Origin of the sequence: Streptomyces sp. NPDC059909 (assembly GCF_042730885.1) — a bacterium.
GTDB lineage: Bacteria > Actinomycetota > Actinomycetes > Streptomycetales > Streptomycetaceae > Streptomyces.
Genome location: NZ_JBHWKX010000003.1, coordinates 1 through 57,671, shown reverse-complemented (window position 1 = coordinate 57,671; position 57,671 = coordinate 1). Strand labels below are relative to the sequence as shown.

Annotated in this window: 45 protein-coding genes, 1 pseudogene and 1 riboswitch (1 of these 47 running past the window's edge); of the genes and pseudogenes, 18 read left to right on the top strand and 28 right to left on the bottom strand. The window is 71.3% G+C overall.

Annotated elements, in window-relative coordinates:
- The 5 genes from ACFV9O_RS03935 to ACFV9O_RS03915 all read right to left on the bottom strand — a co-directional run.
- Window positions 1–968 carry the 5' portion of an ABC transporter substrate-binding protein gene (locus ACFV9O_RS03935; protein ID WP_385411932.1) on the bottom strand. The gene continues 799 nt to the left of window position 1, outside the view, so only the first 968 of its 1,767 coding nucleotides appear in the window; it begins with the start codon at window positions 966–968; its stop codon lies beyond the left edge, outside the window.
- 154 nt (window positions 969–1,122) lie between these two features.
- On the bottom strand, window positions 1,123–2,121 hold the full coding sequence (locus tag ACFV9O_RS03930; RefSeq protein ID WP_385411929.1) for an ABC transporter permease: 999 nt from the start codon (window positions 2,119–2,121) through the stop codon (window positions 1,123–1,125).
- 353 nt (window positions 2,122–2,474) lie between these two features.
- Entirely contained in the window at window positions 2,475–3,260 is a 786-nt protein-coding gene (locus ACFV9O_RS03925) for an enhanced serine sensitivity protein SseB C-terminal domain-containing protein (RefSeq protein ID WP_385411927.1), read from the bottom strand.
- Window positions 3,261–3,372: 112 nt separating this feature from the next.
- A complete protein-coding gene (locus ACFV9O_RS03920) occupies window positions 3,373–4,137 on the bottom strand; it encodes an enhanced serine sensitivity protein SseB (protein ID WP_385411925.1) in 765 nt (254 codons plus the stop codon).
- Window positions 4,138–4,572: 435 nt separating this feature from the next.
- Window positions 4,573–5,265, bottom strand: coding sequence for an AAA family ATPase (locus tag ACFV9O_RS03915; RefSeq protein WP_385411924.1), 693 nt, complete (start codon window positions 5,263–5,265; stop codon window positions 4,573–4,575).
- A 128-nt stretch (window positions 5,266–5,393) separates the two neighbouring features.
- Window positions 5,394–5,491: riboswitch (glycine riboswitch) on the top strand.
- A gap of 150 nt (window positions 5,492–5,641) precedes the next feature.
- Between ACFV9O_RS03915 and gcvT the strand changes: the two genes are divergently transcribed.
- The 4 genes from gcvT to ACFV9O_RS03895 all read left to right on the top strand — a co-directional run bounded on the left by gcvT (window position 5,642) and on the right by ACFV9O_RS03895 (window position 10,003).
- The gene (gene gcvT / locus ACFV9O_RS03910; RefSeq protein ID WP_385411921.1) at window positions 5,642–6,757 is read left to right on the top strand and encodes a glycine cleavage system aminomethyltransferase GcvT; all 1,116 of its coding nucleotides are present in this window, start codon (window positions 5,642–5,644) and stop codon (window positions 6,755–6,757) included.
- Between the two features lie 62 nt (window positions 6,758–6,819).
- The gene (gene gcvH / locus ACFV9O_RS03905; protein WP_385411919.1) at window positions 6,820–7,194 is read left to right on the top strand and encodes a glycine cleavage system protein GcvH; all 375 of its coding nucleotides are present in this window, start codon (window positions 6,820–6,822) and stop codon (window positions 7,192–7,194) included.
- Window positions 7,195–7,218: 24 nt separating this feature from the next.
- Window positions 7,219–8,478, top strand: a complete 1,260-nt coding sequence (glyA, locus tag ACFV9O_RS03900; RefSeq protein ID WP_385411916.1) for a serine hydroxymethyltransferase — start codon at window positions 7,219–7,221, stop codon at window positions 8,476–8,478.
- A gap of 157 nt (window positions 8,479–8,635) precedes the next feature.
- Entirely contained in the window at window positions 8,636–10,003 is a 1,368-nt protein-coding gene (locus tag ACFV9O_RS03895) for an L-serine ammonia-lyase (RefSeq protein ID WP_385411913.1), read from the top strand.
- 66 nt (window positions 10,004–10,069) lie between these two features.
- On the opposite strand, the gene ACFV9O_RS03890 is transcribed toward ACFV9O_RS03895, so the two are convergent.
- Window positions 10,070–10,285 (bottom strand): EF-hand domain-containing protein, encoded by a 216-nt coding sequence (locus tag ACFV9O_RS03890; RefSeq protein ID WP_385411911.1) that lies wholly within the window; start codon window positions 10,283–10,285, stop codon window positions 10,070–10,072.
- Window positions 10,286–10,380: 95 nt separating this feature from the next.
- On the opposite strand from ACFV9O_RS03890, the gene ACFV9O_RS03885 reads away from it, so the two are divergent.
- The gene (locus ACFV9O_RS03885) at window positions 10,381–11,022 is read left to right on the top strand and encodes a GNAT family N-acetyltransferase (protein ID WP_385411908.1); all 642 of its coding nucleotides are present in this window, start codon (window positions 10,381–10,383) and stop codon (window positions 11,020–11,022) included.
- Window positions 11,023–11,062: 40 nt separating this feature from the next.
- On the opposite strand, the gene ACFV9O_RS03880 is transcribed toward ACFV9O_RS03885, so the two are convergent.
- From ACFV9O_RS03880 to ACFV9O_RS03850, 7 genes are all read right to left on the bottom strand, one after another.
- Entirely contained in the window at window positions 11,063–11,683 is a 621-nt protein-coding gene (locus ACFV9O_RS03880; RefSeq protein ID WP_385411905.1) for an ADP-ribosyltransferase, read from the bottom strand.
- A 71-nt stretch (window positions 11,684–11,754) separates the two neighbouring features.
- Window positions 11,755–12,930 (bottom strand): YncE family protein, encoded by a 1,176-nt coding sequence (locus tag ACFV9O_RS03875; protein ID WP_385411903.1) that lies wholly within the window; start codon window positions 12,928–12,930, stop codon window positions 11,755–11,757.
- A complete protein-coding gene (locus tag ACFV9O_RS03870; protein WP_385411900.1) occupies window positions 12,930–13,709 on the bottom strand; it encodes a polysaccharide deacetylase family protein in 780 nt (259 codons plus the stop codon). The genes ACFV9O_RS03875 and ACFV9O_RS03870 overlap by 1 nt, the downstream gene beginning before the upstream one ends.
- A 389-nt stretch (window positions 13,710–14,098) precedes the next feature.
- On the bottom strand, window positions 14,099–14,602 hold the full coding sequence (locus ACFV9O_RS03865) for an ATP-binding protein (RefSeq protein ID WP_385411898.1): 504 nt from the start codon (window positions 14,600–14,602) through the stop codon (window positions 14,099–14,101).
- Between the two features lie 280 nt (window positions 14,603–14,882).
- Complete coding sequence (locus ACFV9O_RS03860) at window positions 14,883–15,650, bottom strand: enoyl-CoA hydratase/isomerase family protein (protein ID WP_242329964.1); 768 nt, start codon at window positions 15,648–15,650, stop codon at window positions 14,883–14,885.
- Between the two features lie 118 nt (window positions 15,651–15,768).
- On the bottom strand, window positions 15,769–17,019 hold the full coding sequence (locus tag ACFV9O_RS03855; protein ID WP_385411894.1) for an Ig-like domain-containing protein: 1,251 nt from the start codon (window positions 17,017–17,019) through the stop codon (window positions 15,769–15,771).
- 204 nt (window positions 17,020–17,223) lie between these two features.
- Entirely contained in the window at window positions 17,224–18,450 is a 1,227-nt protein-coding gene (locus ACFV9O_RS03850; protein ID WP_385411891.1) for an Ig-like domain-containing protein, read from the bottom strand.
- A gap of 225 nt (window positions 18,451–18,675) precedes the next feature.
- Between ACFV9O_RS03850 and glgX the strand changes: the two genes are divergently transcribed.
- Window positions 18,676–20,967, top strand: a complete 2,292-nt coding sequence (gene glgX, locus ACFV9O_RS03845) for a glycogen debranching protein GlgX (RefSeq protein WP_385411888.1) — start codon at window positions 18,676–18,678, stop codon at window positions 20,965–20,967.
- A gap of 106 nt (window positions 20,968–21,073) precedes the next feature.
- Here glgX and ACFV9O_RS03840 read toward each other — a convergent pair whose 3' ends face one another.
- Together ACFV9O_RS03840 and ACFV9O_RS03835 are read right to left on the bottom strand one after the other, a co-directional pair.
- Window positions 21,074–21,679, bottom strand: coding sequence for a LuxR C-terminal-related transcriptional regulator (locus ACFV9O_RS03840; RefSeq protein ID WP_385412468.1), 606 nt, complete (start codon window positions 21,677–21,679; stop codon window positions 21,074–21,076).
- A 202-nt stretch (window positions 21,680–21,881) separates the two neighbouring features.
- Window positions 21,882–22,784, bottom strand: coding sequence for an ABC transporter ATP-binding protein (locus ACFV9O_RS03835; protein ID WP_385411887.1), 903 nt, complete (start codon window positions 22,782–22,784; stop codon window positions 21,882–21,884).
- Between the two features lie 162 nt (window positions 22,785–22,946).
- Here ACFV9O_RS03835 and ACFV9O_RS03830 point away from each other — a divergent pair, with 162 nt between their 5' ends.
- The 3 genes from ACFV9O_RS03830 to ACFV9O_RS03820 all read left to right on the top strand — a co-directional run bounded on the left by ACFV9O_RS03830 (window position 22,947) and on the right by ACFV9O_RS03820 (window position 28,072).
- Entirely contained in the window at window positions 22,947–24,953 is a 2,007-nt protein-coding gene (locus tag ACFV9O_RS03830; RefSeq protein WP_385411884.1) for an ABC transporter ATP-binding protein, read from the top strand.
- A complete protein-coding gene (locus ACFV9O_RS03825; protein ID WP_385411882.1) occupies window positions 24,950–26,755 on the top strand; it encodes an ABC transporter ATP-binding protein in 1,806 nt (601 codons plus the stop codon). Before ACFV9O_RS03830 ends, ACFV9O_RS03825 begins: the two co-directional genes overlap by 4 nt.
- A gap of 279 nt (window positions 26,756–27,034) precedes the next feature.
- Window positions 27,035–28,072 carry a beta-propeller fold lactonase family protein gene (locus ACFV9O_RS03820; protein ID WP_385411879.1) on the top strand — a complete coding sequence of 346 codons (1,038 nt, stop codon included), beginning with the start codon at window positions 27,035–27,037 and terminating at the stop codon, window positions 28,070–28,072.
- Window positions 28,073–28,104: 32 nt separating this feature from the next.
- Here ACFV9O_RS03820 and ACFV9O_RS03815 read toward each other — a convergent pair.
- Window positions 28,105–28,569 (bottom strand): annotated as a pseudogene (locus ACFV9O_RS03815) (TetR/AcrR family transcriptional regulator C-terminal domain-containing protein); the annotation flags it as partial.
- Between ACFV9O_RS03815 and ACFV9O_RS03810 the strand changes: the two are divergent.
- Window positions 28,568–29,293 carry a hypothetical protein gene (locus ACFV9O_RS03810; RefSeq protein WP_385411876.1) on the top strand — a complete coding sequence of 242 codons (726 nt, stop codon included), beginning with the start codon at window positions 28,568–28,570 and terminating at the stop codon, window positions 29,291–29,293. The pseudogene ACFV9O_RS03815 and the gene ACFV9O_RS03810 sit on opposite strands and share 2 nt — an antisense overlap.
- Window positions 29,294–29,664: 371 nt before the next feature.
- Window positions 29,665–31,689, top strand: coding sequence for a M4 family metallopeptidase (locus ACFV9O_RS03805; protein WP_385411874.1), 2,025 nt, complete (start codon window positions 29,665–29,667; stop codon window positions 31,687–31,689).
- A 202-nt stretch (window positions 31,690–31,891) separates the two neighbouring features.
- On the opposite strand, the gene ACFV9O_RS03800 is transcribed toward ACFV9O_RS03805, so the two are convergent.
- The 8 genes from ACFV9O_RS03800 to ACFV9O_RS03765 form a co-directional block, all read right to left on the bottom strand.
- Window positions 31,892–32,521: a dihydrofolate reductase family protein gene (locus ACFV9O_RS03800; protein WP_385411871.1), complete on the bottom strand. Its 630-nt coding sequence runs from the start codon at window positions 32,519–32,521 to the stop codon at window positions 31,892–31,894.
- 163 nt (window positions 32,522–32,684) lie between these two features.
- A complete protein-coding gene (locus ACFV9O_RS03795) occupies window positions 32,685–33,890 on the bottom strand; it encodes an alginate lyase family protein (protein ID WP_385411868.1) in 1,206 nt (401 codons plus the stop codon).
- A gap of 119 nt (window positions 33,891–34,009) precedes the next feature.
- Complete coding sequence (glgP, locus tag ACFV9O_RS03790) at window positions 34,010–36,586, bottom strand: alpha-glucan family phosphorylase (protein WP_385411865.1); 2,577 nt, start codon at window positions 36,584–36,586, stop codon at window positions 34,010–34,012.
- A gap of 431 nt (window positions 36,587–37,017) precedes the next feature.
- Window positions 37,018–38,316, bottom strand: coding sequence for an FAD-dependent monooxygenase (locus tag ACFV9O_RS03785; RefSeq protein ID WP_385411863.1), 1,299 nt, complete (start codon window positions 38,314–38,316; stop codon window positions 37,018–37,020).
- A gap of 49 nt (window positions 38,317–38,365) precedes the next feature.
- A complete protein-coding gene (locus ACFV9O_RS03780; RefSeq protein WP_385411860.1) occupies window positions 38,366–39,487 on the bottom strand; it encodes a monodechloroaminopyrrolnitrin synthase PrnB family protein in 1,122 nt (373 codons plus the stop codon).
- A 354-nt stretch (window positions 39,488–39,841) separates the two neighbouring features.
- A complete protein-coding gene (locus tag ACFV9O_RS03775) occupies window positions 39,842–41,296 on the bottom strand; it encodes an MFS transporter (protein WP_385411858.1) in 1,455 nt (484 codons plus the stop codon).
- Window positions 41,293–42,765 (bottom strand): 4-hydroxyphenylacetate 3-hydroxylase family protein, encoded by a 1,473-nt coding sequence (locus tag ACFV9O_RS03770; RefSeq protein ID WP_385411855.1) that lies wholly within the window; start codon window positions 42,763–42,765, stop codon window positions 41,293–41,295. The genes ACFV9O_RS03775 and ACFV9O_RS03770 overlap by 4 nt, the downstream gene beginning before the upstream one ends.
- A gap of 136 nt (window positions 42,766–42,901) precedes the next feature.
- Window positions 42,902–43,855, bottom strand: a complete 954-nt coding sequence (locus ACFV9O_RS03765) for an AraC family transcriptional regulator (RefSeq protein WP_385411853.1) — start codon at window positions 43,853–43,855, stop codon at window positions 42,902–42,904.
- 116 nt (window positions 43,856–43,971) lie between these two features.
- Between ACFV9O_RS03765 and ACFV9O_RS03760 the strand changes: the two genes are divergently transcribed.
- From ACFV9O_RS03760 to glgB, 5 genes are all read left to right on the top strand, one after another.
- Window positions 43,972–44,919: an SDR family oxidoreductase gene (locus tag ACFV9O_RS03760; RefSeq protein ID WP_385411850.1), complete on the top strand. Its 948-nt coding sequence runs from the start codon at window positions 43,972–43,974 to the stop codon at window positions 44,917–44,919.
- A 328-nt stretch (window positions 44,920–45,247) separates the two neighbouring features.
- The gene (locus tag ACFV9O_RS03755; protein ID WP_385411848.1) at window positions 45,248–47,269 is read left to right on the top strand and encodes a maltotransferase domain-containing protein; all 2,022 of its coding nucleotides are present in this window, start codon (window positions 45,248–45,250) and stop codon (window positions 47,267–47,269) included.
- Window positions 47,266–49,035 carry a maltose alpha-D-glucosyltransferase gene (gene treS / locus ACFV9O_RS03750; RefSeq protein WP_385411845.1) on the top strand — a complete coding sequence of 590 codons (1,770 nt, stop codon included), beginning with the start codon at window positions 47,266–47,268 and terminating at the stop codon, window positions 49,033–49,035. Before ACFV9O_RS03755 ends, treS begins: the two co-directional genes overlap by 4 nt.
- Window positions 49,036–49,294: 259 nt before the next feature.
- Window positions 49,295–50,689 carry a phosphotransferase gene (locus ACFV9O_RS03745; protein WP_385411842.1) on the top strand — a complete coding sequence of 465 codons (1,395 nt, stop codon included), beginning with the start codon at window positions 49,295–49,297 and terminating at the stop codon, window positions 50,687–50,689.
- 331 nt (window positions 50,690–51,020) lie between these two features.
- Window positions 51,021–53,228: a 1,4-alpha-glucan branching enzyme gene (glgB, locus tag ACFV9O_RS03740; protein WP_385412466.1), complete on the top strand. Its 2,208-nt coding sequence runs from the start codon at window positions 51,021–51,023 to the stop codon at window positions 53,226–53,228.
- 72 nt (window positions 53,229–53,300) lie between these two features.
- Here the strand turns inward: glgB and ACFV9O_RS03735 are convergent, their stop codons facing one another.
- Window positions 53,301–55,538 (bottom strand): HelD family protein, encoded by a 2,238-nt coding sequence (locus ACFV9O_RS03735; protein WP_385411839.1) that lies wholly within the window; start codon window positions 55,536–55,538, stop codon window positions 53,301–53,303.
- Window positions 55,539–55,665: 127 nt separating this feature from the next.
- On the opposite strand from ACFV9O_RS03735, the gene ACFV9O_RS03730 reads away from it, so the two are divergent.
- Window positions 55,666–56,103 carry a hypothetical protein gene (locus ACFV9O_RS03730; RefSeq protein ID WP_385411836.1) on the top strand — a complete coding sequence of 146 codons (438 nt, stop codon included), beginning with the start codon at window positions 55,666–55,668 and terminating at the stop codon, window positions 56,101–56,103.
- A 63-nt stretch (window positions 56,104–56,166) separates the two neighbouring features.
- Window positions 56,167–56,313 (top strand): hypothetical protein, encoded by a 147-nt coding sequence (locus ACFV9O_RS03725; RefSeq protein WP_385411833.1) that lies wholly within the window; start codon window positions 56,167–56,169, stop codon window positions 56,311–56,313.
- 3 nt (window positions 56,314–56,316) lie between these two features.
- On the opposite strand, the gene trxA is transcribed toward ACFV9O_RS03725, so the two are convergent.
- The 3 genes from trxA to ACFV9O_RS03710 are packed head-to-tail and all read right to left on the bottom strand — an operon-like array spanning window position 56,317 to window position 57,582.
- On the bottom strand, window positions 56,317–56,649 hold the full coding sequence (trxA, locus tag ACFV9O_RS03720) for a thioredoxin (protein ID WP_385411831.1): 333 nt from the start codon (window positions 56,647–56,649) through the stop codon (window positions 56,317–56,319).
- A gap of 5 nt (window positions 56,650–56,654) precedes the next feature.
- Window positions 56,655–57,047 carry a MerR family transcriptional regulator gene (locus ACFV9O_RS03715; RefSeq protein ID WP_385411828.1) on the bottom strand — a complete coding sequence of 131 codons (393 nt, stop codon included), beginning with the start codon at window positions 57,045–57,047 and terminating at the stop codon, window positions 56,655–56,657.
- 52 nt (window positions 57,048–57,099) lie between these two features.
- Window positions 57,100–57,582 carry a hypothetical protein gene (locus ACFV9O_RS03710; RefSeq protein WP_385411825.1) on the bottom strand — a complete coding sequence of 161 codons (483 nt, stop codon included), beginning with the start codon at window positions 57,580–57,582 and terminating at the stop codon, window positions 57,100–57,102.
- Between the last annotated feature and the right edge of the window lie 89 nt (window positions 57,583–57,671).

Below are 57,671 nucleotides of genomic sequence, written 5' to 3'. Positions count from 1 at the left end.
TCCTTGTGCTGCTGGAGCACCTTGGCGCGGGCCGCCGCACCGACGCCGGTGGCGTTGAGGTCGAGGTCGTACTCGCCCTCGATCAGACGGTTGTCCATGTCGTCGGCGTTGGTGGTCAGCTTGACGCTGATCTTGTCCGGCAGCGCCTTGCGGATGGTGTCCGTCTTGGCGTCCCACTTGTCGTTGCGGACGAGCAGCATCGACTTGTTGGGGGTGTACTCCTGCCACTTGTACGGGCCGGAGGAGAAGGGCTTCAGGCCGTACTTGGCCTTGGTGTCCATGTCCTGGCGGACCGGGGAGGCGGCGGGCATGGCCAGCATCTGCAGGAAGTCACCGTTGGCGACCGGCAGCTTGAAGATGATGGTCTTGTCGTCCGGGGTCTCGATCGCCTTCAGGCCGAGCTTGTCCGCGGAGGTGTCCTTGTAGGGACCCTTGTACTCGCCCTTGGGGTCGAGGACCTGCTGGAGGTAGATCGGACCGCCGGAGATGACGTCCTGGGCCCAGATGCGCTCGATGCCGTACTTGATGTCCTTGGAGGTGATCGGCTTGCCGTCCTCCCAGTTCACCCCGTCCTTCAGCGTGAAGGTGTAGGTCAGGCCGTCGGCCGAGACCTTGCCGGTGTCGGTGGCGAGGTCGGAGACCAGCTCGGTGGAGCCCTCACCCGGGACGGCCTTGAAGGAGACCAGCTGGCGGGTGTAGTAGCGGGCGAAGTCCCACATGAAGCCGTAGTAGCCGCGCTGCGGGTCCCACGAGTCGGCGTCCTGCGAGCCGATGAACTTCAGCTCGCCGCCCTTCTTGTCCGAGGCGTTGGCGACCTTGTTCACCGCGGCGTTGAAGCCCGCAGCGCCACCCTTGCCCTTGTTGCCACCGTCGTCGCCACCACCGCACGCCGTGGTGACGAGCATGGTGGCCGCGGCGAGCAGTGCGCCCGCGGCGAGTCGGCGCCGCGCTGGGCTGTTCAGTGTCATGCTCTCGCAACCTCCGAATTAGTGGCGGCCGTTACGGCGGTCCGCCGTTTGGGGATTGGCCACCTGTCGCCAGCGGCAGGGGCGGTCTTGCGGTTTCTTCCGGACGGCTCATCGCGGAGGATCAGGTGCCGAGCGACGAGCGATCGGCAGGCGGTCAGCGAGCTCCCTTCGGGTCGAGCGCGTCTCGCACGCCGTCGCCGAAGAGATTGAACGCCAGGACGGTGACGAAGATCGCGAGGCCCGGGATCACCATGAACAGGGGGTCCGATTCATAGGTGGTGATGGCCGTCGACAGCATCTGACCCCAGGAAGCGGTGGGAGGCTTCACGCCCGCACCGAGGAAGCTGAGGGCCGCTTCGGTGAGGATGTTGGTGGGGATCATGAGCGTCGCGTAGACGGTGATCGGGGCGATCAGGTTGGGCAGCAGCTCCCGGCGCAGGACGTAGAGGCGGCCGGCACCCAGGCTGCGCGCGGCCTCGACGTACTCGCGCTCGCGCAGCGAGAGGGTCTGGCCGCGGACGATCCGGCCCACGTACGGCCAGCCGAAGAACCCGATCACGACCACCAGGGCGCCGATGCGAACTCCGGACCCGGAGACTCCGAGGAGCTCGTTGGGGAGGACGGAGACCAGGGCGATGGTGAAGAGCAGCTGCGGGAAGGCGAGCATGACGTCCATGACCCGGCTGAGCGCCGCGTCGATCCAGCCACCGAAGTAGCCGGCCACGATGCCGAGGATCGTGCCGAGGAGGACCGCGAAGACCGCCGCGAGAAAGGCGACGAGGAGCGAGATCCGGGCACCGTAGACGATGCGGCTGAAGACATCACGGCCGTTGACCGGCTCGACGCCGAAGAGGAAGTCGGAGCTGATGCCGCCGTAGGAGCCGATCGGAGTGCCGAAGAGCGGGTCGATCTGGTCCTCGTGGAACTCGTCCGGCGGGTGGCCGAGCAGGCCCACGATCAGCGGCGCGAAGACCGCGACCAGGATCAGGAAGAACACGACGACACCGCCCGCGAGGGCGAGTTTGTCCCGCTTGAGCCTTGTCCAGGCGATCTGCCACGGGGACCGGCCCTCGATCGCCTTCCGGGGGACATCCGCGGCGACATCAACAGCCGCGGTCTCAGCCACTGTCGTGTCGTGCAGTGGTGCCGTCATCGTGGTGGGACCCCTCTCGGCCGACTGTGGTCGACCCGCGCCCGCCGCTGTAGCGGCTTGGCTCCAACAGTGGTGCAGTGTGTGCGGGACGAGCACCTGCCCGACCGGCTAGTCGCACGCAGGTCCGAAGGTGCTTGTTTCCGGGGAGTCTTCAATGGGCACGCGATCACCCGCCAGACCTGTCGGGGAATGTTTGCGTAAACGTGATGCGGTCAGTCAGGTTCCGTTATCCGGACTGGGAGATCGACTGAGCGGACCACTCGGCCGCTAATCCGTCAGATCGGACATGCGGCGCAAATTCCGCCCATGCCCGGTGAATTGACCCCTGAATGAGAGGGCGGTCCGTGCGCGGTTCAGTACGCCCGCGGCGCGGCGGGAGGGTATCCGTACCCCGGCTGCTGGGGCGGTACGCCATGGGCCTCGCGGTCGTAGAAGGGGCGGGCGTTGGCCCGCAGCCACATGGTCACCGGGTCGTACTCGTCGGACATGGCGACGGTGGAGACGGGGAGGCCGTCGGGGACGGCGACGATCGACTGCTGCATCATCGCGCGGACGGCGTCGACGGACTGCTGCCCCGTGTCGTACAGATCGAGGCCGATGGCGAGATACGGGGCACCGAGTGCGGGCTGCACCCAGGCCCTGCGCAGGGAGCGGACGGCGGGGGTGCGATGGGCGTTCTGCGTGAGCAGGGCGTAGAACTGGGGGATCTCGATGGCGGGCTCGGTCAGCCGCAGCGGCCCCGCGGGCATCCGGTCGAGGCCGGTGGCGATCCGGCGCAGGTCGAGCCAGGGGATGCCGACGCCGCCGCCCGGGGCGTGCGGGTTGAGCCAGATGCCCCACCGGTCGGGGAAGAGGGTCCGGGCGATGTCGACGCCGGTGACGACCTCGTGCGCGCGGTTCCAGCCGGAGGCGGCGAGCTCCTGGGCGGAGGTGACGCAGGGCGCGTAACCCTGGCCGTCCACCTCCATGTTCCCGTACTGGGCGTCGGGCGAGCCGGACCGGCCGTGCCAGAGGAGCATCCAGAGCCGGCCTTCGGCGAGGGCGTGCAGCAGCGCCTCGTACGCGTCGTAGCGTCCGGGCGTCACCTGGCGCAGCATGTGCTCGACCTGCCCGGCCGCCGCGGTGCCTGACGCACTCACTCTGGGTCCCGCCCCTCTTCGATCCGCCATGGAGTGTGCGACCGCACCGGGCAAGTGCGGCGGCCACGTCATCAAACCAGCTTAAGCGGCCGTACTGACACCAACTCGACGACTACAGGTGCGAGTGGGCGTGCGGCTGCGGGTGCTGCCGGGTGTAGAAGGGCCGGACGCGGTTGAGCATCCAGTCGCCGACGGGGTCCTGCGCGATGTCGAGGAGAACCAGGTTGACCGGCCACTTCACGGCCACGCGGCCGAGGGCGCGGCCGAGGGCGTCCATGGGGGCGGTGCGGTGGTGGCCCTCCCAGGCGGAGAGCTGGACACCGACGAACAGCGTCGGCGCGTCGCCCTCGATGCTGGCGAGGACGCGGCGGGCGGTCTGGACGACGCCGGTCTCCTCGAACTCTCCGGCCGCGGCCGCGAGGAAGTCGATCGGCTCGTCCTGCCAGTCCGGCTCGAACAGCCGCACCCGGCCGCCGCCGGCGGACCCGTCCAGGGGCGTGCGCCCGACCCGGCACAGCTCGGCGACGGCGGGCGGCGGGAGGGGTACACCGATGGTGCCGCCGGGATTCACGGCGATCCCGAGCTGCGGGGGCAGTCCGCGGGCGAACTCGATCGCGGGAGCGACGGTGCCGGACATCCGGTCGCCGACGCACTGCAGGAACTGCTGCTGCGAGCTGTAGACGGGTACGTACGGCGCCCCGTCGATGTCCAGCGTCGGCAGGTCGAGGGCGGCGCTCCCGGGTCCGCCGCCGTTGGGCAGCGGCACCCAGACGTGGCTCCGCCCGAGCACCTCGACGAGCCGGCCCCCGGCGGCGGGGTTGCCGAGCGACGCGGCGAGCACCTCTTCGAGCTCATTGGCGGGCCATGTCGTGTCCACGTGCGTTTCCCTGCTTCCCCGTCCCCGTGCGGCCCGGGGTCGGGCCGCGATGTCCTGCCCAAGCAGGGTAACGGCACCACGGGGCGCCCCGGGGGCTCCGCCCCCGGACCCCGCTGGGGCGCCGCCCAGGTCCCGGTTCCGCCGGCTCTGCCCCCGACCCCCGCTCCTCAGCTCCCCCACGCCCTGGGCGGGCGAGGGGGGCGCAGGGCGCCCGGAGCTCGATGACGGACACCGGCCCACCCGCCGGTACCAGCCAGGCCTTTCAAGCCCCTCCGGCGCTTGAGGACGGACACGCCGGCCGAGCCTCCGGTGCGCGCTCACATGTCCAGCCCGTCCGGCGCTCGAGACGGACACGCCGGGCCACCCGGACGGCCGCGCCCACCCCGGCCCCGCCCGTACGGCGGAAACCGGGATTGGGGGCCAGGCCCCGCCGCCTCACGCCGCAGGGTTGAAGCCGATACGGGTCAGGGCCGTCGCCGCGTCGCGGTCCAGGATCGTGGCGGAGGCGCACCCCGCGGGGAGGCGTCCGCGCTCCGCGTCGCGGACGAGGCGGGAGACCGCGTACCGGTGCCGGCTGAAGGCGTACGGGGACACTCCGCGACCGCGCTCCCGCTGGCCCGCACGCGCGACCGCCGGGGTGACGTCCAGGAGCAGCAGATGGAGCGCGCGCCCCCGCCGCCGGGCCTCGCGGGCCAGCCAGCGGCGTACCCAGGACTGGGTGCCGCAGTCGTGGACGACCACACCCGCGCCGGAGCGCAGCGCGCGCCACAGCCCGGCGTAGTGGGCCACGCGGACCAGGGGGCGGTACACCGCGTACGGCAGGAAGCGCGGCATCCGCTCGTCCCAGCGGTCCCGGGTGTCCTGCGAGTCGATCCCGCCGCCCTCGGCGGCGCGCCGGATCAGCGTGGACTTGCCGCTCCCCGGCAGCCCGGAGATCACGACCACGTCGCCGTGGGCGAACACCAGGCTCCGCGGGCCGCGCCCGCCACGCTCCCGCAGGTCACGCACCACGGGTCCGGGCGCGCCCAGCAGCCCGCGCGCGGGCACGCCGGGCACACCGGAAGCACCGGACCGCACGCGCACACCCGCTGTCGTCGTCATATAGGCACCTGACCGCTGCAACGTCATCGCTCTCCCCCTTGTCGGGTCATCGTGACCCTGCCCAGGAAGCTTAAAGAAAAGGTAATGACCAACAAGTGATTTGCCGATCGGAGCGCCCGTGCAATGATGTCCGCGCAAACTGCATACCGGCCGCTTGAATCCGCGCGGGAGAGTCCTGGCCACTGTGTGCGCCGGGCGCCGAAGGAGCAAGTACCTCCCTTGAATCTCTCAGGCCCCGTACCGCGCGCGATGAGGCAGATCTGAAAAGCGAGTCGCAGGTCCTGTGGCTCCACCCAAGGTGCAAGTCGTGATCACACGCAAATGTGGTCGTGATGAACCTCTCAGGTTTCGATGACAGATGGGGAGGATCGTCCTCGCCAGTCATGCCCTGGGAGCCCTATCCATGAGCACCAACCCCCGTCTCACCGCCCTCGATGCGCTGCATCGCTCGCTGGGCGCGACCATGACCGACTTCGCCGGCTGGGACATGCCGCTGCGGTACGGCAGTGAGCGCGACGAGCACAACGCCGTACGCACCAAGGCCGGTCTCTTCGACCTCTCCCACATGGGTGAGATCACCGTCACCGGGCCGCAGGCCGCCGTCCTGCTGGACTACGCGCTGGTCGGCAACATCGGCGGGGTCGCGGTCGGCCGCGCCCGCTACACGATGATCTGCCAGGAGGACGGCGGCATCCTCGACGACCTGATCGTCTACCGCCTCGGCGAGACGGAGTACATGGTCGTCGCCAACGCCTCGAACGCGCAGATCGTCCTCGACGCCCTCACCGAGCGTGCCGCCGGCTTCGACGCCGAGGTGCGCGACGACCGTGACGCGTATGCGCTCATCGCCGTACAGGGCCCCGAGTCACCCGGCATCCTCAAGTCGCTCACCGACGCCGACCTCGACGGACTCAAGTACTACGCGGGCCTGCCCGGCACCGTCGCCGGCGTCCCCGCGCTGATCGCCCGCACCGGTTACACGGGCGAGGACGGCTTCGAGCTCTTCGTCGAGCCCCAGCACGCGGAGAAGCTGTGGCAGGCGCTGACCGAGGCCGGCGCGCCCGTCGGTCTCGTGCCCTGCGGCCTCTCCTGCCGCGACACGCTGCGCCTGGAGGCGGGCATGCCGCTGTACGGGAACGAGCTGACCACCGGGCTCACCCCCTTCGACGCGGGCCTCGGCCGGGTCGTGAAGTTCGAGAAGGAGGGCGACTTCGTGGGCCGTACGGCCCTGGAGGCCGCCGCCGAGCGTGCCGCGACGAACCCGCCGCGCAAGCTGATCGGCCTGATCGCCGAGGGCCGCCGGGTCCCGCGTGCCGGGATGTCCGTGGTCGCCGCCGGCGAGGTCATCGGCGAGGTCACCTCGGGCGCGCCGTCGCCGACCCTGGGCAAGCCGATCGCCATGGCCTATGTGGACGCGGCGCACGCCACGCCCGGATCCGAGGGCGTAGGCGTCGACATTCGCGGTACCCATGAGCCGTACGAGGTCGTGGCGCTCCCGTTCTACAAGCGCCAGAAGTAGTCCTCCGGTCCTCCAGCAGTCCCCATCAGCAGCACTCCCCCGCGTACAGGAGAATTCACGTCATGAGCAACCCCCAGCAGCTGCGCTACAGCAAGGAGCACGAGTGGCTGTCGGCCGCCGAGGACGGCGTCTCGACGGTCGGCATCACGGAGCACGCGGCGAACGCACTCGGCGATGTCGTGTACGTCCAGCTCCCGGAGGTCGGTGACACGGTGACCGCGGGCGAGTCCTGCGGCGAGCTGGAGTCGACCAAGTCGGTCAGCGACCTGTACTCCCCGGTGACCGGCGAGGTCGTCGAGGCCAACCAGGACGTCGTGGACGACCCGTCGCTGGTGAACTCCGCCCCGTTCGAGGGCGGCTGGCTGTTCAAGGTTCGCGTCGCGGAGGAGCCGAAGGACCTGCTCTCCGCGGACGAGTACACCGACTTCGCCAGCTGACCAGAAACCCTTAGGGATCGCGTGATGTCGCTTCTCAACACCCCTCTCCACGAGCTCGATCCGGACGTCGCCGCCGCCGTCGACGCCGAGCTCCACCGTCAGCAGTCCACCCTGGAAATGATCGCCTCGGAGAACTTCGCTCCGGTCGCGGTCATGGAGGCCCAGGGCTCCGTCCTCACGAACAAGTACGCCGAGGGCTACCCGGGCCGCCGTTACTACGGTGGCTGCGAGCACGTCGATGTCGTCGAGCAGATCGCCATCGACCGCATCAAGGAGCTCTTCGGCGCCGAGCACGCCAATGTGCAGCCGCACTCGGGCGCCCAGGCCAACGCCGCCGCGATGTTCGCGCTGCTGAAGCCGGGCGACACGATCATGGGTCTGAACCTCGCGCACGGCGGGCACCTGACCCACGGCATGAAGATCAACTTCTCCGGCAAGCTCTACAACGTGGTCGCCTACCACGTCGACGACGCCACCGGCCAGGTCGACATGGCCGAGGTCGAGCGGCTCGCCAAGGAGTCGAAGCCGAAGCTGATCGTCGCCGGCTGGTCCGCCTACCCGCGCCAGCTGGACTTCGCCGCCTTCCGCCGGATCGCGGACGAGGTCGGCGCGTACCTGATGGTCGACATGGCCCATTTCGCGGGCCTGGTCGCCGCGGGTCTGCACCCGAACCCGGTGCCGCACGCCCATGTCGTGACCACGACCACGCACAAGACGCTGGGCGGCCCGCGCGGCGGTGTGATCCTCTGCACGGCCGAGCTCGCCAAGAAGATCAACTCCGCGGTCTTCCCCGGTCAGCAGGGTGGTCCGCTGGAGCACGTGATCGCGGCCAAGGCCGTCTCGTTCAAGGTCGCGGCCTCCGAGGAGTTCAAGGAGCGCCAGCAGCGCACCCTGGAGGGCTCGAAAATCATCGCCGAGCGTCTGGTGCAGGACGACGTCAAGCAGGTGGGCGTCTCGGTCCTGTCCGGTGGCACGGACGTCCACCTCGTCCTCGTCGACCTGCGACACTCGGAGCTGGACGGCCAGCAGGCCGAGGACCGGCTGCACGAGGTCGGCATCACGGTCAACCGCAACGCGATCCCGAACGACCCTCGCCCGCCGATGGTCACCTCGGGTCTGCGGATCGGCACGCCGGCGCTCGCGACCCGCGGTTTCCAGGCCGAGGACTTCCGCGAGGTCGCCGACATCATCGCCGAGGTGCTCAAGCCCTCGTACGACGGTGAGGCCCTCAAGGCACGCGTCTCGGCGCTCGCCGCGAAGCACCCGCTTTACCCTGGTCTGTAACAGCCGCTGACAGCTGCTGCAACAGCCAGGACAAAAACAAACGGGGCACCGCACGCACTTACCGGTGAATGCGGTGCCCCGCACCACGTACCGCCCGTTCGTTCTTCTGCGCCACCCTGGCAGACAACGGCGTCTACCACCCCCTAGGAGTACCCCCGTGGCCATCTCGGTCTTCGACCTGTTCTCGATCGGCATCGGCCCGTCCAGCTCCCACACGGTCGGCCCCATGCGGGCGGCCGCCCTGTTCGCCCGCCGGCTGAAGAACGAGGGCCTGCTGGCCCACACCACCGCGATACGCGCCGAGCTGTACGGCTCCCTGGGCGCGACCGGTCACGGCCACGGCACCCCGAAGGCGGTCCTGCTGGGCCTGGAGGGGAACTCCCCGCGCACGGTCGACGTCGAGACCGCCGACGACCAGGTCGAGCGGATCAAGAGCAACAAGCGGATCAACATCCTCGGTGTGCACGAGATCGGCTTCGACTTCGACGAGGACCTGGTCCTGCACCGCCGCAAGGCTCTCCCGTACCACGCGAACGGCATGACCCTGTGGGCGTACGACGACGAGGGCAAGACCCTGCTGGAGAAGACGTACTACTCGGTGGGCGGCGGATTCGTCGTCGACGAGGACGCCGTGGGCGAGGACCGGATCAAGCTCGACGACACCGTCCTGAAGTACCCCTTCCGCACCGGTGACGAGCTGCTGCGCCTCTCCCGCGAGACCGGTCTGTCGATCTCGGCTCTGATGCTGGAGAACGAGAAGGCCTGGCGGTCCGAGGAGGAGATCCGCGAGGGCCTGCTGGAGATCTGGCGGGTCATGCAGGCCTGCGTCTCGCGCGGCATGTCCCGCGAGGGCATCCTGCCCGGCGGTCTGAAGGTCCGCCGCCGAGCCGCCACCACCGCGCGCAAGCTGCGCTCCGAGGGCGACCCGCTGGCCCTCGCGATGGAGTGGATCACCCTCTACGCGATGGCCGTGAACGAGGAGAACGCGGCGGGCGGCCGCGTCGTCACCGCCCCGACGAACGGCGCGGCAGGCATCATCCCGGCCGTCCTGCACTACTACATGAACTTCGTCCCCGGCGCCGACGAGGACGGCGTGGTCCGCTTCCTGCTCGCGGCCGGCGCGGTCGGCATGCTCTTCAAGGAGAACGCCTCGATCTCCGGCGCCGAGGTCGGCTGCCAGGGCGAGGTCGGCTCGGCCTGCTCCATGGCCGCCGGCGCGCTCGCCGAGGTGCTGGGCGGCTCCCCGGAGCAGGTGGAGAACGCCGCGGAGATCGGCATGGAGCACAATCTCGGCCTGACCTGCGACCCCGTCGGCGGCCTGGTCCAGATCCCGTGCATCGAGCGCAACGGCATGGCGGCGGTGAAGGCCGTCACGGCGGCGCGGATGGCGATGCGCGGCGACGGCAGCCACAAGGTCTCGCTGGACAAGGTCATCAAGACCATGAAGGAGACCGGCGCGGACATGTCGGTGAAGTACAAGGAGACCGCGCGCGGCGGTCTCGCGGTGAACATCATCGAGTGCTGAGCCCGGCCCCGGACATGGCACGGCCCCCGGCGTGATCGCCGGGGGCCGTGCCATGTCCGTCCGACGTCAGTTCTTGTTCAGCGACGCCCAGAACTCGTCGAAGGTCAGCAGGCCGTCGCCGTTGCTGTCCTTGGCCTTGATGACGGCCTCGGCGACGGGCTCGGTCACGTGGAAGTCACCCAGCTGCGCCATGACGCTCTTGTACTCGGCGGCCGAGATCAGCCCGTCGCCGTTCAGGTCGTACCGATCGAAGGCCTTGCGCGCCGACTCGATGTCCGCCACTGGACCACCCCTTCTTGGTGCATTACTGACGGAGGTCAGATTATCGGCGCGAGCCGGGCAGCACGCCCTGGGGGCCGATGGGGGACCATGGGGGCATGAGCGAGGCGCTGGCACGGATCCTGGCGGCGGCGGCGCGCGGCGAGTTCCCGCCGCCGGACGGTACGACCACGGTGATCCCGCAGCCGAATCCGCGGGACGCCGGAGTGCTGGCCTTCACCGCACACTCGGTGGTGTTCACCGACGAGGATCCCGAGTGGGTCCGGGCCACCCTGGCGGCCACGGCGAGCGATCCGCTCGCGGCGAGCATGAACCCCTCGTTCCTGAGCGCGCTGATGGCCAGGACCGGCCGTTCCATGAACACGATCGACCTGCTGACGGTCGCCCCGGCACGGGCAGGCCGTCCGTCCGTCCCGCTGCGTGAGATCGAGGACCCGGCGCATCCGCGCGTCGCGCGGGCCCTCAAGTTCCGTGACGAGGTACGGGTGTGGGCCGCGGACGGCGGCGTCCTGGTCCTGGGCCGCGGGGTCGCCGGCCGCTGGGAGGCGGCGATCGAGGTGGACCTGGCGGCGCGCGGCGCAGGGCTCGGGGTCGAGCTCGCGCTGGCCGCGCGCCACCTGGTCCCGGGCGGCGGCCACGTCTGGGCGCAGCAGTCGCCGGGGAACGCCCGAAGTGTGCGGACCTTCCAGCAGGCGGGGTTCCGGCCGGTCGGCTCGGAGGCCCTGCTGGTGGCCGGGTGACGTGCCCCTGTGGTGACCGGACGGGCCGACGCGACGGCCGTCAGCCGCGCCAGGGACGGTAGTGCGGGTTGTCCTGGCACTCCGACATGATCTCGGTCTTCCTCACCCTGTCGACCGGGCAGCCGCCGACGATGAACTCGCGGGCCACACCGCCGGGGAAGGCGACCTCGAGCTGGTCGGCGTACTTGTGGTCGTCGCCGATCGTCGCGTTGACGTCGATCCCGCCCGGCGCGTCGACGTAGTAGTTCCAGGCGCTCTTCCACTTCTTGTACAGGTCGTGGTCGTACGTCGTCGACACGAACGGCGAGGGCTGGTTGACCAGGACGTACTTCTCGAGGTCGTACTGCCCGTCCAGCGGGGCCTTGGGGTGGAAGCCCTGCTCGAAGACGGTGTCGGGGCCGCGGCCGTCGGCCCGGTAGAGCTGCCGGCAGTCGGCGCGCCACGACGGGGCCGGGGTGATGCGGTCGACGTCGACCCGGCGGTCGGCGGCCGTGTGCAGGCGGTCGGCGACGACCGGACACGCCGCCTTCACGGGGACCTTCGCCGGCGCGGCGGCCGTGGGGACCGTGGGGGCTGCTTCGGTGGCTGCGGCAGGGACGAGTACGGCCGACAGGGACAGGGCGAGGACAGCGGCCTGCCGCCGCGAACGAGTGGTGATCATGGTGATCACGATCTCGGCCGCGCGGCGGTGGGCAGCGGACCGTCACCCGATGGTGGTCGTGTCCGTCCGCGTCAGCGGAACACACCCGTATGGCCGAGCGAATAGCGGCCGGGCTGCGGATAGACCGCGAGGCCGTGGGGGCCGCCGCCGACCGGGATCCGGGCCAGCTGCTGCCCGGTCGCGGTGTCGATGGCGTACACCTCGGAGTGGTAACGCCCGGACAGCCACAGCACCTTGCCGTCGGCGGAGACGCCGCCCATGTCCGGGGAGCCGCCGTCGGGGAGCCGCCACTTCTTGGTGAGCTCGTCCCGGGCGAAGTCGAAGACGGAGACGGTGCCCTCGCCGCGGTTGGTGATGTACATCTCCTTGGAGTCGCGGCTGACGTAGAGGCCGTGGGCACCCTTGCCGGTGGGCAGCAGGACCGGCGTGGTGAACTTCTCGCCGTCGAGCACCCACACGCCGTGGGCCGTCATGTCGGCGATGTAGAAGGTCTTTCCGTCCGGCGAGATCTTCACGTCCTGCGGCATCGCGCCCTGGAACGGCAGTTTCTGCTGGGCGGTCACCTCCATCCGCTCCGTGTCCACCTTGAGCAGCTCGCCGGAGAACTCGCAGGAGACGATGAAGTACCGGCCGTCGGCCGAGAAGTCCGCGTGGTTGACGCCGTAGCAGGACACCGGCTCGGTCTTGGCCACGGCCATGGTGTGCGGATCGCGGAAGACCAGCCGGCGATCGAGGGACGCCATGACGATGGCGTACCGGCCGTTGGGCGTGAAGTAGAGGTTGTACGGGTCGTGCACCTCGACGGGCGGGCCCGCCTCGCCGGTGGCCGGGTCGATCGGGGTGAGGGTGTGACCGCGGTTGTTGTTCACCCAGAGGGTCTTGAGGTCCCACGACGGGACGACGTGCTGCGGCTGGGCGCCCACCGGGATGGTGTCGATGACCTTGTACGTCGCCGGATCGATGACCGAGACCGTGTTGGAGAGGGTGTTGGGTACGTACACCCGCGACGGGAAGTCCGCGACCACGGGCGACAGCCTTCCGGGACGGTCCGCGGCGTAGACGTCCTTGGGGTCCAGGAGCGACGGCATGCCGGGCAGGCCGGACGAGACGGCGGCCGTCGCCGGCCGGACCGGCGGCGGGGCGAGCTCCGTCTCGCTCCTCTTCACGGGGCCGCTGCAGGCCGCGGCGAGGACGGCGAGTGCGGCGATGGCGAGAAGGGCCGTGGATCGCTTCGTGAGGTGCGGCATCAGGTCAGCAGCTCCGTGGTCGTCACCGCGCGCAGTCCGCGGCGGTCCAGTTCGTCGAGGAGGGCGGGCAGTGCGGCGACCGTGTCCGGGTAGCCGAAGTGCAGGCTCACCACCGAGCCGCCGCGGATCGCGCCGGTGACGGTGCCGATGACGGCGGGAGCGCCGGGCGAGGTGTGGTCGAGCGAGTCGATGTCGTACGAGAGCGTGTGCGGATAGCCCGCCCGTGCGGCCAGTCGCTGGACGAGCGGGGTGGCGTGGCGGGTCCGGGACGGGCGGAACCAGCTGCCGATCGAACCGGTGAGCCGTCGCAGCCGCTGTGCGCAACCGGTGATCTCGGCGTACGCGTCGGGCTCGGACATCGACGAGATGTCGAGGTGCCGCAGCGTGTGGTTGCCGAGGTCGTGGCCGCCGTCGAGGACGCGCCGGGCGAGGTCCGGGTGCTCGTCCAGCCAGGTGCCGACGGCGAGCACGGTGATGCGGACACCCGCCCGCTCGGCCTCGGCGAGCAGGGCGCGGGCGGTGGCGGGGCCGCCTCCGCCGTGGAAGGTGAGGGCGACGGCGGGGCGGTCGCGGGGGCCGTTGGTGATCTCGGCGGGCAGACCGGGGAAGCGGCGGGGGCCGGACCGGTGCGTGGGGGAAGGGGACGCGGGTGCCGCGGGGACGGCGGGTGGCCTCGGGGTGGGGCCGGTGTCCGTACATCCCGTGGCGAGGACTCCGGCGAGGGCCGCGCCCGCGTGTGCGCCCGCGCGCAGGGCGTCGCGGCGACCGATCCGATTCACGCGACCACGGTAGGTGCGGCAGGGGTGAAAATAGCGATTTGCCCACTTCAGGGCCGTGTCGGGTCGCAGCCCCGTCAATCGATGCTTCTCCCAGCCCGGCCCATATTTATTCATTGTTTGCGAGGCCGGTGGCTCATTTCACCTTGGATTCATCTCGCTGTTGGACTGGTACATACCGATTTGCCCCAGTAGGGACTTTTGGCGGTATGGCCCCCCGTCTGCCATAGTCGGTGACACGACCCCCATTGACCCGGGCCAGGTCGTTCACAGCGGTCGTGGATCACACCCCCGAGTCCACGACCGCACGCATGAAGCCCCCTAGGCGCCGCATCACGGCAACAGGGGGCTTTCGTGCATCACGGACTTCGCGCTTCGCGAGCTTTCGTGCGTCAGCGGTCCGGGACGCGCATCTCGAACCAGGTCGTCTTGCCCCGCGGCAGCAGATCGACCCCCCAGCGGTCGGAGAGCTTGTCGACCAGAAAGAGACCACGGCCGCTGGTGTCCATCTCGTGCACCGGCATCAGGCACGGCAGCCCCCGCGAGGGGTCCCGTACCTCGATCCGGATCCAGCCCCGCCGACGGAGCATCCGCAGCCCGAAGACGCGCGCCCCGGTGTGGCGCACCGCGTTGCCGACGAGCTCGGAGACGAGCAGGATCGCGTGCTCGGCGATCTGCGGGGACAGCGCCCACTGACGCAGCACCACACACTGCGTCAGCCTGCGGGCGGTGGCCGCCGACTCGGGACGGGACGGCAGCCGGACCTCCTCGTCCGTCGGATCCCCGAACAACTCGAGTGCTTTGAGCGCCTGTTCGTCCTCGACGGCCGGCGTCCACCGCGCAGCGGCCACACTTCCGCGCTGCCGCGGTTGCTCCATGCCCTCCAGCCCCGCCATGCCCCCCATGATGGCCGCCCAGAGCACCTTCCGTGGCCGTTCCGGAGGAATCGGTACCCCGGAATCTATGATTCCGGGGTACCGCTTTGACATATGCCAGTGGCAGCTCGGGCACCTTCAGAGCCCATCCGACCTGCGGTGACGCACCGCTTGCGAATGATCGCCAAGCGCTGCGGACAAGGTCGCCTTAGGGTTCTCTTAAGGTTCGTTTAAGCCACCCATGGGGTTGACGCAAAGGCCGGTCGTGTCCAACTGGGCCCGCGTCAGGGCGATTTCGGGTTCAGAGGAACTTCGCCTTCCCCGGACCCTCCTCGACGAAGCTGCGCATCCCGCGCTCGCGGTCCTCGGTCGCGAACAGGCCCGCGAACCAGTTCCGTTCGATCGCCAGACCCGTGTCGATGTCCGTCTCGAGACCCGCGTCGACGGACTCCTTCGCCGCGCGCAGCGCCAGCGCCGGCCCCTGGGCCAGCTTCGCCGCCCATGCGTGCGCCTGCTCGTACACCTCGGCGGCCGGCACGACCCGGTCGACCAGGCCGATCGCCAGCGCCTCGTCGGCCTTCACATGGCGGCCCGTGAAGATGAGGTCCTTGGCCTTGGACGGACCGACCAGCCGGGCGAGCCGCTGGGTGCCGCCCGCGCCCGGAATCAGCCCGAGGAGGATCTCCGGCTGGCCCAGCTTGGCGTTGTCGGCGGCGATCCGGTAGTCGGCACAGAGCGCCAGCTCGCAGCCGCCGCCCAGCGCGTAGCCGGTGACGGCCGCGACGACGGGCTTGGGGATACGGGCGACGGCGGTGAACGAGTCCTGCAGGGCTCTGGACCGCTTGACCATCGCGGCGTGGTCCATCACCTGCATCTCCTTGATGTCCGCGCCGGCCGCGAACACCTTCTCGCCGCCGTACAGGATCACGGCCCGTACGTCGTCGCGGTCCGTCGCCTCGGCGGCGAGCTCGCGCAGCCGGTCCTGGGTGGCGATGTCGAGGGCGTTCATCGGGGGTCGGTCGAGTCGGATCGTGCCGACGCCTTCGGAGACTTCGAGAGAAACGGTCATGGCATGCAGGTTAGTGGGAGGGGGTCTGGGGGTTTTCCCCGGAAGGCACAGCACGGAGGAGGGCCCGGTGCTGTCGGTCACAGCGCCGGGCCCTCGCACGTCCGTGCGTCCGTACGTCCTACTTGGTCCACTCCGCCCAGGACAGGTTCCAGCCGTTCAGCCCGTTCGACGGAGCGATCGTCTTGTCCTTGGAGTTCTTCACGATCACGACGTCGCCGATGATCGAGTTGTTGTACATCCAGGCCGCCGGGGCGCCCTTGTCCCAGCCGCCGCGCACGTCCCGCAGCCCCACGCAGCCGTGGCTGACGTTCGCCGAGCCGAAGGTGCCGGACGAGGCCCAGTAGTTGCCGTGGATGAAGGTGCCCGAGGTGGACAGGCGCATCGCGTGCGGCACGTCCTTGATGTCGTACTCGCCTCCGAAGCCCACGGTGGCGCCGTTCATCCGGGTCACCTTGTACTTCTCGCTGATGACCATCTGGCCGTTGTACGTCGTCGTCGACGGCGCGCCCGCGGTGATCGGGATGGTCTTGATGACCTTGCCGTCCCGCACGACCTCCATGGTGTGCTTCGACGCGTCCACCGTGGAGACCTGGCTGCGGCCGATGGTGAAGGAGAACGACTTGGCCTGCTTGCCGTAGACCCCGGGCCGGCCTTCGACACCGTCCAGGTTGAGCTTCACGGTCACCTTGGTGCCGGCTGCCCAGTACTTCTCCGGGCGGAAGTCGAGCCGGTCGTTGCCGAACCAGTGGCCCTCGATCGGGACCGACGGCTCGGCGGTCACCTTGATGGCGTTCTCGACGGCCTCGGGGTTCGTGATGCCCCGGGTGAAGTTGATGGAGACCGGCATGCCGACGCCGACGGTGGAACCGTCCTCCGGCGTGTAGTGGCCGACGAAGGTGTTCTTCGGGACGAGGGTGGTGAAGGTGGTGTCCTTCGCGGACTCACGGCCCTCCGCGTCCTTGGCGACCGCGTGCACCTTGTACTTGGTGGCGGCGGCGAGGTGCGCCAGCGGCTCCCACGCGGCACCGTCCGCGGTCAGCTTGCCCTCGACCTTGTTGCCCTTGTCGTCCTGGACGGTGACCGCGGTCAGCTTGCCCTTGTCGGCGATCACCTTGAGGGCACCGCTGGTGGCGACCGAGGACGCGCCGTCCTTGGGGGCGATCGTCACGACCGCCTGCGAGGCGGTGGTGCCGACCTTGCCGCTGTCCTGCCTGCCCTTGTCGTCCCCCTTGTTGTCGGAGTCCCCGCCCCCGCATGCTGTCACCAGCAGCAGCAACGCCCCCAGCACCAGGGCCAGCACACCCGTGCTGCCGCGCCCGCGTCCGCCGCGCACCCCGGCCGATGCCCCCGATATCGGCTGCCCGTTCACGATTGGTTCTCTCCCCTCGCACGGCCTGGCCCCGCCACGGCCCGTGGAGCCCGGCACACAATGGCCGGGCCCTCTACCCCCACGCGCTCCCTGCGCGCACCTGGCGATAGACAATCACACCGCGAGCGGTGGTAACTCCCCACGGATGTCACCGTTCAGTCCCAACATGTCCAGGACCGGCGCGGACCATGCAGGTCAGGGGGGTCAGCTCAGCGCCGAACCGGCCTTCCACGCCTCCCAGTCCATGTTCCAGCCGCTCAGACCGTTCCAGGGATCGACCATCCGGTCCGGGGAGTTGACCACTTCCACGACGTCCCCGATCAGCGTCCGGTCGAAGAACCACCCGGCCGGGGCGTCCTGGCTGCCGCCCTGCTCGTCGCGCAGGCCGACGCAGCCGTGGCTGACGTTCTTGAAGCCGAAGACGGAGGGGTCCGCCCAGTAGTTCCCGTGCAGGAAGGTGCCGGAGGTGGTGAGCCGGATCGCGTGCGGCACGTCCTTGATGTCGTACTCGCTCTTGCCCTTCTTGTTGCGGAATCCGACCGTGGCCCCGTTCATCCGGGTCACGTCGAACATCTCGCTGACCACCATCTTGCCGTTGTACGTGGTCGTCTTCCTCGCCCCGGCCGTGATCGGCAGGGTCGCCAGCAGCTTGCCGTCGCGGCGCACGTCCATCGTGTGCCTCTTCGCGTCGACCGTGGAGATCTGCGAGCGGCCCACGGTGAAGCCCGTCGTCCTCCGCTGGATGCCGAACACGCCCGGCGCGCCCTCCACATCGCGCAGCCGCAGATCGACGGTGACCTTGGTGCCCGGCTTCCAGTAGTCGCGCGGCCGGAAGTCGAGCCGCTGCGCGTCGAACCAGTGGCCCACGACCTCCACCGGCGGGTCGGAGGAGATGCGGATGGCGCGCTGCACGGCCGCGCGGGACTCGATGGGCCGGTTGAAGACGAACGAGACGATCATGCCGGTGCCGACCGTGGAGCGGTTCTCCGGGTTGAAGTAGCCGATGAAGTGGCGCTCGGGAACCAGGGTCGTGAAGGTGGTGTGCCGGGCCGAGCGGCGGCCGTGGCCGTCCAGAGCGACCGCGTCGACCCGGTACTTGGCCGCCAGCGCGAGGCGGGTGCCCGGGTCGGGCAGCCAGCTCAGCCCGTCCTGCGAGATCCGGCCCGGAATCTCGACCGGCTGGGCGTCCTCGATCTGGGTGACCCTGACCCGCTCCAGCCGCCCGCCGGGCAGCTTCACCTCAACCTTCCCGTCGGCCGCGACGCGCTTCGCCCCGTCCTCGGGGGTGATCCTGATGTGGTCGTCGGCAGCCCGTGGCTTGCCGCCGATGTCCAGGTCACCGCCGGTGCAGCCGGTCAGCCCGGCCAGCAGTCCCGTCCAGACGAGGGCAGCGGCCAGCGTGGCCTTCGTCCGCTTCACCGCGTTGCTCACAGAGTCCACCTCGTGGGGTCGCAGAGACACAGCTCGTCCCGCCCAACGAGCGCCCCCCTCGCAGGGGTACGTGAGCGCGGGTCATGTTGGGAGTAGCACAGCGCGGGCAGAACAGGTGGGAGGACCACGCGCAGGCCCTGTCCGGTCGGCCAGGACCTGGGAGCCGCGGCCGGGACGCCGCGCGCTCAGGACGGAGTGGCCCGACGAGCCGCGGGAGGCCGACACGTGTCGAGCGCAGCCGAGCAGGAGGCAGTGCGGGAGGGAGGGGTGCCGTCCCCTGAAGTGGGGCGGCGCCCCGCGCTGAACGGACGGCGCAGGGACGCCGGAGCCCGGGAGCAGGGTCCCGAGGTCTGGCCGGGGGCGCCGACGCCGCTGGGTGCCCGGTTCCGGGTGGGGCCCGACGGGGTCGCGGGCACCAACTTCGCGCTGTGGGCGGGCGGGGCGGCGGCCGTCGAGCTGTGCCTGTTCGACGAGGCGGGGGCCGAGACCCGGGCGCCGCTGGCCGAACTGACGCACGAGATCTGGCACGGCTTCGTGCCGGGCGTGCGCCCCGGGCAGCGGTACGGCTTCCGGGTGCACGGCCGCTGGGACCCGTGGACGGGCGCCCGCTGGAATCCGGCGAAGCTGCTCCTCGACCCGTACGCACGTGCGGTCGACGGCGACTTCACCCTGCCGCCCGAGGTGTACGGGCACGTCCGCGACTGGCCGCAGCAGCACGTCGCCGACACCGTGCGCGACGACCGGGACTCGGCGCCGTTCGTCCCGAAGGGCGTCGTCGTCCACGACGACGCGCCCGACGACGAGTGGGCCGACGACCGGCGGCCCAAGACGCCGTGGGCCGACTCGGTCATCTACGAGCTGCACGTGCGCGGCTTCACGAAACGGCACCCGGGCATCCCCGAGGAGCTGCGCGGTACGTACGCGGGCCTCGCCCACCCGGCCGCGATCGGCCATCTCGTCGACCTCGGGGTCACGGCGGTCGAGCTGCTGCCGGTGCATCAGTTCGCGCACGAGGACCATCTGCTGCGGCGCGGGCTGAGGAACTACTGGGGCTACAACTCGATCGGCTACTTCGCGCCCCACGCGGCCTACAGCGCGTCGGGGACGGCCGGGCAGCAGGTCGGCGAGTTCAAGCGGATGGTGCGGGCTCTGCACGCGGCGGGCATCGAGGTCATCCTCGACGTCGTCTACAACCACACGGCGGAGGCGGGCGAGCTGGGCCCGATGCTGTCGCTGCGGGGCATCGACAACCGCGGCTACTACCGTCTCCAGTCCGACCCCCGCCGGTACGCCGACTACACCGGCTGCGGAAACACGCTGCACGTCGTCCAGCCGCAGGTCCTGCGGCTGATCACCGATTCGCTGCGGTACTGGGTCACCGAGATGGGCGTCGATGGCTTCCGCTTCGACCTCGCGGCGGCGCTGGCCCGCTCGATGCACGACGTCGACATGCTCTCCCCCTTTCTCGCGGTGATCGCCCAGGACCCGGTGCTGCGCCGCGTGAAGCTGATCGCCGAGCCGTGGGACGTGGGCAACGGGGGCTACCAGGTCGGTGCGTTCCCGCCGCTGTGGACCGAGTGGAACGACCGCTACCGGGATGCCGTACGGGACTTCTGGCGCGGTGCGCTGCCCGACGTCCGGGACCTCGGCTACCGGCTCTCCGGCTCCAGCGATCTGTACGCCTGGGGCGGGCGGCGGCCGTACGCCTCGGTCAACTTCATCACCGCCCACGACGGCTTCACCCTGCGCGACCTGGTCTCGTACGAGCGCAAGCACAACGAGGCCAACGGCGAGGGCAACCGGGACGGCACGAACGACAACCGGGCCTGGAACTGCGGAGCGGAGGGCGAGACGGACGATCCGCGGATCAACGCGCTGCGCCGCCGGCAGATCCGCAATCTGCTCACGACCCTGCTGCTGTCCACCGGGGTACCGATGCTGGTCGCGGGCGACGAGATGGGCCGTACGCAGGGCGGCAACAACAACGCGTACTGCCAGGACAACGAGGTCGGCTGGCTCGACTGGTCGCTGCTCGACCGGCCGGGGCCGCGCGGACTGCCGGCGCTGACGTCCCGGCTGCTGGCGCTGCGCAGCGCGCATCCGGTGCTGCGGCGCAGGGCGTTCTTCTCCGGCCGGCCGCAGACGGCGGACGGGCTGCGGGACCTTGCGTGGTTCACCCCGCGCGGGACGGAGATGACCGAGCAGGACTGGTACGCGCCGGCGTCGACGGTCGCGCTCTATCTCTCGGGCCGGGACATTCCGGGCCGGGACGCGCGGGGGGCGCAGGTCACGGACGACAGCTTTCTGACGGTGCTGCACGCGGGAAGCCGGCCGCTGGCGTTCCAGCTGCCGGGCCCGCCGTGGGCCGAGGCGTACGAGCTGGTCGTGGACACCTCGCTGGAGGACCAGTCGGCCGAGCCGGGCACGCTGTACCGGGGCGGGGAGACGGTGGCGGTGCCGGCGCGGGCGGTGTGGCTGCTGCGGGTGTGCGACGAGCCGGAACCGCGCGAGCGGTGACCGCGCGAGCGGCCGCATCCGGGGAGGGGCCTCGCGCAGGCGGCCCGGCGGACGCGTCGGCGTACGCGGGCCCCCTGTCCGCGAGGGCGGGCACCCGCGTGTCCGGTCAGCCCAGGATCCCCCGGTCGTAGCCGGCCGCAACGGCAGCCGCGCGGTCCTTGACCGCCAGCTTGGCGTAGATGTGGGTGAGATGGGTCTTCACCGTGGCCTCGCTGATGAACAGTTCGGCGGCGATCTCCCGGTTCGAGGTGCCCCTGGCGACCAGGGCGAGGACCTCGCGTTCCCGGGCGCTGAGGGGTTCGTCGCGTGGGGCCGGGTTGCGGACGCGGGAGACCAGTCGGGAGGCGACCGCCGGGGAGAGGACCGTACGTCCGTCGGCGGCTGCCCGGACCGCGGTGAACAGCTCCTCGCGCGGGGCGTCCTTGAGGAGATAGCCGGTCGCGCCCGCCTCGATCGCGGGGATGGTGTCCGCGTCGGTGTCGTACGTGGTGAGGACGAGGACCCTGGCGCGGGCGCCGCGGCGGGCGAGTTCCGCGATGGCCTCGACCCCGCCGCCGCCCGGCATCCGCAGGTCCATGAGGACGACATCGGGATCGAGCCGTTCGGCGAGCGCGACCCCTGCGGCGCCGTCCGCGGCCTCGCCGAGCACGGTGAATCCGGGCGCCGACTCGAACATGCCGCGCGGCATGGCCTGCAGGCCGGCCATGATCATGGCGAGGAGCACGGCGACGGGGACGTACAGATCGACCACGCGGCGGCCGCCGATGTCGTCGGACGACTCCCGGAAGGAGGGGATGAGGCCGATGATCGTGAGCAGCACGGAAGGGAAGACGAGGATCCAGAAGAGGCTGCCGGGTTCACGGGTGAAGAGCCGGGTCTCGGCCCTCAGGACGGCGGTCGCGGGGGACGGCATGTCAGGCCTTCTCCTCAGTGAGGTCGAGAAACGCGTCGTCGAGCGTGCCCTCGGTGACGCGCAGCTGATGGGCGGTGATGCGGTGGCGCGCGAGGAGCGTGATCACGGCGTTCGCGGTTTCATCGGTGCCGTGGACGACCACCCGGCCGGCCCGGGTCTCGACGTCGGCCGCCTGGGGCAGCGCGGCCAGCTCGCGTGCGTCGAGCGGCTGTGACGGGGTGAAGGAGATGACGGTGGCGTCGCTGGTGCGCCGGATCAGCCCCGACGGGGTGTCGAGCGCGGCGATCCTGCCCTTGTCGATGACGGCGATCCGGTCGCAGAGCCGCTGTGCCTCCTCCATGAAGTGGGTGACGAGTAGGACGGTGACGCCGCCGGCCCGGACCTCCTCGATCAGGCTCCAGGTGTCGCGGCGGGCGCGGGGATCGAGTCCGGTGGTGAGCTCGTCGAGGACGACGACGCGCGGGTTGCCGATCAGCGCGAGCGCGATGAACAGCCTCTGCTTCTGGCCGCCGGAAAGCTTGGCGAAGCAGGTGGTGAGCTTCTCGGTGAGGCCGAGCCGTTCCGCGAGGGGCCGCCAGTCGGCGGGCTGCGGGTAGAACGCGGCGTACAGCTCCAGGGCCTCGCGCACCGTCAGCTTCGGCTGCAGTTCGCTCTCCTGGAGCTGCGCGCCGAGGAGGCATGTGACGCGGTCGTGGTCGGCCGCCGGGTCGAGTCCGGCGACGCGGACCGTGCCCGCGTCGGGCAGCCGCAGCCCCTCGACGCATTCGACGGTCGTGGTCTTGCCCGCGCCGTTGGGGCCGAGGATCCCGAAGATCTCGCCTTCCTCGACGCCGAAGGTCACCCCGTCCACGGCCGCCCGGCCGCCGTAGGACTTGCGCAGTCCGTTCACTTCGACAATCGCCATGCGTAGAAGAGTGCGGTCAGGCGCCCAGGCGCGGCATCGCCCGACGCGCTCGAAGGTGCATCAGCCGATCGGTTGACGGCCTCGTACGACCCTCGCCGCCGTGGCCACGGTCGCCGAAAACTCGGTGGGCACTGTCAGTGGTGATCCGTAGGCTCACTCCTGATGCCCAGAACAGATTCAGTCGCCCAGGATGACCGGTCCGCCGTCCGCTCCCTGCTGCGGCTGTGGCCGTACGTACGGCCGGTGCGTGCCCGCCTGTTCACCGCCGCGTTCGTCGCGGTCGTCGCCTCCTGTCTGAGCCTGGTGTTCCCGCTCGTCCTGAAATGGATGGTGGACGGGCCGGTCGCGGAGGGGGACGTGGACGGGGTGTGGCGGGGAGCCCTGTATCTGCTGCTGCTCGGGATCGCCGAAGCGGTGCTCTTCGGCTTCCGGCGATGGCTGGTGGCGCGGCCGCTGGCGGGGGTCGAGGCGGCGATGCGGGCGGATCTGTTCCGGCATCTGCAGCGGCTGCCGGTGGCCTTCCACGACCGGTGGGCGTCGGGGCAGTTGCTGTCGCGCGGGACGACGGATCTGATGCTGCTGCGGATGTTCCTCGCGTTTCCGCTGACGTTTCTGCTGGTCAACGGGGTGACGATCCTCGTCGGCGCGGGGATTCTGCTGGCCCAGCAGTGGACGCTGGGGCTGATCCTGCTGGCGCCGGTCGCCCCGCTGGTCTTCGTGGTGGCGAGGTTCGAGGCGCGGTACTCGGAGGTCGCGCGCACGGCCCAGGACCAGGTCGGCGATCTGACGACGGTCGTCGAGGAGAGCGTGCTCGGCATCCGCATCATCAAGGGCTTCGGCCGCCACCGCAGCCAGGCGACGGCCTTCCGCGCCCTGACCCAGCGGCTGCGGGGCACGGAACTGGCCAAGGCCAGGCTCCTGGCGGGCATCTTCGGCGTCATCATGATCGTTCCCGAACTGGCCATCGCCGCGGCGCTCGTCCTCGGCACGATCCAGGTCGCGGACGGCACCCTCTCGGCCGGCACGCTGGTCGCCTTCCTCTCGACGGCGCTGGCCCTGCGCTGGCCGGTGGACGCGATGGGCTTCCTGCTGGCGATGAGCCAGGAGGCGGCGACGGCGACGGACCGCTACTTCGAGGTCATGGACGCGGCGGAGGAATCCGGGGAGGAGGCCGCCGCGGCCTCCTCCCGCACCCACCACCCCGCCGGCGCGGCCGAGGCGACCCGGGTCGGCGCAAGTGCGGCTCCTGCCGCCGCCCGGACGCCGGGAGCGTCGTCCCACGGACACCTGGTCGCCGTCGACGGCAAGGCTTCGGCCCGGGCCGGGCGCGAGGGCGGGGGCAGGCCCGTCGAGGGCCTCGGCCGGGGTCGGGGCGGGACCGGGTCCGGGTCCGGGTCCGGGTCCGAGGGCAGGGGGGCACGGGGCGGGATGGTGTTCGAAGGCGTCGAGTTCCGCTACCCGGACGCCGACGAGGACTCCGTGCCCGTGCTGCAGCGGATCGATCTGCACGTCAGACCCGGCGAAACCATGGCGCTCGTCGGGGGGACCGGGTCGGGCAAGACGACGCTGACCGCGCTCGTGCCGCGGCTGTACGAGGTCACGGGTGGGCGCATCACGCTCGACGGGCGGGACATCGCGGTGCTGCCGCGCGAGGAGTTGCGGCGACTCGTGTCGATGGCGTTCGAGGAGCCCACGCTGTTCTCGGCGAGCGTCGGGGAGAACGTACGGATGGGCGAGGAGGGCGCCGGGGACGAGGAGCTGCGGCGGGCGCTGGACGTGGCGCAGGCCGGCTTCGTGGACGCGCTGCCCCAGGGCCTGCACACGCAGGTCGGCGAACAGGGGCTGAGCCTCTCCGGCGGGCAGCGGCAGCGGCTCGCGCTGGCCCGCGCGGTCGTCGGGCGCCCGAGGTTCCTGGTCCTCGACGACCCCCTCTCCGCGCTCGACGTGCACACGGAGGCCCTCGTCGAGGCCGCTCTCCGCCGCGTCCTGGAGGACACCACCGCGCTCGTGGTGGCGCACCGGCTCTCCACGGTGATGCTCGCCGACCGGGTGGCGCTGCTCTCCGAGGGCCGTATCGCCGCCGTCGGTACCCATCACGAACTGCTGCGGGACAACGCCGAGTACGCCTGGCTGATGTCGGGCGGTCACGCCGAGGAGGCAGCACGATGACGTCGTCGAGCGATCCGTTCGACCGGGACGCCCTCCCCGCCCCGGCCGGCGCCACCGGCGCCCTCCTGCGCTCCCTGCTCGCTCCCCGGCGCGCCCGTGTCGTCCTCGCCGCGCTCCTGCTGCTCCTGCAGCAGGCCGCCGCGCAGGCCGGGCCCCTGCTCGTCGCGTACGCCATCGACAGCGGCGTGCCGGCGCTGCGCCGCGGCGACCACGGCCCGCTCGTGGCCGTCGGCGCCGGGTACGCCGTGTCCGCGGTCGCGTCCGGCGCCTTCCAGTACGCCTTCATCCGCGCCGCCGCCCGCGTCAACCAGGACGTCCTCCTCGACCTGCGCGGCCGCATCTTCCGGCACGCGCAGGCGCTCAGCGTCGACTTCCACGAGCGGTACACGTCCGGCCGGCTGATCTCCCGCTCCACGACCGACGTCGAGTCGCTGCGGGAGCTCCTCAGCGAGGGGCTCCAGGAACTCGTCGCCGTGGTCCTCGCCTTCGTCTACATCTCGGCGATGCTGCTCTGGCTGGACCTCGGCATCGGCGGCCTGGCCGTCCTGAGCTTCGTACCGCTGTATCTGCTCGTGCGGCTCTACCGGCGCCGCGCCGCGGTCGTGTTCTCCGAGCGGTCCACCGCGATCGCCTCCGTCATCGTGAAGTTCGCGGAGACGATGAACGGCATCCGCCCGGTGCGCGCCTTCCGCCGCGAGCGCGTCAACGACGACCGCTTCCGTACGCTCAACGACCGGCATGCCCGCAGCAACGGCGACGCGCTCCTGGAGATGGCGCGGTATGTCGTCGGCTCCCGGCTGGTCGCCAACACCGCCGTCGCCGGGATCGTGCTGTGGGGCGCGTACCGCGTGACGGAGGGGACGCTCGCACTCGGAGTGCTGGCGGCCGCGGTGCTGTATCTGCGGCGGCTGTACGACCCGATCGACCGGCTCGGCATGTTCCTCAACTCGTACCAGTCGGCGGGCGCCTCCCTGGAGAAGATCGCGGGGCTGCTGGCCCAGGTCCCGACGGTGCCGGAGCCGGAGCGCCCCGCGGAGCTGCCCGCCCCCACCGGGTCGGGCGGACCGGGGCGTGCGGTGGTCTTCGAGGACGTACGGTTCGCGTACCGCACCGGCGGTGAGGTGCTGCCGCGCTTCGGGCTCACGATCCCGGCCGGCCAGACCGTCGCGGTCGTCGGCGCCACCGGCGCGGGCAAGTCCACGCTCGCGAAGCTGCTGGCCCGCTTCTACGATCCGACCGAGGGGCGCGTCCTCCTCGACGGCGTCGATCTGCGCGACCTCGCCGTGCCCGAACTGCGGCGCGGGGTGGTGATGGTGACCCAGGAGGCGTTCCTGTTCTCCGGCACGGTCGCCGAGAACATCGCGATCGGACGCCCGGACGCGACCCGCGAGGAGATCGAGCGCGCCGCGAAGGCGATCGGCGCGCACGACTTCATCAGCGGTCTGCCGGACGGCTACGACACGGACGTGCGCAAGCGGGGCGGCCGCATCTCGGCGGGCCAGCGCCAGCTCGTCGCGTTCGCGCGGGCCCTGCTGGCCGACCCGGCGGTGCTGATCCTCGACGAGGCGACCAGCTCGCTGGACATTCCGGGCGAGCGGGCGGTGCAGCGCGCGATGGACACGGTGCTGCGCGGCCGGACGGCGGTGGTGATCGCCCACCGGCTCTCGACGGTGGAGATCGCGGACCGGGTGCTGGTGATGGAGCACGGCCGGATCGTGGAGGACGGCAGTCCGGCCGGACTCATCAGCGGCACCGGCCGCTTCGCCGACCTGCACCGGGCGTGGCGGGACAGCCTGGTCTGAGGCGTCGCTGCCGTTTCAGCGGCGGTGCTGTGCCCGTCCGGCCGGGGGTGCTCCCCCCGGCCGCGGGTGCCCACGCCGGCTCGTCGCCGGGCGGCGCCGAGCTCGTCGTCGGTGCCCGCGCCGCCCGTCAGGTGCTCTGCATGTGCCGGCATGGCGAGCCTCACGCTCCCGCCCCCGCCTGGGCCTTAGCTTCGTACGCGAGTCATGTGCGCCGACAGGACCCGTCGGTCGATGACGGGACATCGGACTTGCATCAACTGCACGCCGCGGGAGGTCTTCATGCCGGGTGTCGGATGGCGGGCGGCGGCGGGGCTCACCGGGCTGGCGGTGCTGGCCGGTGCCGGCGCGGCGGCCGCGACCACCCCCGCCGTGGCCGTCCCCGGCGGCCCGCGTCCCGTGGCCTACGCCTACGTGGCCAACCTCCACTCGGATACGGTCTCGGTGATCGACACCCGCACCGACAGGGTCGTCGACACCGTCCCCGTGGGCGACGGCCCCGACAGTGCGGCGGTCACCCCTGACGCCGCTCACGTGTACGTCACCAACTCCGCGGCCGACACGGTGTCGGTCATCGACACCCGCACCAACACCGTCACGGACACCGTCGCCGTCGGCGACGAGCCCAGCAGGGTGACGGTCTCCCCCGACGGCCGCCGCGCCTACGTCGCCAACGTCCGTTCCGACGACGTATCGGTGATCGACACCCGGGGCAACACGGTCGTCGACACCATCGCGGTGGGCGACTTCCCGCTGGGCCTTGCGGTGCTGCCGGACGGCTCCAGGCTGTATGTCGCCAACGCCGGCTCGAACGACGTGTCGGTGATCCGCACGGCCACCGGCACGGTCGTCGACACGATCCCCGTGGGCAGCGGACCGACCGCGCTGGCGATCACCCCGCACGGCGACCGGATCTACGTCTCCAACCTCACATCGGACGACGTGTCGGTGATCGACACACACACCGACAGCGTGACGGACACCGTCGGTGTCGGCGACGGACCCGCCGGGTTGACGGTGCTGCCCGGCGGCCACCGCGTCTACGTCGCCAATACCGGCTCCGACGACGTATCGGTGATCGGCACCCGTCGCAACAGGGTCATCGACACCGTGCCCGTCGGCGGGGAGCCCAACGGAATCGCCGTCACGCCCAACGGCTCGCGGGTCTACATCACCGACTTCGAGACCGACGACGTGTCGGTGATCGCCACCCGCACCCGGACGGTCGTCGACACCGTCCCCGTCGGCGACGGGCCGACGGGCGTGGCGATCGCCCCGGCGAAGCGACCAGGAATCGGGTGGAGCCGGGCGACCCCTTGACCCGGCCCCGGCCGTCGGTTCCTGGCCCGTAGTCCCTCGACGAGCAGGCCGAGCCCGAACTCGAAGTGCCGCGCTAAGTCGTGTGCGCTGCTGAGCACGGCCAGGGTGGCGGCGAGGTGCGGACAGTTGCCCGTCGTCACCGCGTCGCGCAGGACTCCCGGGTCGGCGGGTCCCCCGCTCCCCGGCCGGAGTGCGGCCTGCTCCTCCAGCGTGTGGCCGACGGTGAAGTTGGCCACCGCGAAGAGCGCCCGGGCCGCGTCGTCGTCGCCGAAGCCCGCGTCGCGCAGCACGCCGACGAGCGTGTCGGCGAAGCCCGGGGTGTTCGGGCGTCGTGCGCGACCGCTCTGCTGCCGGCTCGCCCCGGCTCGGCGATCCAGCGCTCGGCGGCCGGCTGTGGGAACTCGCGCACGACCTACCGCTCCCGGCGCCCGCGCCACGAGAGGGCGCCCGTAGCCGGTCCGGAGGGCCCGGGACCGGTGTGATGGAGTGGGGATCATGACGACGACTGACGCGATCGTGGTGCCGGAGCTGTACGTCGGCTATCCCGGGGTCGCCTTCGGCGGGTACGTCGCGGGGGTGCTCGCCGAGCGCTCGGGGGCCAGGACGGTACGGGTGGACTTCCGCGGTCCTGTGCCGGTGGAGGTGCCCGTGCGCATCGCCGCAACGGTGGACGGGGGCGCGGAGTTGGGCGAGGGCGAGCGGCCCCTGGCGACGGCGCGCCCCGCCGAGCTGCCGCCGGACGCGCCGGCGGCGCCTTCCTGGGACGAGGCGGTCGCCGCGGCCGAGGCGTTCCGGGCGGCGCCGCCGTCCGGGCTGGTCGACTGCTTCGGCTGCGGTCTGGACCGTACGCCCGAGCGCGGGCTGCGCCAGCACTGCACTCCGGTGCCGGGCCGCGGACTTGTCGCCTCCGCCTGGGTCCCGTCCCCCGCTCTCGCCGCCCCGGACGGCTCGCTTCCGCCGGAGCTGGTGTGGGGCGCGCTGGACTGTCCGGGCAACTGGGCGGGCCGCATGCTGGGCAGCCAGCGTCCGGGCGCGGTCACCGCGGCCCTCACCGGCACGCTCCTGCGCCCGGTGCGTACGGGCGAGCCGTACATCTCCTACGCCTGGCTGCGGTCCGAGTCCGGCCGCAAGCACGCGATGGGCGTGGCGCTCGCCACGGAGGAGGGCGAACTGTGCGCCCTCGCCGAGGCCTTGTGGCTGGACCCCCGGCCGGCCGGCTGACCGGCGCCGGGTGGACGGCACGGAACACGCCACAGTTCGCAGTGCCGTCGGTGGGCGGTGCGTACCCTCCGCTCGCCCCTCCGTTCGATCAGGACGATGTCGGTCCGGATCCCGGCACCCTCGGTGAATTCGGGCCGGTACGCCTTCTCGGCGGCGTCGCGGTGATGATCGGCGAAACGTCCGCTTAACGAACATGACGTTTCGGCGAACGGACGGTTTCCGGCCAAATTGTTGACGCGCTCCTGACAGAGAGCGTTCATTGCTGCCACTCTTCCCCCGATCGCACGCACCACAAGCTCCGCACATGCTCCGTCGCTCTGCCCGGGTGGCCCACCCAGCTGCCCGTAACCCCCCTCGCAGAAGGAGTCCGCGTGAGACCCACGCCCAGCCGTCGTCGCGCGTCCGCGACCGGCGCTCTGCTCGCAGCCGCAGCCCTCCTGGCCGTCGGAGTCCAGTCCGGCCCGGCCTCCGCGGCCCCGGACGCTCCGGCCGGCGCACCGAAGGACCAGGCCGCGTCGGCCGCCGACCCGGGCGCGCTGCCCGCGCAGCTCACCCCCGCACAGCGGGCCGAGCTCATACGCGAGGCCAACGCCACGAAGGCCGCCAAGGCGGCCGAACTCGGCCTCGGCGCCCAGGAGAAGCTCGTCGTCCGCGATGTCGTCCAGGACCGGGACGGCACGACGCACACCCGCTACGAGCGCACCTACGCGGGACTGCCCGTCCTCGGCGGTGACCTGGTCGTCGCCGAGACGAAGGCCGGGCGGACCGAGTCCGTCACCAAGGCCTCCTCCGCCGCCCTCAAGAACGTCGACACCAGCGCCGCCGTCGCCCCTGCCGCCGCCGAGCAGCAGGCCGTCGCCGCCGCGCGCTCCGAGGGCTCGAAGAAGACCGCCGCCGACCGGGCCCCGCGCAAGGTGGTCTGGCTGGCCCAGGGCAAGCCGACCCTCGCGTACGAGACCGTCGTCGGCGGCGTCCAGCACGACGGCACCCCGAACGAGCTGCACGTCGTCACCGACGCCACCAGCGGCAAGAAGCTCTACGAGTGGCAGGCCATCGAGACCGGCACCGGCAACACGATGTACAGCGGCCAGGTCACGCTCGGCACGGCGCCGTCGTACACCCTGACCGACACCGGCCGCGGCAACCACAAGACGTACAACCTCAACCGCGGCACCTCCGGCACCGGCACGCTCTTCTCCGGCTCCGACGACATCTGGGGCGACGGCACCCCGCAGAACGCCGAGACGGCCGGCGCCGACGCGCACTACGGCGCCGCGCTCACCTGGGACTACTACAAGAACGTGCACGGCCGCACCGGCATCCGCGGGGACGGCGTCGGCGCGTACTCCCGCGTCCACTACGGCAACGCGTACGTCAACGCGTTCTGGTCCGACAGCTGCTTCTGCATGACGTACGGCGACGGCTCGGGCAACACCAAGCCGCTCACGTCGATCGACGTGGCCGCGCACGAGATGACGCACGGCGTCACCTCCAACACCGCGGGCCTGGTCTACAGCGGCGAGTCCGGCGGACTCAACGAGGCCACGTCCGACATCTTCGCGGCGGCCGTCGAGTTCTACGCCAACAACGCCCAGGACGTCGGCGACTACCTCGTCGGCGAGAAGATCGACATCCGGGGCAACGGCACCCCGCTGCGCTACATGGACAAGCCGAGCAAGGACGGCTCGTCCAAGGACGCCTGGTACTCGGGCATCGGCGGCATCGACGTGCACTACTCGTCGGGCCCGGCGAACCACTGGTACTACCTGCTCTCCGAGGGCAGCGGCGCCAAGACCATCAACGGCGTGAACTACGACTCCCCGACCTCGGACGGCCTGCCGGTCACCGGCATCGGCCGCGACAAGGCGTCGCTGATCTGGTTCAAGGCGCTGACGACGAAGTTCAACTCGACCACGAACTACGCGGGTGCGCGCACCGGCACGCTCGCCGTCGCGAGCGAGCTGTACGGGGCGAGCAGCGCCGAGTACAAGGCGGTCGCCGACGCCTGGGCCGCCATCAACGTCGGCTCCCGTCCGGGCGGCGAGACGGGCACGTCGTTCGAGAACACCGCGGACGTCGCGATCCCGGACCTCGGAACCGCCACCTCCTCGGTGGCCGTCACCGGCCGCACCGGCAACGCGCCGTCCGCCCTCAAGGTCGGCGTGGACATCGTCCACACCTGGCGCGGTGACCTGGTCATCGACCTGGTGGCACCCGACGGCACGGCGTACCGGCTGAAGAACTCCAGCGGCAGCGACTCCGCGGACAACGTCGTGGAGACGTACACGGTGAACGCGTCGAGCGAGGTCGCGAACGGCACCTGGCAGCTGAAGGTCCAGGACGTCGCGCGCTACGACACCGGGTACATCAACAGCTTCAAGCTGACGTTCCCGTAGCCGCACCGCACCGGCTCGGCCGCCCTGGGGGAGTGAAAGAGCACCCCTCAGGGCGGCCGTATGTGTCGTGGGCCACCGGCTCGCCCCCCCCCACCCGCTCGGCCAGGAAGTCCTCCCACGTCCGCGTGCCCACGGCCGCCCCGTCGAGGGACAGGTTCTCCCCGGCCGCCTTCTGCAGAGCAGGGGACGGGCGGGCGACGGATCAGCGACGGACCAGGCGGACGTGCGTCGCGGCCGCCGAGCCGACCTGCTCGGCGACCCGGTAGCCGTCGATCCCGGCCCCCAGGTTGTCGAGCAGGCGCTCGCCCCTGCCGACGAGCATCGGAACGATGGCGAGGTGCAGCTCGTCGACGAGCCCGGCACGCAGGTACTGCTGGATGGTGGCCGGGCCCCCGCCGAGGCGCACGTCCTGGCCCGCCGCCGCCTCGAACGCCCGCCGGAGCACGGTCCCGACGGGCTCGTCGGTGAAGTGGAAGGTGGTCCCGCCCTCCATCGGCAGTGACGGCCGCGGGTGGTGGGTGTGGACGAACACGTCATGGTGGTACGGCGGGTTCTCGCCCCACCAGCCCCGCCACGACTCGTCCTGCCACGGTCCGCGCAGTGGCCCGAACATGTTGCGGCCCATGATGGTGGCACCGATGTTCCGCTCACCGCGCTCGACGCAGTCGACGTCGATCCCGGACTTGCCGTCGGCGCGGTCCCGCATCGCGGCGAACATCCACTCGTGCAGGCCCTCGGTGCCGTCGCCGAGGGGCGCCTCCAGACGCTGGCCGGGGCCGGCGGCGAAGCCGTCCAGCGAGATCGTGAGGTTGTGCACACGCAGCTTGGGCATGGCGTTCTCCTTGGTCCGGATGTCTCTGCTTCCACCCGTACGTCGAAGGGGAGACGGCCGGATCGACAGTGGGGCAGAAATCCGTTCCCGGCTGGACGACCCGCCGGCGGCCGGCTCGCCGCGAAGGACGTGCTCGGCCAGTGGGTGCCCGGTGGATCAGGCCCTAGTTGGGGTTCTGCGCATGGGTGAGGGTCTCCCATGCGACGTAGTGGTTCTCCGTGCCCTGTGGCCGGTGCGACACCGTGTACTGCTGGGTGTTGCTCATGGCGATACCCATCCGGGTGTTCAGCGCATTGAACCCGACCTCGGTCACGGGTCCGAGGCCCGGCTTCAGGCTGCCGCCGCAGAGCCAGGACGGTACGGGCTCGCCGTTCTCGTACTTCGTGTGGAAGCCGAGCATGTGCCGCAGCCGGTCCTTGATCTGGGGGTAGATGTCCTGGCCCTGGATGCGGCTGGTCTCCGCGACGTGCGAGATGGACGCGACGCCGTAGCCGGTGTGCCCGAAGTCGCGGCAGGTCTCCTGGGCGAGGCCGTCCACGAAGGTCGTCTCGCCGTGCCAGTAGCCGACGAGTTCCGTGTAGGTGTCGATGGAGCTGCGCGGCGGGTACTTCGGCTGGGAGCCGTCGGTGGTCAGATAGACGTACGCGGGGACGCGGCCGTTGTAGATGGACATGGCCTTGTCGTAGGCGGCCCTGTCCTCCACGTGGACGGCGATGCCCTGGGCCGCCTCCATCATGATCAGTTCCCAGTTGCCGTTGCTGTTCGGCCGCCCGTCGATGACCTCGGGGAGGTAGACGTTGCGCAGCATGGTGGCGAAGCGCCCCGCGTTCGGCCAGCCGCCGGTGTACGTGTACTTGACGATCTCGGCGGCGCGGGGCCAGACCGAGCCCGCCCAGCCGGACTGGAGCGGGGCGTTGCTGTTGGTGTGGTCCTGGATGACCGCGGACCAGGCGTCCATCAGCTCGATCGCCTTCCTGGCGTGGCGGTCGTCGCGGGTGATGTACCAGGCGAGGGCCTGGGTGTACGCGGCGATCGCGTCCTCGCGCTCGTCGCTGCAGCCGTAGTTGGGGTTGGAGTACGAGCCGCACTCGACGATCGCGCGGGGCTTGGGGGTACGGGACAGGGAGGCGTACGTGCTGGCGAGCATCTGGTCGTAGGCGGCCTTCCAGGGCTGGGCGCCGGCCTGGACCTTGGTGCGGACGAAGTCGAGCTGCGGCCTGCTGACGAGCACGCCGGGGTGGGTGAACTGGGCCGGGGCGGCGGCGGTTCGGGGTGCGGGAGCCGCGGGTGCGGGGCCCGCGACGGCGCTGGGGGCCGCGACGAGGGCGGCGGCGAGTGCCAGGGCCGGGACGGTGGTTCCGGTGCGCATGGGCGAGAGCCTTCCGTTCATCCACATAAACAGTGGGCGGGGTCATGAACGTGACACTGGCCGTGGAAACTAGAGCCATTCCATGAACACGTCAATCCCCGCCCACTGCCGGGACGGCCTCAGCGCATCAGCACTCCCGCTCCTTCACCCGTCGTCTCGGTCGGCAGCGCCACGAGCCCGAGATCGGCTCCCGACGGCAGCTGCGGATGCGCGGGCAGCACGCGGACGGTGTAGCCGAAGGGACCGGTGCGGTCCAGGGCCAGCGGGCCCTCGTAGACCCGGCGGCCCGCCTCGTCCGGACCGCCGGCGACCGGTTTCAGCGGGAAGACCTGGGCGTCGGCGATCGCGTCGTCGGAGTCCACGCGGCCGGCCACCGCCTGCACCTCCACGTCGTCCGGGTGGAGTTCACCGAGTCTGACGCTGACCCGCAGGGCCAGCGTCGAGCCGAGCTCCGCCGTGCCGAGTGCCGCGCCCGCCTCGACATGGTCGACGGCGACACCCGGCCAGGCCGCACGCACCCGGCGTTTCCAGGCGGCCAGTTCCCGCGCCGCGCCCGCGTCCAGGGCGACGACGCGGTGGGCGCGGGCGGCCGGGGCGTACAGCCGGTCGACGTACTCCCGCACCATGCGGTCGGCCAGCACCTTCGGGCCGAGCGTCGTGAGGGTGCGGCGGACCATCTCGATCCAGCGTCCGGGCAGCCCGTCACGATCCTGGTCGTAGAAGAGCGGTGCGATGCGCTCCTCGATCAGCTCGTACAGCGCGGCGGCCTCCAGCTCGTCGCGGCGGTCGTCGTCGTGGGCCGCCGTGCCGTCGGCCGTCGGGACGGCCCAGCCGAAGTCGGGCTCGTACCACTCGTCCCACCAGCCGTCCAGGACGGACAGATTGAGACAGCCGTTGAGCGCCGCCTTCATCCCGCTCGTCCCGCACGCCTCCAGTGGCCGCAGCGGGTTGTTGAGCCACACGTCGCAGCCCGGGTAGAGCGTGCGCGCCATCGCCATCCCGTAGTCCGGCAGGAAGACGATGCGGTGGCGCACCCGCGGGTCGTCCGCGAACCGCACCAGCTCCTGGATCAGGCGCTTCCCGCCGTCGTCCGCGGGATGGGCCTTGCCCGCGACGACGATCTGCACCGGCCGGGTGGGGTGCAGCAGCAGCTCCATCAGCCGGTCGCGGTCCCGGAGCATCAGGGTGAGCCGCTTGTACGCGGGGACCCGGCGGGCGAAGCCGATGGTGAGGATCCCCGGGTCGAGGACCCCGTCGATCCAGCCGAGCTCCGCGGCGTTCGCTCCGCGCTGCCGCCACGACACGTACAGCCGCTTCCGCACCTCCCGCACCAGCTGCCCGCGCAACTCCCGGCGCAGCTCCCAGAGCTCGGCGCCGGGCGTCTGCGCCACGGAGTCCCCGAGCCGGTGGATCTCGGGGGCCACCCAGGTCGGGGCGTGTACCCCGTTGGTGACGGAGGTGATCGGGACCTCGGGCGCGTCGAAGCCCGGCCACAGGCCGGCGAACATCTCGCGGCTCACCGCGCCGTGGAGGGTCGAGACGCCATTGGCCCGCTGGGCGAGGCGCAGGCCCATCACGGCCATGTTGAACACGTTCGGCTCACCGCCCGGATAGCTCTCCATGCCGAGCCGGAGCACCCGCGCGGCGTCCACTCCGGGCAGTTCGCCGTCGTCGCCGAAGTGGCGGGCGACGAGCTCGCGGTCGAAGCGGTCGATGCCGGCCGGGACGGGGGTGTGCGTCGTGAACACGGTCCCGGCCCTGACCGCCTCCAGCGCCGCGTCGAAGTCCAGTCCGTACGGAGCCAGTTCGCGGATGCGCTCGAGGCCGAGGAATCCGGCGTGGCCCTCGTTCGTGTGGAACACCTCGGGCTCCGGGTGGCCGGTCAGCCGGCAGTACGTGCGGACCGCGCGCACTCCCCCGATGCCCAGGAGCATCTCCTGCAGCAGGCGGTGTTCGCCGCCGCCGCCGTAGAGCCGGTCGGTGACGTCGCGCTCGCCCGGTGCGTTCTCCTCGACGTCCGAGTCGAGGAGCAGCAGCGGGACGCGCCCGACCTGGGCGTGCCAGACGCGGGCACGCAGCGAACGGCCGCCGGGGAGGGCGAGGGCGAGCTGTGCCGGGGCGCCGCCGGCCTCGCGGAGGAGGGTCAGGGGCAGCTCGTCGGGGTCGAGGACGGGGTAGTGCTCCTGCTGCCAGCCGTCGCGCGACAGGGACTGCCGGAAGTAGCCGTGGCGGTAGAGGAGCCCGACGCCGATGAGCGGGACGCCCAGGTCGCTCGCGGCCTTGAGGTGGTCACCGGCGAGTATGCCGAGGCCCCCGGAGTACTGGGGCAGTGCGGCGGTGATGCCGAACTCGGGCGAGAAGTAGGCGACGGCGGCGGGCAGCGGCTCGTCGTCGGCCTGCTGCTCCTGGTACCAGCGGCGCCCGTGCAGATACTGGTCGAGGTCGCCGGCCGCCTCCGCGAGCCGGTGCAGGAATCCCTTGTCGCGGGCGAGCGCGGCGAGGCGCCCGGCGGACACGGCGCCGAGCAGCCGCACCGGGTCGCCCCCGGCGGCGCGCCACCCGTCGGGGTCGACGGCGCGGAAGAGCTCCCGGGTTCCGGAATGCCAGGACCAGCGCAGGTTGCGGGCCAGCTCGCTGAGGGGCGCGAGGGGGTCGGGGAGGACGGGGCGGACGGTGAATCGACGAATGGCCTTCACAGGTCCCACCTTCGCAGCGGAGGTACGCATCCGGGGGCACACAACGCTGGGCGCCGGGCCGGATGTCGCCTTCCCCTCCGACGGTAGTGGGGCGTGGCCCCTCTCAACCACGGCGCACGGCCCGGCGCGGAGGGCGCGCGGCCCGCGGGCCTCTTGGGCGCCTGCGGCGGGGCCTTCCCCCGGCCCCGCCCCTTCTCCCCGCACCGCCCCGCACCTCGAACGCCGGCGAGGCTCCAAAGGCGCCCGTCCGGCGTATGAGGACGCACACGCCGGCCACGGGACGGCGCCGTTGCGCCTCGCATCCCGCCCGACGGTCGTACGGGGTCCGGGGCAGAGCCCGAAACGGGGCTGGGGTGGAGCCCCGACGGGGTCCGGGGCGAAGCCCCCGGTTCGGGAAGGCGCGGGGTGGGGAGAGCCCGCCGCAGGCCCCCCTACCGCAGCCGCACCGGCGTCACGTCGTACGGAGAGCCCTGGTTCACCGTCTCCGCGTCGAACGCTCCCGTCGCGGCGTACCGGGCCGCGATCTCCGCGAGCTCGGCCGCCGGGATCACGTCGTGGATGTCGGTGAATCCACCGGGGGCGCGCTCATGGGCGAGCTTGATCACGACCTCGGGTCCCAGCTGACGGTTGGCCCGCTGGAGTTCGGTCATCGCGGGGCGGCGCGCGGCGTCGTACGACGCGAGCCCCTCGACCGGGTCGGCGTGCCGGGCCAGCGCGTGGGCGAGGGCGCGGGCGTCGATGATGGACTGGGTGGCGCCGTTGGAGCCGATCGGGTACATCGCGTGGGCGGCGTCGCCGATCAGCGTCGTACGGCCGTGGCTCCAGCGCTCCAGGGGCTCGCGGTCCACCATCGGGTACTCGAACGCGCCGTCGGCCGCGCGCAGGACCTCGGGGACGCTGACTCCGTCGAACTCCCAGCCCTCGTAGTGGTGCAGGAACTTCTCGACCGGCACCGGCCGGTTCCAGTTGCCGCGCGAGGTGTCGTCGATGGCCTCGGCGGGCATCGCGAGCGCCCAGTTGACGTGGACCTCACGGGTGTCCGGGTCGGGCCCGGCCATCGGGTAGACGACGGCCTTCTGGCGGTCGTCGCCCGCGATGAACATGAACGTTCCGGCACGGTCGGCGGGCAGCCGGGAGACGCCGCGCCACACCAGCATGCCGTTCCACGGCGGCTCGCCCTCGGCCGGGTTGAGGGCGGCGCGCACGGCGGAGCGGATGCCGTCGGCGCCGATCAGGACGTCGGGTTCGAGCGAGGTCCGGCCGCAGTTGGAACCGTCGCGGTGCTCCAGACGGACCCGGGCGCGTCCGCCGGGCAGCGTGTCGAGACCGGTGACGCGGACACCGCCGACGACGGCGTCGGGGCCGATGCGGCTGCGTACGGCGTCGGCGAGGACCCGCTGCAGGTGGGCGCGGTGGATCGACAGCTGGGGCCAGTGGTAGCCGGCGCCGAGACCGCGCGGGTCGCGCGAGATCAGACCGCCGGAGCGGTGGTAGTAGCGCAGCTCCCGGGTGCGTACGGAACCCGCTTCGAGGGGCTCCAGCAGGCCGAGCGCGTCGAGTTCGCGCACCGCGTTGGGCATGATGTTCAGCCCCGCGCCGACGTGCCCGCTCTCGCGGGCCGCCTCGACGACGGTGATCCGTTCGAACCCGGCGGCGTGCAGGCTGAGCGCGGCGGTGAGACCCGCGATACCACCGCCGGCGATCATGATGTGTGTCGTGGTGTACGTCATGGCATGGGTCCTCGGTCGCGTCCTGGCGTGCGTCATTGCGTGCGCCTCCTCAGGCCACGGGTGTGCGCGGGCGTTCCGTCGCGCGGCGCACGAGCGTCTCGTTCTCGCGGGTCAGGTCCAGCACCGCGCGCAGCAGTTCGACGGGGGCACCGCCACTGCCGACGTCGTACAGCCGGACCTCCTCGCTGTAGGCCTTGCGGGCGATGCCGATGTGGCGGGCCCGGAACGTCTTGAGGGTGCGCAGCACCCGGGCGAGGGAGACGGCGGACGCGGCGAGCTCCGGGGGCAGCCGGTCCACTTGCTCCCAGCTGATCGCGGCGGACAGCTTGCTGACGGCGGAGGTTCCGCCCGCGTGCGCGGCGTGGAAGGCGCGCCACTGCGGGAGGCTGTACGGGACGGACTCGGCGAGGAACGCGTCGTACCGCGAGTCGCTCCGGTCGCTCTGCCACAGCGTCAGATCGACCAGCCAGAGCGGCACCTGGGCGGCGGCGGGGCCGAGGTGGTCGCGGCCGTCGACGGATATCTCCTCGAAGTAGGGGCGGAGCACCTGTGCGAAGAAGACCGGCGAGACGTTGGCGACGGTGAAGTCGATGGAGTCGACCATCGCCTGCACATGCCGGGCGGTGCGGTCGAGCGCGTGCGCGAAGCCGCGCTCGTACGGTTCGAGCGCGGCGAGCTCGGCGCAGGTGTCGAGGGAGGCGACGAGGCTGGGGAAGACCATGCGTACGGCGTCCTGGAGGCCGGCCTCCATCGGCTCGCCGGTGTACATGCGCTGCCGCGCGTCCAGCGGGTTCCAGGTCGTGTAGTGGTGCACGGTGTCACGCGGCACCATGTCGGTGCGCCGCCCCAGCTCCGCGAGCACCGGGAGCGCCTCGGGGACGGCGTCCAGCGGCTCCGTCCCGTGCCGCTTCAGCGACCCGAGCAGCATCCCGATGTCCCGCATGGCCGCGAGCGCCTCGACGACGCTCCACTCGGCGATCCGGCCGGGCTCGGGGAGCAGCGTGCGCAACGCGACGGTGAGCGCGGTGACGTCGGCGTCCCGGTTCATCTCGGGCAGCGCGGCGAGCAGGGCGTCGGCGGCAAGGGGGTCGGCGGCACGGATGTCGGCGATCCGGTAGAGCGGATCGCCACGTGTCTCCAGATCGCGCGCGACAAGGTCGAATACGGACACGGAAAGGCCCTCCTCGGGCGGTGAAAGGTGTGGTGATGGTGCGGGGCGAGACGGACGGGCCCCGCGGGGCGCCTGGCAAGGTGCGGTGCCGGTGGGGCGGTGCCTTGTCGGCACCGGCACGGTCGGCCGCGGTCCGCAGGCTCAGGTCAGGCGCGTCGGCGGGTGGGGGCGCCGGCGGCGGGCCTTCTGCCCATCCCGCCCTTCCCGACTGGGGACTTCGCCCCCCAGCCCCCGCTTCGGGGGCTCAGCCCCGGCCCCCCTACGCCCTCCGGGCGTGGGGACGTTGCGCCCCATGGCGCCCGTCCGGCGATTGAGGACGGACACCGGCCCGCCCCGCGGTACCGGACACGCCCGTCACGGGACCGGGCGGGTTCGTCCCTCCCCCGCTGCGGCTGCCGCAGGCACCCGCAGCCTCAGTGACAGGAGCGCCGCCGCGGCGGCGAACGCGGCGCCCACGAGCAGCGCCGCCTTGAAGCCCGCCGTCGCCGCGGACGCCCCCGGTGCGTCCACGGCGCCCGTCGTGCTCGTGGCCACCCCCACGAGCACCGCGAGGCCGAGCACCGAGCCGAACTGCTGGCTCGTGTTGATGAGTCCGGAGGCGAGGCCCGTCTCCTCCGGGGCCGCCTCCGCCGTCGCGGCCACGTTCGTGGTGACCATGACCAGCGGGAGCGCGACGCCCAGCAGCAGACTCGGGGCCAGCACGGTGGTGACGAACGTGCCCTCCGCGGTGAGGGCGAGCGACAGCCACACCGTTCCCGCGAAGAGCAGCCCGAAGCCGAGCGTCATCACATGGCCCAGTCCCAGCCGCCCGATCAGCCGCCCCGTCTGCGGGGCGGTCAGCACGACCACCACCGACAGCGGCAGCAGTCCGAGCCCGCCCGTCAGCGGCGACTGTCCGAGCACGCTCTGCAGATAGAGGCTGACCAGGAAGAACATCGGGAACAGGGCCATCTGCGCCAGCGCGCTCAGCACATTGGCGCGCCGCAGCGCCGGCCGCCGCAGCACCGCGGGCGGCACCAGCGGATTCGCGATCCGGGTCTCGAGTACGGCGAAGACCACGAGCAGGACCAGCCCGGTGCCGCCCGCCGTCAGCGTACGGACGCTCGTCCAGCCCGCATCGCCCGCGCCGACGAGCGCGTACGCGAGCAGCCCGAGACCGGCCGTGGCGGTCAGCGCTCCTCCCGCGTCGAATCCGGGCCGTGCGCTGCGCGTCCCCCCGTCGAGAAGGCGCAGTGCGAGCAGCCCGAGCAGCAGCGCGACGAGCACGTTGAGCCAGAACGTCGAGCGCCAGCCGAGCAGATCGGTGAGGACGCCGCCGAGCACGGTGCCCAGCACCCCGCCGAGTCCGCCCATCCCGGCGAAGGCGCCGAGCGCCCTGTGCCGGCCCGGCCCGTCGGGGAAGAGGATCAGCAGCAGCGCGAACGCCGCCGCGGCGGCCAGCGCCGCCCCGATCCCCTGCGCCGCCCGCGCGGCGACCAGCGCGCCCGCCGACTGTGCGAGCCCGCCCACCGCCGACGCGGCGGCCAGCAGGCCGAGCCCGGCGAGGAACATCCGCCGGTGCCCGAGGAGATCGGCCGCGCGACCGCCGAGCAGCAGCAGCCCGCCGAAGGTGATCAGATACGCGTTGGCGACCCACGACAGTCCCGCCGAGCCCGACCCCAGCGCCTCGCCGATGGACGGTAACGCGACATTGATGATCGCGGTGTCCATGATCAGCAGCAGCTGGGTGGAGGCGAGCAGGGCCAGCGCGGCCTTCGGACCACGACCCGAAGGCGCCTCCGTCACCACGGCGTCAAGGGGCGCGGTCACCGCTGCTCCCCGGAATCCGGCTCCCGTCGGTCCAGCTCGTAGCCGTCCAGACATGCCTGCGCCAGCTGCTCGCAGCTCGCGGTGTCGCCCTCCCAGACCTGCTGCATCAGATAGATGTGCGGGGCGCCGTGGTAGAAGCGCTCGTACTGCTCGTGGCGGCTCGCGAACTCCGAACCGAGCGCGTCCCACGCCAGCTTGAGCAGCTTGATCCGGTCCTCGGCGGGGTGCCCGGGCGAGCGTATGTACTTCCGCACCAGCGGCCCGAGTTCCGGGTGCAGCAGGTCCTCGCCGGACGCGGGCAGCTGGATGACGCCGCCGCCGGCGAGCATCTTGATCTCCTGCACGGCCTGGGGATACAGCTCGCCCGCCATGATCCGCTGCGCGAAGGAGATGTCCTTGCCGGGCCGGACGCCCTCGCCGCCCTCGACCTGCTCGTACGACGCCTCGGCGGCGAGCACGAACGCCTTGGCCTGGGCGACCTTGCCCATCAGCCGCCCGATCGCCTGCGTCACGGGCGGCAGCTGGTACGTGTTGTTCGCCTTGGTCAGCAGGATCGCCAGGCCCGTGAGGAATTCGAGCTTCGTCCAGAAGCGGGTGGCCGCCTGGTGCACGAAGTTGAGGTACGCGGGCGTCTGCCACCACATCCGGAAGGTGGCGTCCACGTTCCGGTACGTGAGGACGTTCTCCCACGGTACGAACACGTCGTCGCAGACGAGCAGCGCGTCGTTCTCGTCGAAGCGCGACGACAGCGGGTTGTCGAACACGCTGCGCGCCTGCGCCTCGTACGACGTCCGGGACAGGAACTTCAGCCCGGGCGTGCCGATCGGGACCGAGAAGCACAGCGCGTGCTCGACGTCCTGCGGCGCGAGTGGCTCGATCGTGCCGACGATGACCTCGTTGCCGAAGACCGAGCCCGTCCCGATCATCTTGGCGCCGCGCACGACGATGCCGCCGTCCTTCTCCGCCACCACGCGCACGACCAGGTCGTCCTCCTCCTGTTCGGAGGCGGACCTGGTCCGGTCGATCTGCGGATTGGTGATGGTGAAGGTCGGGTAGAGGTCGCCCTCGGCGAGCCTGCGGTGGTACGCGAGGGCGTTCGGGGCGCCGTCGAAGCCGTCCGTCGTGAACAGCTGAGGCGCGGCCGCGAAGCCCGCGGCGCCGCCCGCCATGTAGTCGGGCGTGCGCCCGAGGAAGCCGAAGCTCGATTCGGCCCAGAGCTTGTACGCGCGGCGGCGGGCCACGAGATCCTCGTACGAGCGCGGGACGGCGTACGCGCGGTGGACGCCGCCCTGGGTGAGCACCGGCGCGTGCTCGGAGTCGTGCGCCAGGTCGTACAGCCGGGCGATCGACGCCGCGGTGTTGCGGAACGCGGGGTGCCGGGTGACGTCCTCGACCCGCTCGCCGTCGAGCCAGACCTCCCGGCCGTCACGCAGCGATTCCAGATAATCCTGACCGGACCTCGTCACCATGTCTCCTCTTGCGGAACACTCTGCCGCTGCCGAGCCTGACTGCCCTCCCCTGCCTGCGGCAATGAACGACCGTCCAGCGGTCATTAAGAACCGGCCAGTCGGTGGCCCGTCGTCCGTGCGCGGTCATCTATGCGCGTTACGCGGCACTGACCGAGGCGCTGCGGTATTCGCCGGGCGTCTTGCCGAACCACTTGCGGAAGGCGAGGTGGAAGCCGACGGAGCTCTGGTAGCCGACCCGCTGCGGCACCGCCGACTGCGGCAGTGACGTCTCGCCCAGCAGCCGCGCGGCCTCCTGCATCCGCCGTCCCGTCAGATGCCGGGCCGGCGCCTCGCCGACGAGCTCGCGGAAGGCCGCGGTGAAGGCCGAGCGGGACATCCCCACCGCGCGGGCGAGCGACTCGATGGTCCAGGGCTCCGCGAACCGGGTCGCGACGATCACCAGCGCCTTGCTGATGCCCGGATGCCTGAGCACGGGCAGCGCGGCGGGATTGTCCGCGAGCTCGCGCAGCAGGGGCCGCAGTGCCAGCACCAGCGCCATTTCGAAGGCCCGCAGGGTGATCAGCCGGTCGCCGGGGCCCACCGGCCGCTCGGGCGAGGCGAGCAGGCACAACGTGTCGCGCAGCAGGGGCTCTTTGACGACCTGGGAGCCGTCGAGCACGAGCACCCAGGGCAGCGCCTTGTACAGGCCGGTGGCGGCCCCGGCGTCGTAGTGCAGTCCGGCGCACAGGAGCCGGCTCGCGGGCCCTTCGCCGTCGATACGGATCTCGCCCGAGGTGCCCGGCTGGCGCTCGGGCAGCACGGCCCTGAGCGGGACGCCCTGGCGGTCGGGGCGGTCGGACAGCCGGTGGGCGGTGCCCGTGGGGAACACCGCGAGGTCACCGGCGTGCAGTTCCAGGGGGGTCTGGCCCTGGCCGCTGATCCAGCAGCCGCCCTCGACGATGTAGTGCAGCACGGCGCAACTCTGCTCGGCGTCGCCCTCGATGGCCCATGGCGCGCTGACATGCCACCGGCTGTCGAAGACGCCGGTCAGGCGGAGCGGTTTCAGCAGTTCGCTGAGGAGGTCGTCGCTCTGCGCATCGGTGGCTTCCATGGACGATCCTTCAACCTCCCCCCCGGTTTGTTAATTGATCGGCCGAACCCGCCGCCGCCAGCCTGGAAACGCCGTAACGGCAACAGCCACACCCTATCGAAGGGCACTTCAGACACATGTCCGATCACATTCCGATGCGGGTAGCGGTCGTGGGGGCGACCGGCTTCCAGGGCGGCGCCGTCGCCCGGCTTCTCGCGGAGCGCGGCCACCGGGTCCGCACCCTGACCCGCAGGCCCGGGGCGGACCGTCCCGAGCTCGCGGGCGTCGCGTTCGTCCAGGGGGACCTGGCGAACCCTCACCACGTAGGCCGGCTCTTCGACGGCGCCACGCACGCGTCGGTGGTGATGCCGCTGGAGTACGACCCGGAGAAGATCCGGACGTACGCACGGAACCTGGCGGAGGGCGCGGCGGCGGCCGGCATCGCCCGGCTCGTCTACAACGCCAACACCCGCGTCCCTGCCGAGACCACGAACGTGGCGGCGTTCGAGACCCGGCGGCTGGCCGAGTCGGTGCTCCGCGAAGGGCTGCGGGACAGCTCCGTGGAACTGGTGGTCCTGCGGCCGCCGGTCTATCTGGACAACCTCTTCAGCCCGTGGAACGGCCCGGCCCTCGTGGCGGAGGGTGTCCTGGCGTATCCGCTGCCCGCCGACACCCCGGTGGCCTGGATCTCGCACCGCGACCTCGCGGAGGCGGTGCACGCCGCGCTCACCGTGGAGGGGGCGGCGGGCCGTACGTACGACATCGGCGGGGCGCGTACGGTCACGGGCGCCGAGCTCGCGGCGGCGTTCGGCAAGGGACTCGGGCGCGACGTGCGCTATGTGCCGCTGCCGGCCGACGTCTTCGAGCAGGGCCTGACCCAGGTCGTGGGCGCGGACGCGGCGGCGGGTGTGGCCGGCATCTACCACTACATGGCGAGCGGCGCGAGCCCGCGGCTGATGGCGGACGACGGCGGCACGTCCGCGCAGGCCCTCTCGCTCAAGCCCGCGCCGGTCGACGAATGGGTGTCCCGGCAGCCTTGGCAGATCTGGTCGGACGACGCGACGGACGCACCGTCACAGGACTGACGGACATCCCTGTCCGCCCGGTACCGGCATCACGGGTACCGGGCGGATTGCCGTTCGGAGGACCACGCCCGGACGGTCGGTCGAGGACAGGGGGCGCGCGGATCCTTGTCTGCCCCGCTACCTCCTAGTAGTTAACGAACCACCGGATTGCCCCCCGGCACTGCGTGGGAAGGCTCCCCCCGGTACCCACCGGCGCGCACGCATCCACACGCAGCTATTCGAGTGAACGCGGACAGGAGCGGCCATGCCCGCAGCCCGCCAGTCGTCGACGGAGCAGTTACAAAGAACACCCACACCCCGCGCAGCGGATCCGCCAGCTCGACCCGCCATGCCCGCACAGCCCCCAGGTGATGCCGTGAACCCGCAGATTGGCCGCATTCCCGTCCTGGACGTACGCCCGCTCGTCGACTGCGGCAGAAGGCCCGCGAAGGCCGTGGCCGGCGAGACGTTCCGGATCTCCGCCACCGTCTTCCGAGAAGGCCACGACGCGGTGGCCGCCAACGTCGTCCTGCGCGACCCCAGTGGGCGGTCCGGCCCCTGGACGCCGATGCGGGAGCTCGCGCCCGGCACGGACCGCTGGGGGGCCGACGTGACCCCCGACGCCGAGGGCCACTGGACGTACAGCGTCGAGGCGTGGAGCGATCCGGTGGCCACCTGGCGCCACCACGCCGGGATCAAGATCCCGGCCGGGATCGACACCGCGCTGGTGCTCGCCGAGGGCGCCGAGCTCCATGAGCGCGCCGCCGCCGGCGTGCCGAAGAAGGACGGCCGGGAGGCGGTGCTCGCCGCCGCCGACGCGCTGCGCGACGAGACGCGGTCGCCCGCCGACCGGCTGGCCGCCGCGCTCTCGCCGGAGGCGGTCGCCGCGCTCGGCCGGCATCCGCTGCGCGAACTGGTCACCGCCTCGCCCCCGTTGCCGCTCCAGGTCGAGCGCACCCGTGCGCTGTTCGGCTCCTGGTACGAGTTCTTCCCGCGCTCCGAGGGCGCGACGGTCAAGCGCGGAAAGCTCGTCTCGGGCACCTTCAGCACCGCGGCGCAGCGGCTACCGGCCGTCGCCGCGATGGGCTTCGACGTGGTGTATCTGCCGCCGATCCACCCCATCGGCAGCACGTTCCGCAAGGGCCCCAACAACACGCTCGAGGCGGGCCGGCACGACGTCGGCGTGCCCTGGGCGATCGGCTCGTCCGAGGGCGGCCACGACGCGGTCCACCCGGACCTCGGCACGCTGGACGACTTCGACGAGTTCGTGCGCTGCGCGCGGGACCTGAGGATGGAGGTCGCGCTCGACTTCGCGCTGCAGTGCTCGCCGGACCACCCGTGGGTGGAGAAGCACCCCGAGTGGTTCCACCACCGCGCGGACGGCACGATCGCCTACGCCGAGAACCCGCCGAAGAAGTACCAGGACATCTATCCGATCGCCTTCGACCAGGACATGAAGGGGCTGGTCAAGGAGACCCTGCGGGTGCTGCGGCACTGGATGGACCACGGCGTCCGCATCTTCCGTGTCGACAATCCGCACACCAAGCCGGTCGTCTTCTGGGAGACGGTGATCGGCGAGATCAACCGCACCGACCCGGACGTGATCTTCCTGGCCGAGGCCTTCACGCGCCCCGCGATGATGCACACGCTGGCCGCGATCGGCTTCCAGCAGTCCTACACCTACTTCACGTGGCGCAACACCAAGCACGAACTGACGGAGTATCTGACGGAGCTGTCCGGCGACGCGGCCGCGTACATGCGCCCCAACTTCTTCGTGAACACCCCGGACATCCTGCACGCCTACCTCCAGGAGGGCGGCCGCCCCGCGTTCGAGGCGCGGGCCGTGCTCGCCGCGACGCTGTCGCCGACGTGGGGTGTCTACGCGGGCTACGAGCTGTGCGAGAACACCCCGCTGAAGCCGGGCAGCGAGGAGTACCTGGACTCGGAGAAGTACCAACTGCGGCCCCGTGAATGGGAGTCGGCGGAGCGAGAGGGGCGCAGCATCGCCCCGCTGATCACCGCCCTCAACCGGATCAGGCGCCGTCATCCGGCGCTCCAGCAGCTGCGGAATCTCCACTTCCATCACGTGGACAACGAGGCGGTGATCGCCTACAGCAAGCGCTCGGGACCGGATGTGGTCCTGATGGTCGTCAACCTCGACCCCCACCACACCCAGGAGGCCACGGTCTCGTTGGACATGCCGGTGCTCGGCCTCGACCGGCACGAGACCGTACCGGTGCGCGACGAGCTCACCGGCGATACCTATCACTGGGGCAGGGCCGCCTATGTGCGCCTCGAGCCGGGCGTCACGCCTGCGCACATCGTGGTCCTGCGACCGTCCCCGCCGATCGGAGGGTCACCCACATCATGATCGTCAACGAGCCCGTCCACGACCTCTTCGAGGACACTCCCGCCAAGGACCGGGACCCCGACTGGTTCAAACGCGCCGTGTTCTACGAAGTGCTCGTACGGTCCTTCCAGGACAGCAACGGCGACGGCATCGGTGACCTGAAGGGCATCACCGCCAAGCTGGACTATCTGCAGTGGCTGGGCGTCGACTGTCTGTGGCTTCCGCCGTTCTTCAAGTCCCCGCTCCGCGACGGCGGTTACGATGTCTCCGACTACACGTCCGTACTCCCCGACTTCGGCGACCTCGCCGACTTCGTCGAGTTCGTCGACGCCGCGCACCAGCGCGGCATGCGGGTCATCATCGACTTCGTCATGAACCACACCAGCGATCAGCACCCGTGGTTCCAGGAGTCCCGCAAGGACCCGGACGGCCCGTACGGCGACTACTACGTCTGGGCCGACGACGACAAGCAGTTCCAGGACGCGCGGATCATCTTCGTCGACACGGAGACCTCCAACTGGACCTTCGACCCGGTCCGCAAGCAGTACTACTGGCACCGCTTCTTCTCCCACCAGCCGGACCTCAACTACGAGAACCCGGCGGTGCAGGAGGAGATCATCTCCGCGCTGCGCTTCTGGCTGGACCTCGGCATCGACGGCTTCCGGCTGGACGCCGTGCCCTACCTCTACCAGGAGGAGGGCACCAACTGCGAAAACCTTCCGGCGACGCACTCCTTCCTCAAGCGGGTCCGCAAGGAGATCGACGCCCACTACCCGGACACGGTGCTGCTGGCCGAGGCCAACCAGTGGCCGGAGGACGTCGTCGACTACTTCGGCGACTTCCCGGCGGGCGGCGACGAGTGCCACATGGCGTTCCACTTCCCGGTGATGCCCCGGATCTTCATGGCGGTGCGGCGGGAGTCGCGCTATCCGGTCTCCGAGATCCTCGCCAAGACCCCGGAGATCCCGGCGAACTGCCAGTGGGGCATCTTCCTGCGCAACCACGACGAGCTGACCCTCGAGATGGTCACCGACGAGGAGCGCGACTACATGTACGCGGAGTACGCCAAGGATCCGCGGATGCGCGCCAACATCGGTATCCGGCGCCGCCTCGCGCCGCTGCTCGACAACGACCGGAACCAGATCGAGCTGTTCACTGCGCTGCTGCTGTCGCTGCCGGGCTCGCCCATCCTGTACTACGGCGACGAGATCGGGATGGGCGACAACATCTGGCTGGGCGACCGGGACGCCGTACGGACACCGATGCAGTGGACCCCGGACCGCAACGCCGGTTTCTCCTCGTGCGATCCCGGCCGGCTCTATCTGCCGACCATCATGGATCCGGTCTACGGCTACCAGGTCACCAATGTCGAGGCGGCGATGGCGTCGCCGTCGTCGCTGCTGCACTGGACCCGGCGGATGATCGAGATCCGCAAGCAGAACCGCGCCTTCGGGCTCGGCTCGTACACCGAACTGCCGTCGTCGAACCCGGCGGTGCTGGCATTCCTGCGGGAGTACAAGGACGACCTGGTCCTGTGCGTGAACAACTTCTCGCGGTTCGCGCAGCCGACGGAGCTGGATCTGCGGAGCTTCAACGGCCGTCATCCGGTGGAGCTGATCGGCGGGGTGCGCTTCCCGGCCATCGGTGAGTGGCCGTATCTGCTGACGCTGGCCGGGCACGGCTTCTACTGGTTCCGGCTGCGCAAGGAGGCCGTGGCCACCGAGGCCGTCGTGAACGGGTCGGTCCGGAAGGCCTCCGCGCCGAGGCCCGCGCTGAAGCGGAACTAATCCGGCACATGCCATGTCGTGTGCGGGGCGGTTGTGACCGCCCCGCACGGGGCACGCTCCCCCTCATATCGAGGCTCATGTCGGGACTCGTACCAAGGCTCGGGTCGAGGCTTGTCCGAGGCCGTACGGACCATCCTCACCCGACACTCCCCCTGCCTGCGGCAGAGGGACCCCCACGCACTGCCCGGACAGCTATATTTGCCATAATCCGGGACACTCTTCGCATCCTGTGGTGTGCCCGGGGAAAGGACGCGATGCCATGTCGGAGGCTGCATCCACCCGGACCCCGGTGGCACTGCTTCCCTCGCTCACACCGCTGCTGCACCAATGGCTGCCCCGGCAGCGCTGGTTCGCGGGCAAGGGACGCCCGGTCGCCGGCTTCTCCCTGGTCTCGGCGGCCGAGCTGCTTCCGGTCGACTCGACGGGACCGGGTCTGCTGCACCTGCTCGTCCGCGTCCAGCAGCCGGGCCCGGCGGGCGCGAAGGGCACCGGAGGCAAGCGGGACGGCGACCGGCCGTCCGACTGTTACCAGCTCCTGCTGGGCGTACGGACCACACTGCCGCCCCATCTCGCGACCGCGCTGATCGGCCGGGTCACGGACGGCCCCCTGGCCGGCCGGACCGTCTACGAGGGCCTGCACGACCCCCGGCTCGCCGCACTGCTGCTGGAGCGGCTGCGCACCCCCGGCCGGTTCGGCACGCTCCGCTTCGACCGGACCGAACCCGTGCTGGGCGGGCTGCCCGCCCGCATCCTGGACGCCGAGCAGTCCAACTCCTCCCTGGTGTACGGCGATTCGTACATCCTCAAGATCTTCCGCAGGGTGTACCCGGGCACCAACCCCGATCTGGAGCTGCCGCTCGCCCTCGCCCGGGCGGGCTGCGACCGGGTGCCCGCGCCCGTCGCCTGGTACGAGTCGGCCACGCCCGAGCCCGCGACGCTGGGCGTCCTCCAGCCCTATCTGCGCGGCACCCAGGACGGCTGGCAGCTGGCGCTGAAGGCCCTCGCCGCCGACCACGACTTCACCTCGGACGCGCACGCGCTCGGGCAGGCGACGGCGGAGGTCCACACCGCGCTGGCCGCGGCGCTGCCGACGATGACGCTGAGCCGGGCGCAGACCGAGCATCTGGCGACCGCCATGAACGAGCGGCTCGACGCGGCGGTCCGTGCCGTGCCCGCCCTGCTGCCGTACGTACGGGGACTGCGGGCCGCCTTCGACGCGATCGCCGAGGCGGACCTCGACGGCGGCGGACGCGCCCAGCGCATCCACGGCGATCTGCACCTCGGCCAGACCCTGCGCACCCCCGACGGGGACTGGTCGGTCATCGACTTCGAGGGCGAGCCCGCACGCCCGCTCGTCGAGCGCCGCCGGATGCAGCCGCCCGTCCGCGACATCGCGGGGATACTCCGTTCCTTCGACTACGCGGCCCGCTCCCACCGCCCGTGGAACCCCGCCTGGGCGGCGCGCTGCCGTGCCGCGTACTGCGAGGGCTACGCCGAGGCCGCGGGCACCGACCCACGGGCCCAGCCCGAGCTGCTGCGCGCCTACGAGACGGACAAGGCGGTGTACGAGGTCGTCTACGAGGCCCGGCACCGCCCGGACTGGCTCCCGGTGCCGATGTCGGCGATCCAACGCCTCGCAGGACCGCCGCGCTGAATCGCCGGCGAGGCTCCGAAGGAGCCCGTACGGCGATTGAGGACACGGCCGAAGGCCGTACGGGCCTCCAGGGGCGAAGCGCCCACCGACCGACACCCACCCCTCCGATCCCGATCCCCGCTCCGACCGCTGACACCCCTTCGAGGAGGCCGCCCCCGTGACCCCCCGCACCCCGTCCGCCCAGCCGCCCGACGACCGACCTTCACCCCGCGCCAGGACAGCCCGGGAGTCCCGGGCATCCGCCGAGAGCCCGCCGACCCGCCGCGCGGCAGGCACGGCGCCCGGGGCGGGCGCGGCGAGCGCGAGCGCGGCCGAGACGCGGAAGGCGTCAGTGGCCAGCCGCGGCGTACGCCCCGCGAAGACGCTCGACGACGGCGACCGTGAGCGGCTGCTCAGCGGCTCCCACCACGATCCGCACGGGCTGCTCGGCGCCCACTCGGTGCGCGGCGGGGTCGTCTTCCGGGTGCTGCGCCCCCACGCGGTGTCGGTGACGGTACTGGCCAAGGGGCTGCGAGCGGAACTGCACGAGGACGGCGACGGGTTCTTCTCGGGCGTGCTGCCGCTGCGCAAGGAGCCGGAGTACTCGCTCCAGGTCACCTACGAGGACGCGACGATCGAGTTCGCGGATCCGTACCGTTTCCTGCCCGCGATCGGCGAGCTCGATCTCCATCTGATCGGCGAGGGCCGGCACGAGGAGCTGTGGCAGGCGCTCGGTGCCCGCCCGATGACCCACCAGGGCGTGACCGGCACCCGCTTCACGGTCTGGGCGCCGAACGCCCGCGGGGTCAGGGTCGTCGGGGACTTCAACTACTGGGACGGCACCGCCCATCCGCTGCGCTCGCTCGGCTCGTCCGGGGTGTGGGAGCTGTTCGTGCCCGGGGTCGGCGAGGGCGCGCTGTACAAGTTCGACATCACCCGCCCCGACGGCTCGCACACGGTCCGCGCCGACCCGATGGCCCGCCGCACCGAGGTGCCGCCCGCGAACGCCTCGATCGTCACGGAGGCCCACCACGTCTGGCGCGACGAGCCGTGGATGGCGCACCGCGCCGACCGCCCCGTGCACGAGGCCCCCTTCTCGGTCTACGAGGTGCATCTCCCGTCCTGGCGGCCTGGACTGACGTACCGCCAGCTCGCGGCGCAACTCCCGTTCTACGTACGCGACCTGGGCTTCACGCACGTGGAGCTGATGCCGGTCGCCGAGCATCCCTTCGGCGGCTCATGGGGCTACCAGGTCACCGGCTTCTACGCCCCGACGGCCCGGATGGGCACCCCCGACGACTTCCGCCACCTGATCGACGCCCTGCACCGGGCCGGCATCGGGGTGATCATGGACTGGGTGCCGGCGCACTTCCCGCGCGACGACTGGGCGCTGGCGGAGTTCGACGGACGCCCGGTGTACGAGCACTCCGACCCGGCCAGGGCCGCACACCCCGACTGGGGCACGCTCGAATTCGACTACGGCCGCAAGGAGGTCCGTAACTTCCTCGTCGCCAACGCGGTCTACTGGTGCGAGGAGTTCCACATCGACGGACTGCGGGTCGACGCGGTCGCCTCCATGCTCTACCTCGACTACTCGCGCGAGCACGGCGACTGGACTCCGAACGAGCACGGCGGCCGGGAGAACCTGGACGCCGTCGCCTTCCTGCAGGAGATGAACGCGACCGTCTACCGGCGCTGCCCCGGGGTCGTGACGGTCGCCGAGGAGTCCACGGCCTGGGACGGCGTCACCCGGGCCACGCACCATGTCGGCCCCGGCGGCTTCGGCGGCCTCGGCTTCGGCCTGAAGTGGAACATGGGCTGGATGCACGACTCGCTCGGGTACGTCGAGCACGAGCCGGTGCACCGCAAGTTCCACCACGACGAGATGACCTTCTCGATGGTGTACGCGTACAGCGAGAACTACGTCCTGCCGATCTCGCACGACGAGGTCGTGCACGGCAAGCGGGCGCTGGTGTCGAAGATGCCCGGCGACTGGTGGCAGCAGCGCGCCAACCACCGGGCCTATCTCGGCTTCATGTGGGCGCACCCGGGCAAGCAGCTCCTCTTCATGGGGCAGGAGTTCGCCCAGGGCGCGGAGTGGTCGGAGGGCCACGGCCCGGACTGGTGGCTGCTGGATCCCTCCTACGAGGCCGAGCCCGACCACCGGGGTGTACGGGACCTGGTGCGCGAGCTGAACGCGGTGTACGCGCTCACGCCCGCGCTGTGGCAGCGGGACACCGTCCCCGAGGGCTTCGCCTGGGTCGACGGCGGCGCTGCCGAGGACAACGTCTTCGCGTTCCTGCGCTTCGACGCACAGGGGGCCCCGCTGCTGGCGGTCTCCAACTTCTCGCCGGTGGTACGGCACGAGTACCGGCTGGGCGTGCCGCCGGAGGTGTCCGCGTGGACGGAGGTGCTGAACACGGACGCGGCACGGTACGGCGGCAGCGACGTCCTCAACGCGGAGCCGCTGAAGCCGGAGTCCGTCGCCGCCCACGGTCACCGCACGAGCATCCAGCTCACGCTGCCACCGCTGGCGACGGTGTGGCTCAAGCCCACCTGACGACGGCCTGGCGGGCGGCGGGGCGACATTGGCCGGGTGGGGCCCCGGCCGGCCGTCGCCCCGCCCTCTGTTTCACGCCGTAGGGCCGAGCGCCGCGGGCAGTTCGCCGGTGTGGACGAGGCCCAGGCGCTGGGTGGCCCGGGTCAGGGCCACGTACAGGTCGCTGTCCCCGAACAGGGCGGGCTCGACGACGATCACCGAGTCGAATTCCAGGCCCTTGGCCTGGCGGGGGTCGAGCAGGACGACGGGCCGGGTCAGATCGACGGGACCGCCGCCCAGCGCGGCGAGCTCGCCGTGGAGTTCGCGCGGGGCGATGACGGCCAGGCGTCCTTCCCGCGGCGTCTCGCGGGCGACCGCGGCCAGGACCGAACGCGCGAGTCCGCCCTCGTCCGCCCGCTCGGTCCACGGCCCGACACCCGTCGAACGCACCGAGCGCGGCGGCCGGAAGCCCGGGTACGTGGCGCGGCGGGCGGCGGCCGCGAGCTCCATGATCTCGGCGGGCGTACGGTAGTTGACGCCGAGCCTGGAGTGCTCCCAGCGGTCGCCGACGTACGGTTCGAGGATCTCGTGCCAGGAGCCGCAGCCGGCGATGTCGCCGGTCTGTGCGGGGTCGCCGACCAGGGTCATCGAGCGGGTCGGGATCCGCCGCATCAGCAGCCGCCAGGCCATGGCCGACAGCTCCTGCGCCTCGTCGACGATGATGTGCCCGAAGGCCCAGGTCCGGTCGGCGGCGGCGCGCTCGGCGGCGCTGCGGTGATCGGCCTCCTCGTGGCGCTCGGCGAACCGTTCGGCGTCGATGATGTCGTGCGCGGCCAGGACCTCCGACGCCTCCTTGTCGACCTCCTCCTTGTCCTCGAACTCGTAGGTGCGGGAGGCGTACGAGACGTCGAGGACGCCCTGCGCGTACGCGATCCGCCGCTCCCGCTCGGCCTCGGCGGCGGCGCGGGCGGCGGAGTCGTCCTCGCCCAGGAGTTCGGCGGCCTCGTCGAGGAGGGGCACGTCCGCGGCGGTCCAGGCCGCCCCCTCGGCGCGCCTGATCAGCTCGGCGTCGTCCCCGTCGAGATGGGCCGGGTCCTCGAGGTAGTCCGCGAGGAACTCCTGCGGGGTGAGCGGGGGCCACAGGGACAGGATGGCGGCATGCACATCGGCGCTGGCGGCGATCGCCTTGCCGAGCAGGGCGATGTCGTCGGGGCCGAGGAAGTTCGGGCCGCCGTAGGGGTCTGCGCCGATCCGGTCGGCGAGCTGGGTGGTGAGGTCGTCGATGATCCGGAAGGCGAAGGTGGGCAGGGCGAGATTGTGCGGAAGCCCGGTCTCACGGGCCTTGTGCCGCGCCTCCACGGCCATGTCCCAGTCGATCACCAGCTCCCCGTCGTCGTGCGGGATGACGATCGGCTCGCCCTTCTCGGGCACCTGCTGCCGGTCCCGTACGGCCTCGGCGAGTACGCCCGCCATCTCGGCCCGTCCCTTGACGGCGGCGGCCGCGGGGGTGTCGGTGCCGGTGGCGTGCACGCCCGGGAACAGCTCCCCGACGGTCGCCAGCAGCACGCCCGTCTCGCCGAGCGAGGGCAGCACCTCGCCGATGTACCCCAGGAAGGCGGGGTTGGGCCCGACGATCAGCACGGCCCGCTTGGCCAGCTGCTCCCGGTGCGCGTACAGCAGATACGCGGCCCGGTGCAGCGCGACCGCCGTCTTCCCGGTCCCGGGCCCGCCCTCGACGACGAGCACGCCGCGCTGCGGGGCGCGGATGATGCGGTCCTGCTCGGCCTGGATCGTGGAGACGATGTCCGCCATGCGTCCGGTGCGAGCGCTGTTGAGCGCGGCCAGCAGCACTTCGTCGGCGTCGTGCGACTCGTACCCGGTGCGGGTGGTGTCGTTGAGATCCATGATCTCGTCGTGCAGGGCCGTGACGATGCGCCCCTGGGTGGTGATGTGCCGACGCCTGCGCAGGCCCATCGGCTCGAACCCGGTCGCGAGATAGAACGGCCGCGCGACCCGCGCCCGCCAGTCGATGAGCAGCGGCGTCCGCTCGGCGTCGTCGCGCCGGATTCCGGCGCGGCCGATGTGGTACGTCACTCCGTCGCGCTGGTCGATCCGCCCGAAGACCAGTCCGGTGTCGGCGGCGTCCAGCGCGGCCAGCGTCGCGGAATGCTCGATGACGGCGACATCGCGCTCCACACGCGCCTGGCGGCCGTTTCCGGTCTGCCCGACCGCACCTTGCACCGCGGCCTCGGCCTCCTCCCTGAGCCGGTCGAGCCGCTCGTGGACGAGGGAGACGAATTGTTGTTCCTGTTGCAATTCCTCGGTTGACAATTCAGCTCCAGACGCGATAGAGTCCGTTTATTCAACTTCTCCGTGTAATGCTTCGCGCGCGAACACGGAACCATTAAATATACGCGAAGAAATACCCCGGCCGTCAATTCGGACCGGGGTTTTTGCTTTGCGGCAGGACGCTGGAGGTTGCCCATGGCAGGGGCGGTCGACGACAGGGCGGAACGGGCGGTGGCCCTGCTGCGGCCCTGCGGGGCCGGGACGATGGAGCATCCCGGCGGCACGCTCCTCGCGCATCTGGGCGGAACCGCTCGTCCACGTCTACGCGAGCTGCGACCGCGAGGCGTCGTACGGAACGCTCGCGTCCGGCCACCCGGTGTTCCGGGACCGGTTCACCGGTGAGACGTACGCGCCGACGCTCGGGCAACGGCAGGACTTCGCAGAACTCACCGCGGCGAACGAGCTCGACCTCGCGGTCGTGGACGACGAATTCCGTACCGATTGGGGCGGGCAGCTCCTCATGTTCTTCGACCGCTTCGCGCCGCTGCTGAGCGACGCGGCACGCAAGGACCTCCGCGCCGGCCTCGACCCGGACACCCCTTGGTAGCTCCTGAGCGTCGGCCAGGAGATCACTGCCATCGGCATCGACCGGACGCGCGCGCAGGTCCAGTTGTCCCTCAAGGACCTGGAGCCGAACCCGGGCCTCGTTCCCGTCGCCGACCTCGCGGAGCGAGAACCGCAGGTCGGCGACGAGGTGAGCGTCGAGGTCGTCGGCGTGAACATCAGCCTCCGGCGGATCACGCTCGCAATGCGCTGAGCGTCAGAGCACGTCCTCCAGCTCCATCAGCAGCTTCCGCTTGGGCCGCGCGCCCACCATCGACTTCACCGGCTCACCGTCACGGAACACGATCAGCGTCGGCATCGACAGCACCCCGTACCGCACGGTGACCTCGGGGTTCGTGTCGGCGTCGAGCTGGACGACCTTCAGCCGGCCGGCCTCCTCGGCGGCGACCGCGCTGAGCACGGGGGCGAGCTGGCGGCACGGGCCGCACCAGTCCGCGGTGAACTCCACCAGAACCGGGCCGTCCGCCCCCAGCACCTCCGCGTCGAAGTCCGCGTCCGTCACCGCGGCGACGCCCTCTGCCTGAATCATTCGTCTCACCCTCCGAGTTCACACTGTGGGTCCGGGCCGCCCGGCAGTGCCGCCTCGGCCCGTACGAGCTGCGCGGCGACCTGGTCCCGGACGGCCTGGAGCCGGCCGATCAGGCCGTCCAGTTCGGCGAGCTTGCGCCGGTACACGGCCAGTGAGGCGGGACACGCGTCCCCGGCCGGGTGACCGGCGCGCAGGCACTCCACGAAGGGCCTGGTCTCCTCCAGCTCGAACCCGAAGTCCTGCAGGGTCCGGATCTGCTGGAGCAGCCGCAGGTCGTCCTCGTCGTACGTGCGGTATCCGTTGACCGTGCGCCGTGCGGGCAGCAGCCCGCGGGACTCGTAGTAGCGCAGGGTGCGGGTCGTCGTCCCGGCCCGCTCCGCCAGCTCGCCGATTTGCATGCGTACGACCGTAAGCCTTGACGCCGACGTCAAGGAAAGCCGCCGGCCCCCGTCAGCCGCGCTTGAGCTCCATGATCCAGTTGGTGATCCAGGCCGTACCGCCGTCCTCGGAGAACGCCTGCTCCCAGCGGGCTGTCGTGTCCGTGATGCCCGACCAGATGAACCGGGCCCGCACCGGCCTGCCCGCATAGGTGTCGTCCCCGTGGAACACCCCGCGGCCGTCCGCCCCGAACCGGCCGGTGACCGGCGGGAACAGCACGCCGGTCCGACTGCTGGACCAGTACAGCGACCACTGCTCGCGCTCGGTGTCGTAGAGCCGCAGGGTCAGTCCCCTGGAGCCCAGCGTCGGGAACTCGATCTCGTCGAAGTTGGCCCCGCCGGCGAAGTGACGGGAGGCGTGGGTGATGCCGGGGAACTCCTCCCAGCCGCTGTCGGGGTCGAGGAAGTCGACGAGGCGGCGGTTGTCGACGTGCCAGCGTCCGGTGAAGAAGTCGAAGTCGGTCACCGTGCCGGTGGTGTCGATGGTGGTGCTCATTAGAGGACCATCCCTTCTGCAGCCCTCACGAGTAGGGTTGTGACCTCTCGGTCCCGGTGGGTGCACGGCCATCGGTGCGAGCCGCTCGA

What these genes read in the sequence shown, in the direction of transcription:
- ACFV9O_RS03930 (WP_385411929.1), bottom strand. Translation starts at nt 2,121, where the DNA reads ATGACGGCACCACTGCACGACACGACAGTGGCTGAGACCGCGGCTGTT.
- ACFV9O_RS03915 (WP_385411924.1), bottom strand. Translation starts at nt 5,265, where the DNA reads ATGACGTTGCAGCGGTCAGGTGCCTATATGACGACGACAGCGGGTGTG.
- gcvT (WP_385411921.1), top strand. Translation starts at nt 5,642, where the DNA reads ATGAGCACCAACCCCCGTCTCACCGCCCTCGATGCGCTGCATCGCTCG.
- gcvH (WP_385411919.1), top strand. Translation starts at nt 6,820, where the DNA reads ATGAGCAACCCCCAGCAGCTGCGCTACAGCAAGGAGCACGAGTGGCTG.
- glyA (WP_385411916.1), top strand. Translation starts at nt 7,219, where the DNA reads ATGTCGCTTCTCAACACCCCTCTCCACGAGCTCGATCCGGACGTCGCC.
- ACFV9O_RS03885 (WP_385411908.1), top strand. Translation starts at nt 10,381, where the DNA reads ATGAGCGAGGCGCTGGCACGGATCCTGGCGGCGGCGGCGCGCGGCGAG.
- ACFV9O_RS03880 (WP_385411905.1), bottom strand. Translation starts at nt 11,683, where the DNA reads ATGATCACCACTCGTTCGCGGCGGCAGGCCGCTGTCCTCGCCCTGTCC.
- ACFV9O_RS03875 (WP_385411903.1), bottom strand. Translation starts at nt 12,930, where the DNA reads ATGCCGCACCTCACGAAGCGATCCACGGCCCTTCTCGCCATCGCCGCA.
- ACFV9O_RS03865 (WP_385411898.1), bottom strand. Translation starts at nt 14,602, where the DNA reads ATGGCGGGGCTGGAGGGCATGGAGCAACCGCGGCAGCGCGGAAGTGTG.
- ACFV9O_RS03860 (WP_242329964.1), bottom strand. Translation starts at nt 15,650, where the DNA reads ATGACCGTTTCTCTCGAAGTCTCCGAAGGCGTCGGCACGATCCGACTC.
- ACFV9O_RS03840 (WP_385412468.1), bottom strand. Translation starts at nt 21,679, where the DNA reads ATGATCATGGCCGGCCTGCAGGCCATGCCGCGCGGCATGTTCGAGTCG.
- ACFV9O_RS03835 (WP_385411887.1), bottom strand. Translation starts at nt 22,784, where the DNA reads ATGGCGATTGTCGAAGTGAACGGACTGCGCAAGTCCTACGGCGGCCGG.
- ACFV9O_RS03830 (WP_385411884.1), top strand. Translation starts at nt 22,947, where the DNA reads ATGCCCAGAACAGATTCAGTCGCCCAGGATGACCGGTCCGCCGTCCGC.
- ACFV9O_RS03825 (WP_385411882.1), top strand. Translation starts at nt 24,950, where the DNA reads ATGACGTCGTCGAGCGATCCGTTCGACCGGGACGCCCTCCCCGCCCCG.
- ACFV9O_RS03820 (WP_385411879.1), top strand. Translation starts at nt 27,035, where the DNA reads ATGCCGGGTGTCGGATGGCGGGCGGCGGCGGGGCTCACCGGGCTGGCG.
- ACFV9O_RS03810 (WP_385411876.1), top strand. Translation starts at nt 28,568, where the DNA reads ATGACGACGACTGACGCGATCGTGGTGCCGGAGCTGTACGTCGGCTAT.
- ACFV9O_RS03800 (WP_385411871.1), bottom strand. Translation starts at nt 32,521, where the DNA reads ATGCCCAAGCTGCGTGTGCACAACCTCACGATCTCGCTGGACGGCTTC.
- ACFV9O_RS03795 (WP_385411868.1), bottom strand. Translation starts at nt 33,890, where the DNA reads ATGCGCACCGGAACCACCGTCCCGGCCCTGGCACTCGCCGCCGCCCTC.
- ACFV9O_RS03785 (WP_385411863.1), bottom strand. Translation starts at nt 38,316, where the DNA reads ATGACGTACACCACGACACACATCATGATCGCCGGCGGTGGTATCGCG.
- ACFV9O_RS03770 (WP_385411855.1), bottom strand. Translation starts at nt 42,765, where the DNA reads ATGGTGACGAGGTCCGGTCAGGATTATCTGGAATCGCTGCGTGACGGC.
- ACFV9O_RS03765 (WP_385411853.1), bottom strand. Translation starts at nt 43,855, where the DNA reads ATGGAAGCCACCGATGCGCAGAGCGACGACCTCCTCAGCGAACTGCTG.
- ACFV9O_RS03760 (WP_385411850.1), top strand. Translation starts at nt 43,972, where the DNA reads ATGTCCGATCACATTCCGATGCGGGTAGCGGTCGTGGGGGCGACCGGC.
- ACFV9O_RS03755 (WP_385411848.1), top strand. Translation starts at nt 45,248, where the DNA reads ATGCCCGCACAGCCCCCAGGTGATGCCGTGAACCCGCAGATTGGCCGC.
- treS (WP_385411845.1), top strand. Translation starts at nt 47,266, where the DNA reads ATGATCGTCAACGAGCCCGTCCACGACCTCTTCGAGGACACTCCCGCC.
- ACFV9O_RS03745 (WP_385411842.1), top strand. Translation starts at nt 49,295, where the DNA reads ATGTCGGAGGCTGCATCCACCCGGACCCCGGTGGCACTGCTTCCCTCG.
- trxA (WP_385411831.1), bottom strand. Translation starts at nt 56,649, where the DNA reads ATGATTCAGGCAGAGGGCGTCGCCGCGGTGACGGACGCGGACTTCGAC.
- ACFV9O_RS03715 (WP_385411828.1), bottom strand. Translation starts at nt 57,047, where the DNA reads ATGCAAATCGGCGAGCTGGCGGAGCGGGCCGGGACGACGACCCGCACC.
- ACFV9O_RS03710 (WP_385411825.1), bottom strand. Translation starts at nt 57,582, where the DNA reads ATGAGCACCACCATCGACACCACCGGCACGGTGACCGACTTCGACTTC.